53 protein-coding genes (1 of these 53 only partly in view) are annotated in these 57,120 nt (G+C 74.6%); 21 read left to right on the top strand and 32 right to left on the bottom strand.

Going from position 1 to position 57,120, the window contains the following annotated elements; genetic code table 11:
• Positions 1-744, top strand: partial view of an MFS transporter permease gene (locus tag BLS67_RS07055; RefSeq protein WP_242653878.1) — the 3' portion only. 174 nt of this gene lie to the left of the window's left edge; the window shows 744 of its 918 coding nt (coding positions 175-918); its start codon lies beyond the left edge, outside the window; it ends in the stop codon at positions 742-744.
• Positions 745-750: 6 nt separating this feature from the next.
• Here the strand turns inward: BLS67_RS07055 and BLS67_RS07050 are convergent, their stop codons facing one another.
• Positions 751-1,044: a WXG100 family type VII secretion target gene (locus BLS67_RS07050; RefSeq protein ID WP_091242190.1), complete on the bottom strand. Its 294-nt coding sequence runs from the start codon at positions 1,042-1,044 to the stop codon at positions 751-753.
• Positions 1,045-1,193: 149 nt separating this feature from the next.
• Between BLS67_RS07050 and BLS67_RS07045 the strand changes: the two genes are divergently transcribed.
• The gene (locus BLS67_RS07045) at positions 1,194-5,240 is read left to right on the top strand and encodes an FtsK/SpoIIIE domain-containing protein (protein ID WP_091242187.1); all 4,047 of its coding nucleotides are present in this window, start codon (positions 1,194-1,196) and stop codon (positions 5,238-5,240) included.
• A gap of 33 nt (positions 5,241-5,273) precedes the next feature.
• On the opposite strand, the gene BLS67_RS07040 is transcribed toward BLS67_RS07045, so the two are convergent.
• The 4 genes from BLS67_RS07040 to BLS67_RS07025 are packed head-to-tail and all read right to left on the bottom strand — an operon-like array spanning position 5,274 to position 9,311.
• Positions 5,274-5,780 carry a DUF6912 family protein gene (locus tag BLS67_RS07040; RefSeq protein ID WP_091243019.1) on the bottom strand — a complete coding sequence of 169 codons (507 nt, stop codon included), beginning with the start codon at positions 5,778-5,780 and terminating at the stop codon, positions 5,274-5,276.
• A 24-nt stretch (positions 5,781-5,804) separates the two neighbouring features.
• On the bottom strand, positions 5,805-7,211 hold the full coding sequence (locus BLS67_RS07035; RefSeq protein ID WP_091242184.1) for a WS/DGAT/MGAT family O-acyltransferase: 1,407 nt from the start codon (positions 7,209-7,211) through the stop codon (positions 5,805-5,807).
• Between the two features lie 40 nt (positions 7,212-7,251).
• Entirely contained in the window at positions 7,252-8,538 is a 1,287-nt protein-coding gene (locus tag BLS67_RS07030; protein ID WP_091242180.1) for a CpaE/TadZ family protein, read from the bottom strand.
• The gene (locus BLS67_RS07025) at positions 8,538-9,311 is read right to left on the bottom strand and encodes an SAF domain-containing protein (RefSeq protein ID WP_242653877.1); all 774 of its coding nucleotides are present in this window, start codon (positions 9,309-9,311) and stop codon (positions 8,538-8,540) included. The genes BLS67_RS07030 and BLS67_RS07025 overlap by 1 nt, the downstream gene beginning before the upstream one ends.
• 184 nt (positions 9,312-9,495) lie before the next feature.
• Between BLS67_RS07025 and BLS67_RS07020 the strand changes: the two genes are divergently transcribed.
• Entirely contained in the window at positions 9,496-9,744 is a 249-nt protein-coding gene (locus BLS67_RS07020; protein WP_242653876.1) for a helix-turn-helix domain-containing protein, read from the top strand.
• 6 nt (positions 9,745-9,750) lie between these two features.
• Here BLS67_RS07020 and BLS67_RS07015 read toward each other — a convergent pair whose 3' ends face one another.
• Positions 9,751-10,320, bottom strand: a complete 570-nt coding sequence (locus BLS67_RS07015) for a hypothetical protein (RefSeq protein ID WP_091242175.1) — start codon at positions 10,318-10,320, stop codon at positions 9,751-9,753.
• Positions 10,321-10,413: 93 nt separating this feature from the next.
• Between BLS67_RS07015 and BLS67_RS23705 the strand changes: the two genes are divergently transcribed.
• Positions 10,414-11,127 carry a LysM peptidoglycan-binding domain-containing protein gene (locus tag BLS67_RS23705; RefSeq protein ID WP_091242172.1) on the top strand — a complete coding sequence of 238 codons (714 nt, stop codon included), beginning with the start codon at positions 10,414-10,416 and terminating at the stop codon, positions 11,125-11,127.
• A gap of 31 nt (positions 11,128-11,158) precedes the next feature.
• Positions 11,159-11,695 carry an Rv3235 family protein gene (locus tag BLS67_RS07005; protein WP_242653875.1) on the top strand — a complete coding sequence of 179 codons (537 nt, stop codon included), beginning with the start codon at positions 11,159-11,161 and terminating at the stop codon, positions 11,693-11,695.
• A gap of 19 nt (positions 11,696-11,714) precedes the next feature.
• On the opposite strand, the gene secA is transcribed toward BLS67_RS07005, so the two are convergent.
• Together secA and BLS67_RS06995 are read right to left on the bottom strand one after the other, a co-directional pair.
• Positions 11,715-14,678 carry a preprotein translocase subunit SecA gene (gene secA, locus BLS67_RS07000; protein ID WP_091242169.1) on the bottom strand — a complete coding sequence of 988 codons (2,964 nt, stop codon included), beginning with the start codon at positions 14,676-14,678 and terminating at the stop codon, positions 11,715-11,717.
• Between the two features lie 60 nt (positions 14,679-14,738).
• Positions 14,739-15,440 carry an SDR family NAD(P)-dependent oxidoreductase gene (locus tag BLS67_RS06995; protein WP_091242164.1) on the bottom strand — a complete coding sequence of 234 codons (702 nt, stop codon included), beginning with the start codon at positions 15,438-15,440 and terminating at the stop codon, positions 14,739-14,741.
• A gap of 73 nt (positions 15,441-15,513) precedes the next feature.
• Between BLS67_RS06995 and BLS67_RS06990 the strand changes: the two genes are divergently transcribed.
• Positions 15,514-15,906: a PPOX class F420-dependent oxidoreductase gene (locus BLS67_RS06990; protein ID WP_091242160.1), complete on the top strand. Its 393-nt coding sequence runs from the start codon at positions 15,514-15,516 to the stop codon at positions 15,904-15,906.
• A gap of 75 nt (positions 15,907-15,981) precedes the next feature.
• On the opposite strand, the gene hpf is transcribed toward BLS67_RS06990, so the two are convergent.
• From hpf to BLS67_RS06930, 12 genes are all read right to left on the bottom strand, one after another.
• Positions 15,982-16,650, bottom strand: coding sequence for a ribosome hibernation-promoting factor, HPF/YfiA family (hpf, locus tag BLS67_RS06985; RefSeq protein WP_091242154.1), 669 nt, complete (start codon positions 16,648-16,650; stop codon positions 15,982-15,984).
• An 87-nt stretch (positions 16,651-16,737) separates the two neighbouring features.
• Positions 16,738-17,478, bottom strand: a complete 741-nt coding sequence (locus BLS67_RS06980) for a ComF family protein (RefSeq protein WP_091242151.1) — start codon at positions 17,476-17,478, stop codon at positions 16,738-16,740.
• Positions 17,479-17,654: 176 nt separating this feature from the next.
• Complete coding sequence (locus tag BLS67_RS06975; RefSeq protein ID WP_091242148.1) at positions 17,655-19,361, bottom strand: LpqB family beta-propeller domain-containing protein; 1,707 nt, start codon at positions 19,359-19,361, stop codon at positions 17,655-17,657.
• Positions 19,358-20,950: an MtrAB system histidine kinase MtrB gene (gene mtrB / locus BLS67_RS06970; RefSeq protein WP_242653874.1), complete on the bottom strand. Its 1,593-nt coding sequence runs from the start codon at positions 20,948-20,950 to the stop codon at positions 19,358-19,360. The genes BLS67_RS06975 and mtrB overlap by 4 nt, the downstream gene beginning before the upstream one ends.
• Positions 20,951-20,957: 7 nt before the next feature.
• Complete coding sequence (gene mtrA / locus BLS67_RS06965; RefSeq protein ID WP_278247117.1) at positions 20,958-21,665, bottom strand: MtrAB system response regulator MtrA; 708 nt, start codon at positions 21,663-21,665, stop codon at positions 20,958-20,960.
• A 130-nt stretch (positions 21,666-21,795) separates the two neighbouring features.
• Entirely contained in the window at positions 21,796-23,283 is a 1,488-nt protein-coding gene (gene ahcY / locus BLS67_RS06960; RefSeq protein WP_091242144.1) for an adenosylhomocysteinase, read from the bottom strand.
• A 180-nt stretch (positions 23,284-23,463) separates the two neighbouring features.
• Positions 23,464-24,645: a mannose-6-phosphate isomerase, class I gene (gene manA, locus BLS67_RS06955; RefSeq protein WP_091243004.1), complete on the bottom strand. Its 1,182-nt coding sequence runs from the start codon at positions 24,643-24,645 to the stop codon at positions 23,464-23,466.
• Between the two features lie 26 nt (positions 24,646-24,671).
• Complete coding sequence (locus BLS67_RS06950) at positions 24,672-25,688, bottom strand: cation diffusion facilitator family transporter (protein WP_091242141.1); 1,017 nt, start codon at positions 25,686-25,688, stop codon at positions 24,672-24,674.
• Positions 25,689-25,708: 20 nt separating this feature from the next.
• On the bottom strand, positions 25,709-26,842 hold the full coding sequence (locus BLS67_RS06945; protein WP_091242138.1) for an SIS domain-containing protein: 1,134 nt from the start codon (positions 26,840-26,842) through the stop codon (positions 25,709-25,711).
• The gene (locus BLS67_RS06940) at positions 26,839-27,063 is read right to left on the bottom strand and encodes a Trm112 family protein (RefSeq protein WP_091242134.1); all 225 of its coding nucleotides are present in this window, start codon (positions 27,061-27,063) and stop codon (positions 26,839-26,841) included. The genes BLS67_RS06945 and BLS67_RS06940 overlap by 4 nt, the downstream gene beginning before the upstream one ends.
• Positions 27,060-28,439 (bottom strand): phosphomannomutase/phosphoglucomutase, encoded by a 1,380-nt coding sequence (locus BLS67_RS06935; protein WP_091242131.1) that lies wholly within the window; start codon positions 28,437-28,439, stop codon positions 27,060-27,062. Before BLS67_RS06935 ends, BLS67_RS06940 begins: the two co-directional genes overlap by 4 nt.
• A gap of 26 nt (positions 28,440-28,465) precedes the next feature.
• Positions 28,466-28,816: a DUF3499 domain-containing protein gene (locus tag BLS67_RS06930; protein WP_091242127.1), complete on the bottom strand. Its 351-nt coding sequence runs from the start codon at positions 28,814-28,816 to the stop codon at positions 28,466-28,468.
• 125 nt (positions 28,817-28,941) lie between these two features.
• On the opposite strand from BLS67_RS06930, the gene BLS67_RS06925 reads away from it, so the two are divergent.
• Together BLS67_RS06925 and BLS67_RS06920 are read left to right on the top strand one after the other, a co-directional pair.
• Positions 28,942-29,397, top strand: a complete 456-nt coding sequence (locus tag BLS67_RS06925) for a metallopeptidase family protein (RefSeq protein WP_091242123.1) — start codon at positions 28,942-28,944, stop codon at positions 29,395-29,397.
• Between the two features lie 12 nt (positions 29,398-29,409).
• Positions 29,410-30,318: a hypothetical protein gene (locus BLS67_RS06920; protein ID WP_131801690.1), complete on the top strand. Its 909-nt coding sequence runs from the start codon at positions 29,410-29,412 to the stop codon at positions 30,316-30,318.
• Here the strand turns inward: BLS67_RS06920 and BLS67_RS06915 are convergent.
• Together BLS67_RS06915 and BLS67_RS06910 are read right to left on the bottom strand one after the other, a co-directional pair.
• Positions 30,303-31,136: a GNAT family N-acetyltransferase gene (locus BLS67_RS06915; protein ID WP_091242115.1), complete on the bottom strand. Its 834-nt coding sequence runs from the start codon at positions 31,134-31,136 to the stop codon at positions 30,303-30,305. The genes BLS67_RS06920 and BLS67_RS06915 overlap by 16 nt on opposite strands.
• Before the next feature lie 84 nt (positions 31,137-31,220).
• Entirely contained in the window at positions 31,221-31,559 is a 339-nt protein-coding gene (locus tag BLS67_RS06910) for a WhiB family transcriptional regulator (RefSeq protein ID WP_091242111.1), read from the bottom strand.
• A gap of 303 nt (positions 31,560-31,862) precedes the next feature.
• Here BLS67_RS06910 and cofD point away from each other — a divergent pair, with 303 nt between their 5' ends.
• Together cofD and BLS67_RS06900 are read left to right on the top strand one after the other, a co-directional pair.
• Positions 31,863-32,813 carry a 2-phospho-L-lactate transferase gene (gene cofD, locus BLS67_RS06905; RefSeq protein ID WP_091242108.1) on the top strand — a complete coding sequence of 317 codons (951 nt, stop codon included), beginning with the start codon at positions 31,863-31,865 and terminating at the stop codon, positions 32,811-32,813.
• The gene (locus BLS67_RS06900) at positions 32,806-33,885 is read left to right on the top strand and encodes a coenzyme F420-0:L-glutamate ligase (protein WP_242653873.1); all 1,080 of its coding nucleotides are present in this window, start codon (positions 32,806-32,808) and stop codon (positions 33,883-33,885) included. The genes cofD and BLS67_RS06900 overlap by 8 nt, the downstream gene beginning before the upstream one ends.
• On the opposite strand, the gene rfbD is transcribed toward BLS67_RS06900, so the two are convergent.
• Positions 33,851-34,732, bottom strand: a complete 882-nt coding sequence (gene rfbD, locus BLS67_RS06895) for a dTDP-4-dehydrorhamnose reductase (protein WP_091242101.1) — start codon at positions 34,730-34,732, stop codon at positions 33,851-33,853. The genes BLS67_RS06900 and rfbD overlap by 35 nt on opposite strands.
• Positions 34,729-35,724 (bottom strand): dTDP-glucose 4,6-dehydratase, encoded by a 996-nt coding sequence (rfbB, locus tag BLS67_RS06890; RefSeq protein WP_091242097.1) that lies wholly within the window; start codon positions 35,722-35,724, stop codon positions 34,729-34,731. Before rfbB ends, rfbD begins: the two co-directional genes overlap by 4 nt.
• Positions 35,725-35,760: 36 nt before the next feature.
• Here rfbB and rfbA point away from each other — a divergent pair, with 36 nt between their 5' ends.
• Complete coding sequence (gene rfbA / locus BLS67_RS06885) at positions 35,761-36,624, top strand: glucose-1-phosphate thymidylyltransferase RfbA (RefSeq protein WP_091242093.1); 864 nt, start codon at positions 35,761-35,763, stop codon at positions 36,622-36,624.
• Positions 36,621-37,232, top strand: coding sequence for a dTDP-4-dehydrorhamnose 3,5-epimerase family protein (locus BLS67_RS06880; RefSeq protein ID WP_091242090.1), 612 nt, complete (start codon positions 36,621-36,623; stop codon positions 37,230-37,232). The genes rfbA and BLS67_RS06880 overlap by 4 nt, the downstream gene beginning before the upstream one ends.
• A gap of 7 nt (positions 37,233-37,239) precedes the next feature.
• Here the strand turns inward: BLS67_RS06880 and BLS67_RS06875 are convergent, their stop codons facing one another.
• The 4 genes from BLS67_RS06875 to BLS67_RS06860 form a co-directional block, all read right to left on the bottom strand.
• Positions 37,240-39,330: an acyltransferase family protein gene (locus BLS67_RS06875; RefSeq protein WP_131801689.1), complete on the bottom strand. Its 2,091-nt coding sequence runs from the start codon at positions 39,328-39,330 to the stop codon at positions 37,240-37,242.
• A 127-nt stretch (positions 39,331-39,457) separates the two neighbouring features.
• Entirely contained in the window at positions 39,458-40,384 is a 927-nt protein-coding gene (locus BLS67_RS06870) for a DNA-3-methyladenine glycosylase family protein (RefSeq protein WP_091242085.1), read from the bottom strand.
• A gap of 18 nt (positions 40,385-40,402) precedes the next feature.
• Positions 40,403-41,494: a mannose-1-phosphate guanylyltransferase gene (locus BLS67_RS06865; RefSeq protein ID WP_091242080.1), complete on the bottom strand. Its 1,092-nt coding sequence runs from the start codon at positions 41,492-41,494 to the stop codon at positions 40,403-40,405.
• Complete coding sequence (locus tag BLS67_RS06860; protein WP_091242077.1) at positions 41,491-42,405, bottom strand: glycosyltransferase family 2 protein; 915 nt, start codon at positions 42,403-42,405, stop codon at positions 41,491-41,493. Before BLS67_RS06860 ends, BLS67_RS06865 begins: the two co-directional genes overlap by 4 nt.
• 63 nt (positions 42,406-42,468) lie before the next feature.
• On the opposite strand from BLS67_RS06860, the gene glf reads away from it, so the two are divergent.
• Together glf and BLS67_RS06850 are read left to right on the top strand one after the other, a co-directional pair.
• A complete protein-coding gene (gene glf, locus BLS67_RS06855; RefSeq protein ID WP_091242074.1) occupies positions 42,469-43,656 on the top strand; it encodes a UDP-galactopyranose mutase in 1,188 nt (395 codons plus the stop codon).
• A 5-nt stretch (positions 43,657-43,661) separates the two neighbouring features.
• Positions 43,662-45,608, top strand: a complete 1,947-nt coding sequence (locus BLS67_RS06850) for a glycosyltransferase (RefSeq protein WP_091242071.1) — start codon at positions 43,662-43,664, stop codon at positions 45,606-45,608.
• Between the two features lie 23 nt (positions 45,609-45,631).
• Here the strand turns inward: BLS67_RS06850 and BLS67_RS06845 are convergent, their stop codons facing one another.
• The 3 genes from BLS67_RS06845 to BLS67_RS23185 are packed head-to-tail and all read right to left on the bottom strand — an operon-like array spanning position 45,632 to position 48,839.
• Positions 45,632-46,075: a DUF2304 domain-containing protein gene (locus BLS67_RS06845; RefSeq protein ID WP_091242069.1), complete on the bottom strand. Its 444-nt coding sequence runs from the start codon at positions 46,073-46,075 to the stop codon at positions 45,632-45,634.
• Positions 46,072-46,920, bottom strand: coding sequence for a glycosyltransferase family 2 protein (locus BLS67_RS23190; protein ID WP_207500388.1), 849 nt, complete (start codon positions 46,918-46,920; stop codon positions 46,072-46,074). Before BLS67_RS23190 ends, BLS67_RS06845 begins: the two co-directional genes overlap by 4 nt.
• Positions 46,917-48,839, bottom strand: coding sequence for a DUF6541 family protein (locus BLS67_RS23185; protein WP_109504726.1), 1,923 nt, complete (start codon positions 48,837-48,839; stop codon positions 46,917-46,919). Before BLS67_RS23185 ends, BLS67_RS23190 begins: the two co-directional genes overlap by 4 nt.
• Positions 48,840-49,123: 284 nt before the next feature.
• Here BLS67_RS23185 and BLS67_RS06835 point away from each other — a divergent pair, with 284 nt between their 5' ends.
• Genes BLS67_RS06835 through BLS67_RS06825 form a run of 3 tightly spaced genes read left to right on the top strand, consistent with a single transcriptional unit; the run spans position 49,124 to position 51,800 of the window.
• Positions 49,124-49,717, top strand: coding sequence for an acyltransferase (locus BLS67_RS06835; protein ID WP_091242064.1), 594 nt, complete (start codon positions 49,124-49,126; stop codon positions 49,715-49,717).
• A complete protein-coding gene (locus BLS67_RS06830; RefSeq protein ID WP_242653872.1) occupies positions 49,714-50,805 on the top strand; it encodes a DegT/DnrJ/EryC1/StrS family aminotransferase in 1,092 nt (363 codons plus the stop codon). Before BLS67_RS06835 ends, BLS67_RS06830 begins: the two co-directional genes overlap by 4 nt.
• Positions 50,805-51,800, top strand: a complete 996-nt coding sequence (locus BLS67_RS06825) for a Gfo/Idh/MocA family protein (protein WP_091242999.1) — start codon at positions 50,805-50,807, stop codon at positions 51,798-51,800. Before BLS67_RS06830 ends, BLS67_RS06825 begins: the two co-directional genes overlap by 1 nt.
• A gap of 45 nt (positions 51,801-51,845) precedes the next feature.
• Here the strand turns inward: BLS67_RS06825 and BLS67_RS06820 are convergent, their stop codons facing one another.
• Entirely contained in the window at positions 51,846-52,937 is a 1,092-nt protein-coding gene (locus BLS67_RS06820) for a UDP-N-acetylglucosamine 2-epimerase (RefSeq protein WP_091242058.1), read from the bottom strand.
• Positions 52,938-53,060: 123 nt separating this feature from the next.
• On the opposite strand from BLS67_RS06820, the gene BLS67_RS06815 reads away from it, so the two are divergent.
• The 4 genes from BLS67_RS06815 to BLS67_RS06800 all read left to right on the top strand — a co-directional run.
• Positions 53,061-54,125: a glycosyltransferase family 2 protein gene (locus BLS67_RS06815; protein ID WP_091242055.1), complete on the top strand. Its 1,065-nt coding sequence runs from the start codon at positions 53,061-53,063 to the stop codon at positions 54,123-54,125.
• On the top strand, positions 54,122-55,423 hold the full coding sequence (locus BLS67_RS06810; RefSeq protein WP_131801688.1) for a hypothetical protein: 1,302 nt from the start codon (positions 54,122-54,124) through the stop codon (positions 55,421-55,423). The genes BLS67_RS06815 and BLS67_RS06810 overlap by 4 nt, the downstream gene beginning before the upstream one ends.
• A 341-nt stretch (positions 55,424-55,764) precedes the next feature.
• A complete protein-coding gene (locus BLS67_RS06805; protein ID WP_091242048.1) occupies positions 55,765-56,289 on the top strand; it encodes a hypothetical protein in 525 nt (174 codons plus the stop codon).
• Positions 56,286-57,120 (top strand): hypothetical protein (locus tag BLS67_RS06800; RefSeq protein WP_207500386.1); only part of this gene is annotated, 835 nt, incomplete at its 3' end. The genes BLS67_RS06805 and BLS67_RS06800, both read left to right, overlap by 4 nt.

Here is a 57,120-nt window from a genome sequence, read left to right as displayed (position 1 = left end):
GCCGACGTCCCGACCGAGTACTACCAACCGCTGCTGATCGGGCGGATCCTGCACCTGCCCACCCCGACGCACACCGTCGTGCTGGTCGTGCAGTGGGCCCTCGTCCTCGCCGCGGTCGTCGCGGCGAGCGGACGGGCACCCCGGCTGCTGGGCACCGCCGTCTTCCTCCTGTACGCGGAGTGGATGGTCATCGCGATGAGCTACGGCAAGGTCGACCACGACCGGATCGCCTACCTCGTCGCCCTGGCGGTGCTGCCCACCATCGGGGTGGCCCGCTGGCGCGACCGCCGGTCGTCCCAGGCCGCCGGGTTCGGGGCCGCGGCGATCCTGGTCACGGTCATGCTCACCTACTTCCTGGCCGCCTGGGCCAAGATGCGGTTCGGCGGCTGGGACTGGGCCACCGGCTCCACCCTGACCCGCGCGATCGTGCGCCGCGGCACCGACCTGGCCACCTGGACCCTGGACGTGGCCTGGCTGCTGCCGGCGGCCCAGTGGGCGATGCTGGCCTTCGAGTTCCTCTCACCGCTGATGCTGCTGGTGCGCAGCGACCGGGCCCGGATCGGGCTGGTCCTGTTCCTGCTCGGCTTCCACGTCATGGTCTACGCCGGCGTCGGCATCATCTTCCTGCCGCACTGCATCGCGATCCTGTCGATCCTGCCGTGGGAGCGCCTGCGGCGGGCCCGTGCGGTGGCCGGCCCGCCGCCGGTCGCCGTCCCCGCGGGGGACGGCGACCGGCCGGGCTGACCCCGATCAGACCATCGCACCGATCCGGGCGGCCATCTCGGCCTCGTGCTGCTGGTAGGCGTTGCCCACGTCGGTGAGCAGCCGGCCCATGCCCGAAAGGGCCTCGCTCACGCCCGCGCTGCCGGCCCGCCACTGGTCGTACAGGGCACGGAACTGGACGGCGGCCGCGCTGTCGGTCCACCCGTCGGTGACCCCGGTGTCGATGCCCGAGGACAGCGTGCCCAGCCGGGCCGACTGCTCGGCGGCCTCCCCCTGGCACTGCGCGGCCATGGCCTGCAGGGTGGCGATGTCGACCTTCATGGTTCCTCCTCGTCCGGGCACCTCCCGGTCGAGCGGGGACGGTAGGTCGGCGGCGCCGTCCGCACCGGTCGCCGTCCACAGTCCGGGCACCTGTCCACAGATCCGCCCGGGCACCCCCGCCGGCCGGTCGGTCGGGGCACCCTCCCCCTGTGCCCGACAGTCCCCCGCCCGAGGTGGTCGCCCGCCGGTGGACGCTGCGCACGGAGTCGGGCGACGTCGACGTCGAGGTCACCGGCCCCGACGGGGCTCCGCTGCACGACGTCCGCGCCGCCCTGGCCACCGCCGGGGTCCCCGTGGCGGAGCTCTGGGCCGGGTCCCGCCCCCTCCCCGACCGGACAACCCTGGGCGACCCGGCACTGCGGCACGGTGCCCGGCTGGGTGCCGACCGCCCCGGCCCGCGCGGCGGCGGTCCCGGCGGAGCCCTCGAGCTGCACGTCTGCGCCGGTCCCGGTGCCGGCCGCACCCTCGCGGTGGCGCAGGGGGTGCTGGTGGTCGGGCGGGGACGCGGACCCGCCGCCTCGCCGTCCCCCCGGCTGGCACTGCCCGACACCGAGGTCTCCCGCGAGCACGTGGAGGTGGCCGTGACCGCGACCGGGGTGACCGTGCGCGACCTCGGGTCGGCCAACGGCACCCGCCTCGCCCGCACCGCCGCGACCGGGGGCGGTGAGCACGCGGTCGGTCCCGATCCGCTGCCCTGGCCGCTGGGGGCGGTGCTGCGGATCGGCTCGAGCTCCGTGCGGCTGGCCGCGCCGGGCGGTCCGCCGGCGGTCACCGAGGCGGCCCCCGGTGGCCGGTTGTCGGCCAGAGCCCCCGTCCGTCCGGTGCACCCGGCCGTCGCGGAGGTGGTCGTCGAGGAGCCCGACGCACCGGCCGAGCCACCCCGGCGACAGCTGGCCTGGCTGGCCATCGCCCTCCCGGCCGCGGCCGGGGTCACGATGGCCTGGGTGCTGGCGGCGCCCCAGTTCCTCCTGCTCGCGCTGCTGAGCCCGATGGCCGCTCTGGGCAGCTGGGCCGGCGACCGCTGGTCAGGACGGCGGGGGCACCGGCGCCGCACCGCGGACCACGGGGTCGCCCTCGCCGAGGTGACCACCCGGATCACGGCGGCCGTGGCCGACGAGCTCGCCGTGCGCGACCGACGGGCGCCGGACCTGGCCCAGCTGGCCGCCGCCGCCCGGCGCCGATCGGGCCCGCTGTGGGAGCGCGGCCCGGGCGACCCCGACCTGCTGGTCCTGCGCGTGGGCACGGGTCCCGGGCCCACCGCCGTCCTCCGCCGGCCGCCCGGCTCCCCGGGGACACCGGAACCGGCCGACCGCCTGCCCGTCACCGTCGACCTGCGCGGCCGGTGGCTCGACCTGCACGGGCCCCGCGGCACCGTCCTGGGGGTCCTCCGCGCGCTGGTCTGCCAGACGGCGGTGCTGCACCCGCCGGATGCCGTGCCGATCACGGTGCTCGCCGCCGCCGGCGAACTCCCCGACTGGCGCTGGACCCGCTGGCTGCCGCACGTCGGCGTCCTGCCCGGGGCCCACCCCACCGCCGTCGGCTCCGGCCCGCACCTGGTCGTCGTCGACACCGGGCACGCCGGCGAGCTCGACGCCGCGGCCCGCACCTGGGTGGCACGGATGGTCGACGCCGGCGCCGCGGTGGTGTCCACCGGCGGCCCGTCCCGCGACGGCCAGGACCGGGCGGTGCTCGACGTGGTCGGCGGCACCGGCGGCCGCGCGCGCCTGCACCGACCCGGCCGGCCCGACCAGGACCTCGACCTGGACCTCGCCGACGAGGAGGTCGGCGGTCAGGTGGCGGCCGACCTGGCGCCGCTGACGGTGCCCCGGGGACCGGCGGGGATCCCCGGCCAGGTCCGCTGGCGGGACCTCGTGGCCACCACCCCCACCCGGTGGTCCAGGAGCCGGTCCCACCTCACCGCCCTCCTCGGCACCGGGCCGGCGGGGCCGGTCGTGCTGGACCTGTGCGCGGACGGCCCGCACGCCCTCGTCGCCGGCACCACCGGGGCGGGCAAGTCCGAGCTGCTGCGCACGACGGTGCTGAGCATCGCTGCGGCCCACCCGCCGGACCTGTGCAGCTTCCTGCTGGTCGACTACAAGGGCGGGGCCGCCTTCGCCGAGGCCGCGCAGCTGCCGCACACGGTCGGTGTCCTCACCGACCTCGACGGCGCCTCGACCGCCCGGGCGCTCCGCTCGCTGGGGGCCGAGCTGACCCGGCGGGAGCGGCTGCTGGCCGACCACGGCGCGCGCGACCTCACCGACCTCGACCCGGGGGTGCTGCTGCCCCGGTTGGTGATCGTGGTCGACGAGTTCGCCACCCTCGGCGACGAGCTGCCCGGCTTCGTGCCGGGTCTGGTGGCCATCGCCCAGCGCGGCCGGTCGCTGGGGGTGCACCTGGTGCTGGCCACCCAACGGCCCTCGGGCGTCGTGAGCCCCGAGATCCGGGCCAACTGCACCGTGCGGCTGTGCCTGCGGACCACCGACGAGGCCGGCTCCCGCGACGTCCTGGGCGTGCCCGACGCGGCCTGGATCCCGGTCGACCGACCGGGCCGGGGCCTGCTCCGCGTCGGTGCCGGCGCGCCGGTGCCCCTGCAGGTGGCGCGGGTGGGCACCGCTGCACCGCCCACCGGTCGCGCACCGGTGACCGCCCGGCGCTGGCGGTGGCCGGTCGACCCGGTCGACGACCTGGCCGCCGAGCCCACGGAGCGCACGGACCTGGCCGCCGAGGTGGCCGACCTGCGGGCCCGGGCGGACGCCGAGGGGCTCCCCGTCCCACCGCGGCCCTGGCTGCCCGTGCTGCCCGACCGGGTCGAGCAGCCGCTGCCCGGGGCCGACCCGGCGCGGGCGCCGGGCCTGCTCGCCTGGGGGCTGGTGGACCGGCCGGCGGTGCAGCGGCAGGACCCGCTGCTGGTGGACCTCGCCGCCGGGGGTGGCTGGCTGGTGGTCGGCGGTCCGGGCAGCGGCCGCAGCACCGCCCTGCGGACGCTGCTGGCCGAGGCGGTGCACCGGCTGACCCCCGCGGACGTGCACGTGCACGCCGTCGACCACGCCGGCGGGGCCCTCACTGCGGCCGTCCGCGGCGGTCCGCTGACCGGCACCCACCTGCAGCGCGGGGACGGCCACCGCCTGCAGCGGCTGCTCGGCCGGTTGCAGGAGGAGGTGGACCGACGGCGAGCTGGCGACACCCCGGCGCCCCACCTGCTCCTGCTCGTCGACGGGGTCGACTCCGTCTGGTCCTCCCTGGAGGAGCTGGCCCCCGGCACCGGCGGGGCCGCCCTGCTCCGCCTGCTGCGCGAGGGCGCGGCCGTCGGCCTGACCGCGGTGCTCACCGCCGACCGCGTGCTGCCGGGCGGCCGGTGGGCCGGGGCCGCCGCGCACCGGTTGGTGCTCCCCCTCGCGGACCGCGCCGACTACGCCGCCGCCGGGGTGCCCGCCCGGGTCGTCCCCGGCCACCGGCCACCGGGCCGGGCACTGCTGGACGACGACGCCCTCGAGGTCCAGCTGGCCCTCCCGCGCGCGCTGCCGGTCGTGGCGGCCCACCCCGTGCCCGGGCGGATCGCGGTCGTGCAGCTGCCGCCGGACCCACCCGCACCTGATGTCCCGACCCTCCGGCCCGGGGTCGTCGCCCTCGGTCCCGGCGGCGACGACGGCAGCCCGGTGCTCCTGGACCTGGTGCGCACGGGCGGGCTGCTGGTCGCCGGGCCACCGGGGAGCGGTCGCAGCAGCACGCTGGCCGCGCTGGCCGGCCGGCTGGCGGCCGGTGGGACCCCGGCGGCGTTCGTGGTCGGACCCCGCGAGCGCCTCGGTGTCCCGCTGCCCCACGGCGTGCTCGCCGTCGTGCCCGACCGGGTGGTCGAGCTGCCGGCGTGGGCGGCGGCAGCCGGGTCGCCCGCCGTCGTCCTGGTCGACGACCTGGGCCATCTGCCCGACCCGGTGCTCGACGCGCTGGCCGGCCTGACCGCCCCGGGGGCGTCGACGGTGCTGGTCGCCGCGGCGACCCCGGCCGACGTGGCGGGCACGTTCCGCGGGCCCGGACCTGCGCTGCGCCGCACCCGCACGGCACTGCTGCTGCAGCCGGCGCGGGGCGACGCCGAGCTGCTGTCGCTGCGGATCCCGCGCGCCGACCTCCCGGCCCGTCCGGGCTCGGGCTGGCTGGTCACCGCCGGTGCCGTCACCCGGGTGCAGGTCGCCAGGTGACCCGCCGGGACGGCCCCGTCCCGGGGCCCCGCGTCACAGCAGGTCGAGGGCCGGGCCGATCTCCTGCGTGGCGTACCAGGCCAGCTCGTGGCCCTCGGCCTGGTCGACCACGAACTGGGCGTCCTCGCTGCCCAGGTCGGCCTCCAGCACGACGCCGACCGCCTTCGCGACGTCCGCCTCGGCCTCGGTGACGTCGATGTGCGCGCTGGCGACGTCGGCCATCGCCACGTCGGTGGTCGCCCGGGCGGCACCCCGGTCGGTGTCGGGGTCGCCCAGGGGCACCACCGCGTCGTCGGGCAGGTCCGCCGCGACGACCACCCGCCGCCGGGCCGCGGTGGGGTCGACGTCCACCAGGCGCAGGCTGGCCCGGGCCGCCGCCAGCAGGGCCGCGTACTCGAGCTCCTCCTCGTCGGCGTCGCCGGAGTCGTAGAACCCCCGCAGCTCGGGGGTCACCGCGAACACCGTCAGCGGTCCGGTGAGCCGGCCGTCGTCGAGGAGGCGGCGCAGGACGGTGGTCGTCGCCGGCAGGTACACGCGCATCGCACCAGTGTCGCCCACCGGGGGTCAGGTCTCCCGGGTGGTGTCCACCAGGTCGGCGACCTCCTGCTCGATGAGGTCGGCCAGGACGTCGACGTCGCTCACGGAGTCGCGGTCGGCGTTGAGCCCGAAGTAGACGGTGCCGTCGTAGCTGGTCAACCCGATGGCCAGGCCCTGCCCCCGGGCCAGCGGCACCACGGGGAACACCTCGAGCATCCGCGCGCCCGCGGCGTACAGCGGCACCTGCGGACCCGGCACGTTGGTGACCACCAGGTTGAACAACCGGCGGGAGAGCCCGCTGGCGGCCCGGGCGCCGAGCGCGTGCAGGGTCGGCGGGGCGAACCCCGACAGCGCGACGAGGGTGTCGGCCCCCACCGACTGGCCGCCCTGGGCCGCACCGCGCATGGCGTACCCGATGCGGGCCACGCGGACCCGGGGGTTCGGCTCGCCCACCGGCAGGTCCAGCAGCAACGAGGACACGACGGTCCCCTCGTCGTCCTCGGCGTCCTCGGGCCGCACGGACACCGGCACGAGCGCGCGGATCGAGGTCGACCCGACCACCGGTTCGCCGCGGGACAGCAGCCACTCCCGCAACGCCCCGGTGACCGTGGCCAGGAGGACGTCGTTGACGGTGCCGCCCAGGGCGCGGCGCACCGCCTTGAGCTCGTCGAGGTCGGCCCGGGCGACCGCGACCCGGCGCTGCCGGCCGATGGACCCGTTGAGCGGGCTGGTCGGCGCGGGCCGGACCGTGGTGCGGGCCAGCGCGCTCAGCACCGAGGTGGCCGTGCCGGCCAACCGGCCGACGGTCGCCCGGAGGTCCCCCGTCGCGGTGCGCACGGTGTCCAGCACCGCGGTGGGCCGCTGGACCGCCTCCTCGACGGCCTCCCACACCAGGCCGACCGGCCCCGGGGGACGCCGCGGCCGCCAGTCGTCGGGCGGGGCCGGCCGGTCGGCGGGCACCGGGGCGTCGTCCAGGATCACCTGGCCGATGTCGATCGCGGTCAGCCCGTCGACGAGGGCCGGGTGGGTCTTGGTGACGACGGCGATCCGGTCGCCGGCCAGCCCCTCGACCAGGTACATCTCCCACAGCGGACGGGAGTGGTCCAGCGGCCGGGCGGTCAGCCGGGCGACGAGGTCCAGCAGCTGCTCCTCGGTGCCCGGCCGGGGCAGCGCCGAGCGGCGCACGTGGTAGGTGACGTCGAAGTCGGGGTCGTCGATCCAGGCCGGGTTGGCCAGGTGCCCGGGCACCTCGACCACCTTCTGCCGGAACCGGGGCACGAGCACCAGGCGCGAGCTGACCAGCTCGACCAGGTCGTCGTGGTCCAGGCCGCCCCGTGGGGACTCGAGGACCAGGAACCCCGCCACGTGCATCGGGGTGTCGGCGTCCTCGAGGTACAGGAACGACGCATCCAGCGAGGTCAGCCGGTCGACCACGGTGCTCCCTCCGTCGGGGGCCCCAACCTACGCACCCCGGTCAGCGTCGGCGACGGCTGCGTCCGGGGACCGGGACCCCGGTGAGCTCCGCGGTGAGGGAACGCAGGGCGGTGCGCAGCACCGACCGCTCGGCGACCTCGGCCAGCGTGCGGCCGGCGGCCAGCGCCGCATCCGTGGCCCGCCGGTCCGCGGGGAGGAACCCCACGACGCGGGCTCCGGTGAACCGGGCGAGCGCGGAGCCGATCTCCTGGCGCGGATCGCCCGGCACCGGCCCGCGGCGGACCTGGTTGACGACGACGCCCGGCTCGACCGCGGGCAGCACGTCGCGGAGCTGGCCCAGCGCCCGGACCGTCCGCTGCAGCGCCACCGGGTCCGCGCCGCTCACGCACAGCACGGTGTCGGCCTGCTCCAGCACCGTGGTGGTGACCCCGTTGCGCCGGGGCGCGGCGGTGTCGAAGGACAGCTCCTCGTCCTCCTCGACGCAGAAGGCGCAGTCGACCACGGTCAGCGCGGACAGCCGGCGGGCCTGCTCCAGGACCGCCCCGACGGCCTGCGGCCGCAGCTCGGGCCACCGGTCGGCCCGGGCCAGCCCGGTGAGGACCCGCAACCGCGGCGTCACCGCCCACGCCAACCGGGCCAGCCGGGCGACGTCCAGCCCGCCGGCGGTCGCCTGCCGGGCCGCGGCGGACAGCCCGGGCGACTCGTCGAGCAGGCCGAGCGCCTGGGCGACGACGCCGCCGTAGACGTCGGCGTCCACGAGCAGCGTGGAGATGCCCAGCCGGGCTGCCTCGTCGGCGAGGCCGACGGCCACGGTGGTGCGACCGGGGGCGCCCGTGGGACCCCACACGGCGATGACCCGTCCGCGGCCGGCCGGTCGAGCGGCGGGGTCGTCGGGCACGCCCAGGGCGGGCAGGGCGGCCCGGGGGTCGCCGACGTCGTGACCGACCGACCCGCGCCCGGCGGGGACGCCGGTCACGGCCTCGCGGAGGGCGGTGGCGATCCGGGCGGCGTCGGTGTCGGCGGGGAGGACCCGTCCCACGCCCAGCTGGCGCAGGCGGTCGGCGGCGGCGGTGTCCCCCGGCTCGACGAGCCCCACGACGGCGACGCCGGCGGCGAGGAGCCGGGCGACCGCGTCGCCGTCGAGGCGGCGCAGCTCCGCCGACAGCAGCACGGCCTGCCCGGTGCCGGTGCCGGCCGCGGCCAGCAGGTCGGCGACGTCGACGCACCGGCGGACCACGGTCACCCCGTGGTCGGCCCGGTCGAGGGCACCGACCAGCTCGGACTCCCAGGCCGCGCCGGTGACGGCGGTGAAGACCTGCAGCGCCATCAGCCGGTCGGCCCCGCCGTGGTGGGCGTGGGCACGGCGGTGGGCCCAGCGGTGGGCACGGCGGTGGGCACGGTGACCGGGGCCCCGGCGCCGTCCGCGCTGTCCCGCACGACCACGACCAGCGCCCGCCCGCCGACGGCCGCCAGCACGTCGGGGACCTCGTCGGCGGCCACCCCGACCACCACCTGGATGGTGGTGGAGCTGGTCGACAGCACCCCCTCGCCCCGGTCGGACACGGCCTGCACGGTGGCGCCGCCCACCACGAGCGACACGTCGCCGGACACGTCGGTGGCCCCCGCGGCGGGGTCGGCCACCGCGTACACGTCGACCACCTGGCCCCGCACCAGCCCCGGCGGGGCGTAGCCGGCCTGCACGGGGAGGGCGAGCTGCACCTGCCCGGACGCCGGGTCCAGCGCCGACCGCGGGACGAGCTCCCCGGCCAGGACGGTCCGGCCCAGCACCTGGCCGGCCGGGTCCGTCGACGTCGACAGGTAGCCCCCGGCGGCGTCGTCCAGCCGGACCGACACCGCGACGAGGTCGTCGGCCCGCAGCACGGTGCCGGCGGCCAGGTCGCCGGCCGCGGCCCAGACGGGGACCGTCGCGTCGGCCGCGGTGACCACCCGGGCACCGACGAGCACCGACCCGAGCACCAGCAGGACGCCGAGCACCAGACGCAGGTCCAACCACCGCGGCGGCCGGACCCTGCGGGGCACCGGCCCCTCGGGCGGCGCGGCGCGGTCCTCGGCGACCCCCTGCATCGTGCTGGCGCTCATCCTGCTCCCGTCCGTGCCTGGTGGTGGCCGTCGCGGCCATCCAGGCGCGAACAGCTGCAGATGATGACGTACCGAGCCGTCCACGTGCAGTGGTTGTGGATGATCTGCCTGTGGATGCACCCGACCGGGTGGCGTCGGAGGTGCCAGACTGGCGTCCATCTCTGGAGGGAGACGACCGATCCCGATGGCAACGCCCCGATTCCTGACCCTCGACGACGTCGCCGAGACGCTGAACGTCTCGTGGTCGCAGGCCTACGCCCTCGTGCGGCGCAAGGAGCTCATCGCCATCCAGATCGGCGGCCGCGGGCAGTGGCGGGTCGAGCGCGACGAGCTCGAGCGGTTCATCCAGCAGAAGTACGCCGAGGCCCGGGGCACCACCCCGCCCCCGGTCGAGGCGGTCACCGGCCCGGAGGGCACCACCGGCACGAGCTGACCCGGCTCAGCCCGAGCCGGGCACCACCGACACGACGGCGGCGACGGCGTCGAGCAGCACGACCTGCACCGAGCGCACCGCTCCGCGGCGCCGGGGCTGGTCGAGGTGGTGCTCGGCGAGCTCCAGGAAATCGGCGCCCACCCGGTCGATCGTCCCGGTCAGCACCGTGCCGTCGTCCAGCCGGCACTGCACCGGCGCCCGGTCGCGGGCCAACCCCCGGACCGCCCGCCGCAGGTCCCAGGACCGCGCCACCGCCCCCTCCTCGACGGCGGCCGCGGTGGTCGCGCCGAGCCCGCCGACCACGCGGACGGCGCCGGCGGCCACCAGCACCTCCCTCCCCCGGTCGTCGGCCAGCAGCAGCCAGTCCGGCCCGACGTCGAGCAGCCGACCCGTCACGGACCCGGCGCCGCGGCACCCCACCCGGACCGGGTGACCCAGCGCGCCCCGGAGCCGGTCGACCCACCGGACGGCACCGGTCTCGGCCCGCGCGCGGGAGCCGGCCGCAGCGCGCTCGTCGGCTGCCTCCTCCGCCTCGAACGCGGCGTCCAGGTCGGCGAACAGCTGCTCCCAGCGCATGTCCGGCAGCGTATCCCGTCCACAGATGCATGCGTTTGGTTGCGTTTGCTTGCACTCATCCTGTTCGATGACGTCCACCACGAAGGAGGATCGATGACGGTGCGACGCTGGGCGACGACGACCGCGGTGATGGCGGCCGTCGGGCTGGGCCTGTGGGAAGCGGCTCCCACGGCCGCCGTCCTGGGTGCGGCCGCCGCGGACCCGCAGCGGATGGTCGACACCCAGGGACCCGACGCCCTGCTCCTGCTGCTCGCCTGGGCGCTCGCGGCCGGCTGCTGGGTCTGGGGCACCGTCGGGTTGCTGCTCACCGTCGCCGCCGCCGGCGGCGGGGTCGGGGCAGGCATCGCCCGCACGCTGCTCACCGTGGTCCTGCCGGCCGGACTGCGCCGGGCGGCCGCGCTGGCCGTCGGGGTCTCCCTGGTGGCCGCACCCGCCCTCGTCGTCGTCCCGCCCGGCGCGGTCGGCGCCGTGGTCAGCACGGCGGCGCACGGCGCACCGGCCGTCGTCCCCCCGACCGCGGCGTGGTCCGACGTCGGCACCCCGGCCCCCTCGACCGCGTGGTCCGACGTCGGCACCCCGGCCCCGGTCCCCGACTGGCCCGTCGCGGCACCGGAGGAGCACGTGGTCCTCCGCGGCGAGTGCCTCTGGGACGTCGCGGCGGCCTGGCTCGCCCTGCGGGGCCCGGCCACCGACGCGCAGATCGCGGACGCGGTGCAGGCCTGGTGGCGCGCCAACGCCGCCGCGATCGGCCCCGATCCCGACCTGCTGCTGCCCGGGCAGGTCCTGCAGTTCCCGCCCGCCCCCTGACCCCGTACCCACACCGCCGAGGAGCCCCGCGATGAGCACGCCCGCACCGATGCCCGCCCCCGCCCACCCCGCAGGTCCCGCCCGGCCGGGGCCGGTGCGCCTGTGGCTGGTCCCCACGCCGGGGCCGGCGCTGGACCCCGAGCCGGTCGTCCGCCTGCTCCGACCGGGGGTGCCCTCCCCGCGACCACGGCAGCTACCCGGTCCGCGACCGGGTGCGCCCCGCCCCGCGCCGGCGGCTCCGTCGCGGTCGCTGCCCGACCCGGCTCCGGTCGCGCACCGGCTGGTCACGATGACCCTCGAGGCGTTCAGCGGCCGGCGGTCCTTCGCCCAGCTCCGGGGCGCCTACACGCTGCCGGTGTTCACGGCCGTCAGCCGCGGACGGCGCCCGGCCTGGTGCGTCGACGGCACCGGCCCCCTGGTGGTGGGCACGGTGCGCGTCGCCGAACCGGTGGCCGGGGTCGCCGAGGTGTGCGTGGTGGCCCGGCGCAACGGGCGCGCGCACGCCGTGGCCGTTCGCCTGGAGGCGGTCGACGGCGCCTGGCGGTGCACCGCTCTCCAGGTCGGGTGAGGGCAGCGGATCCGTCGGGTCAGCCGGCGGTCCCGTGGCACTGCTTGTACTTCTTGCCCGACCCGCACGGGCACGGGGCGTTCCGGGCCGGAGCCTTGCTCCCGGTCACCGTGGCCGACTTCGCAGCACCGACCCGTCCACCCCGCGTCGGCTCCTCCGCGCCGTCGAGGGTGGGGGCCGAGTAGCTGAGCTGTGCAGCCGGCTTCGGCTCGTCGAGGCCCTTCACCGCCAACTCGGGGCCGGTGCCGGTGCGCGTCGGCGTGTCCTCCGACGGGGCCGTCGGAGCCGACGGAGCCGAGGTGCGGCGGGCCGTGCCGGCCGGGGCGCCGGTGTCCACCGCGGCGGCCGGCGAGGGCCCCTTCCAGGCGGCCGCGGCGGCCGCGGAGGCCTGGCGGGCCAGCACCCGCTCGTTGCCGGCGACGGCGCGCGCCAGCGCCTCGGCCTCGGCGGTGTCCTGCTTCGCCTTGGCCTCGGCCTCCTGCTGCTCCTTGGTCTTGACCTCCAGGTTGAACAGGAAGCCGACCGACTCCTCCTTGATGCCGTCGAGCATCGCGTTGAACATGTCGTAGCCCTCGCGCTGGTACTCCACGACCGGGTCGCGGTTGGCCATCGCGCGCAGGTGGATGCCGGCCCGCAGGTAGTCCATCTCGTAGAGGTGCTCGCGCCACTTGCGGTCCAGCACGCTCAGCAGCACCCGGCGCTCGAGCTCCCGGGTGACGTCGCCGCCCAGGGTCTCCTCGCGCACCTCGTACTGCGCCTGGACGTCGGCCAGGAGCTCGCGCTTGAGCACGTCGGCGGTGAGCCCGGACTGGTCGCCCTCGGAGTGCTCGGCGAGGAACTCCTCGACGGTGACCCCGACCGGGTACAGCGCCTTGAGACCGGTCCAGAGCTGGTCGAGGTCCCAGTCCTCGGCGTAGCCGGCCTCGGTGGCGCCGTCGACGTAGGCACCGACGACGTCGTCGAGCATCGACTCGACCTGCTCGTGGAGGTCCTCGCCGTCGAGCACCTTGCGCCGCTCGTCGTAGATGACGGTGCGCTGCCGGTTGAGGACCTCGTCGTACTTGAGGACGTCCTTGCGGGTCTCGAAGTTCTGCTGCTCGACCTGGGTCTGCGCCGAGCGGATGGCCCGGCTGACCATCTTGGACTCGATCGGCTGGTCCTCGGGGACCCGCAGGGTGGTCATCATCGACTCGAGCATCGGGCCGTTGAACCGGCGCATGAGGTCGTCGCCCAGCGACAGGTAGAACCGGGACTCCCCCGGGTCGCCCTGCCGGCCGGAGCGGCCGCGCAGCTGGTTGTCGATGCGGCGGCTCTCGTGCCGCTCGGTGCCCAGCACGTAGAGACCGCCGGCCTCGACGACCTCCTCGTGCTCCTTGGCGACCTGAGCCTTGGCCTGCGCCAGGGCGTCGTCCCAGGCGGCCTCGTACTCCTCGGGGGTCTCCGTGGGCGTCAGGCCGCGGGCGCGCAGCTCGTCGTCGGCGATGACCTCGGGGTTGCCGCCGAGCTGGATGTCGGTGCCGCGGCCGGCCATGTTGGTGGCCACGGTGACCGCCGCGAGCCGCCCGGCCTGGGCCACGATCGCGGCCTCGCGGGCGTGGTTCTTGGCGTTGAGCACCTCGTGCGGGATGCCCCGCTTGAGCAGCACCTTGGACACCATCTCGGACTTCTCGACGCTGGCGGTGCCGACCAGGACCGGCTGCCCGGCGTCGACCCGCTCGGCGATGTCGTCGACGACGGCGTCGAACTTGGCCTTCTCGGTCTTGTAGATGACGTCGGAGCGGTCCTCGCGGACCATCGGCCGGTTCGTCGGGATCGGCACGACGCCGACCTTGTAGGTCTGGTTCAGCTCGGCCGCCTCGGTCTGGGCGGTGCCGGTCATCCCGGCCAGCTTCTCGTAGAGCCGGAAGTAGTTCTGCAGGGTGATCGTGGCGAGGGTCTGGTTCTCGTCCTTGATCGCCACCTTCTCCTTGGCCTCGATGGCCTGGTGCATGCCCTCGTTGTAGCGGCGCCCGGCCAGCACGCGACCGGTGAACTCGTCGACGATGAGCACCTCGCCGTTGGTGACGATGTACTCGTGGTCCTTGTGGAAGAGCTCCTTGGCCTTGAGCGCGTTGTTCAGGTAGCCGATGAGCGGGGTGTTGACCGCCTCGTAGAGGTTGTCGATGCCGAGCTGGTCCTCGACGAACTCGACGCCCTCCTCGGTGATGGCGACGGTGCGCTTGGACTCCTCGACCTCGTAGTGCCGGTCGCGCTTGAGCAGCGGGGCGATCCGGGCGAACTCGCCGTACCACTTGGCCGACTGCTCGGCCGGACCGCTGATGATCAGCGGGGTGCGGGCCTCGTCGATGAGGATCGAGTCGACCTCGTCGACGATCGCGTAGTGGTGGCCGCGCTGCACCAGGTCGCCCTGGGTCCAGGCCATGTTGTCGCGGAGGTAGTCGAACCCGAACTCGTTGTTCGTGCCGTGGGTGATGTCGTGGGCGTACTGCTCGCGTCGCTGGGCCGGCTTCTCGCCCGACAGGATCGTGCCGACCGAGAGGCCGAGGAAGCGGTGCACCCGGCCCATCCACTCGGCGTCGCGCTTGGCGAGGTAGTCGTTGGTGGTGACCACGTGCACGCCGTCACCGGTGAGCGCGTTGAGGTAGGCCGGCAGCACGCCGGTCAGGGTCTTGCCCTCACCGGTGCGCATCTCGGCGATGTTGCCCAGGTGCAGCGCCGCCCCGCCCATGAGCTGCACGCGGTAGTGCCGCTGGCCCAGCGTGCGCCCGGCACCCTCGCGGACCACCGCGAACGCCTCGGGGAGCATGGAGTCCAGCGACTCGCCGTCGGCGTACCGCGCCTTGAACTCGTCGGTCTTGGCCTGCAGCTCGGCGTCGGTCAGGTCGACGACGTCGGGCTCGAGGGACTCGACCGCGTCGGCGATCTTGGACAGCCGCCGGACGAGCTTGCCTTCGCCCGCGCGCAGGATCTTGGAGAACACCACGGCACCAGAGTAGTGCGGCCCCGCCACCTGCTCGGGTGGGTGACGCACCTGTGCGGCAGCTCAGCGCAGGACGAGCGTCCCGGCCCGCGGGTCCAGGACGACCTCCTTCGCCCCCGTGCGCATGCCCTCGAGCACGGTGTCGACGACGGCCGCCAGGTCGAAGCCGGCCGGGAGCCGCGGCGGGGTGCCGGCGAGCGCCCGGTCGACCAGGCCGGTGTCCACGTGCGGTGGCTTCACGTCCAGGACGGCGAGACCGCGGGGGCGCAGCTCGCGGCGCAGCACGGATGCCCACGCCGACAGCGCCGCCTTGGACGCCGAGTACTCGGCCATGTGCAGGGTGGGCGCATCGGCCACGACCGCGGACAGCAGGACGACGGCCCCGCCGTCGGCGAGGGACGGGAGGGCGGCCCGCACCAGGCTCATCGGGCCCAGCGTGTTCACCGCGAAGAGCTCCTCCACGACGGCGTCATCGGCGTCGGCCGCCGGACCGAAGGCCACCAGCCCGGTCGCCACCACGACGGCGTCCAGGCCACCCAGGCCCTCCGCGGCTGCCGCGGCTGCTGCGCGGCCGGACTCGACGTCGACGACGTCCACCCCCTGGGCGGGCACACCGCCCAGGTCGGCGGCCAGCACCGCCAGCCGTTCCGGGTCCCGTCCGGCGAGCGCCAGCCGGGCGCCGGCGGCGGCCAGCCCCCGAGCCAGCGCACCACCCAGCACCCCGGTCGCGCCGACCACCCACACCCGTGCACCCTGGAGCTCCACGGGCCGATCCTCCCCCGACACCGGCACTTGCGCTGGTCAGAACGGCGCCCTAGGTGAGCCGTACGCTGCGCGGGTGACCCGCGACGAGCTGTCCGACGATCTGCGCGCCTTCTTCACCGAGCGGCACCTGGCGACGCTGACCACCCTGCGGGCCGACGGCACGCCGCACGTGGTCCCCGTCGGGGTCACCTTCGACCTCGACACGCGCACGGCGCGGGTGATCACCTCCGGCACGTCGGTCAAGGCCGGGCACGTGCGGGACGGGGGCGGCACCGCGCGGGTGGCGGTCTGCCAGGTGGACGGTCGGCGCTGGACGACGCTGGAGGGGGCCGCGACGCTGCGCGAGGACCCGGCATCGGTGGCCGACGCCGTGCAGCGCTACGCGGCGCGCTACCGGCAGCCGCGGGTCAACCCGGCCCGGGTCGTCCTCGAGATCACCGTGGACCGGGTCCTCGGCAACGTCTGAACGCGCCGCCGGGCCGCCCCGGTGCGGGACGGCCCGGCGGTGTCGGCCCCGTGCGGGGACCGAGGGGGTCCTGGTTCAGACGCGGGCGGGTTCCCGGTCCGCGGCGCCCGGGGCGACGTCGACGACGGGCTCGCCGGACAACCGGATCAGGCCGTAGTCGTAGGCGTGCCGGCGGTAGACGACCGTCGGCTGGCCGGTCTTCGCGCAGGCGAAGAGGAAGAAGTCGTGCCCGACCAGCTCCATCTCGTGCAGGGCCTGGTCCACCGTCATGGGTGTCGCCGGGTGCTGCTTCTCCCGGACCACCTGTCCGGGCAGGTGCTCGGGCAGGTCGGTGCGGTGCTCGCCCTCGGCGAGTGCCGCGTCCCGCTCGACCGCGGAGGCGGCGTCGGCCAGGGCGGCCGAGCCGTCGAGCCGCACGCTGGCCGGGGTGCGTCGGCCGTGGTGGACCCGGCGGCGGTCGGCCGCGCGCCGCAGCCGGTTCTCCAGCTTGCCGACCGCGGCGTCCAGCGCGGACTGGAAGTGCTCCGCGCAGGCCTCGGCCCGCACGACGGGGCCCTTGCCCCGCAGGGTGATCTCCACGCGCTGGCAGTTCGCGGACTGGCGTGGGTTCTTCTCGTGGAGCAGCTCCACGTCGAAGCGTTCGATCTTGGCGTCGAACCGCTCCAGCTGGCCGACCTTGTCCTCGACGTGCTGCCGGAAGTGCTCGGGCACCTCGACGTTGCGACCTCGGACCACGATCTCCATGTGACCTCCCGAACTCGGGTGTGATCGACCCGACGCTAGCCCTGGACCGCCCGGTCCGACAGTGGGGACCACGGTTTCCCACCCTCCTCAGGGGTGACGCACCGTGAACACCCCAGGTCCCGGCTCGACCACGGGTCGTGACCGGCCGCGCGGGGTCGCGGCGACGACCGCGGCGACGACCGGCGTGTCGTGGCGACCCGCCGACGGCAGGAGGACGGCGGCGGCCTCGGTCATCGACGCGCCGCTGCTGACCACGTCGTCGACCAGCACCACCAGGCCGCGACCGGGCCGCACCGGCGCGCGCAGCACGAACGTGCCGGCCAGGTTCGCCCGGCGCTGCCGGGCGTCCAGCCCGGCGGAGTCCCGGACCCGGCCGCGTCGGCCCAGCAGGCGCTCGGTGGTCGCGGGCACCCCGGCCCGCCGCAGCTCGCGCAGCGCTGCGGAGGTCAGCTCGCCGACGTGGTCCCGGCCCCGCTCGCGGAGGGCGGCCCGGCTGCTGGGCAACGGCACCAGCACCACCGGACCGTGGTCGCCGGCAGCCGCGCGGACGACCACCACGGCCAGGGCGAGGGCCGCGCCCAGCGGCGCCGCGAGCTCGGCCCGGCCGCGTTCCTTGAAGGCGTTGACCACCGGCCGCACGGGGCCGGCGTACGCACCGGCCGCGACCGTCGGCGGGAACCCGTCGGGGTGCCGGCGGGGGGTGGCCAGCCGGGGCCGGGAGAGCAGCGCGGCGCAGCCCGGGCACAGCTGGCAGCCCGGCCGGCCGCAGCCGGCGCAGACCCGGGGCAGCACCAGGTCGACCAGCGGTTCGACCACCCGGCGCAGCACCGGTGCAGCCTCCCCCGGCCGCGGGCACCACGACCTGCCGCCGTCCGGCCTGTGCACGGACCCCCGCGCTGTGGACGACGGCGCCCGCGCAGGACGTCGACGTGCAACGCTGCGCCGTCGGCCTGGTTCAGGGGCCCGGGGCGAGCGCAGCGAGTCGTGGGGGGAACCAGGTCCTCCTAGAGCGGGTAGAAGGGTGCCCCGCCCGGCAGCGGTTCCTGCCCGCGCACCAGGGTCGACCAGGTCCCCGACACGAGCTGCCACAGCGTCCCGGCCGCCACCACCAGGGGCGTGCGGCTCGGCGCGGCGGCCACCGCCGTGGGCTGGCCCGGCAAGCCGGACCGGCTCAGCGCCGTCAGGTCCCAGCCATCGACCCCGACCGACCACGGCGCGGTGCCGTCCTCGTCCTGCGCACCGGCGAGCACCACCAGCTCCGACGCGGTGCGCCAGCCGACGTCCACGACCTGGGACAGGTCCGGCGCCACCGCGCGCAGGTCGCCGAGGGTCACCTGGTCGTCACTGCGCGCCACGGTGCCCACCAGCAGCTCCCCGCCGTCGGGCCCGTCGACCACCACGGCGGCACGCACGCCGTCCGGCGAGAGCTGGAACACCCGCACGGTGCCCAGCTCGGGCAGCGCCGGGGCGCTCACCGACTGGGGCGACCCGGTCGCCGGGACGCGGATCACCTCACCGCCGTCGCGGACCGTCCAGACCTCGGGGCGGGTGGCCGCCGTCGTGGGGTCGGTGAAGGTGCCCGCCGTCAGCACGGGGGCGAGCGCATCGCCGTAGGGCCCGACCAGCAGGGTGGCCGTGCCCCCGGCGGCGGCGACCGCGACGGTGGTCCCGAGCTGGTTGGTGCGCGCGTCGGCGGTGACCGCGGCGGCGGACAGCCCGTACTGGCCCGTGCCCGCCGGGCCCGGGGCCGCGTCCCCCGCCGTGACGGTGCGCAGCGCGCCGCCGGCGACGTAGTGGCCGACCGACACCGCGGGGACCGCGTCGGGGTCGAAGGAGGCCCAGTCGTCCACGGTCTGCACGTCGGGCACCCCCGGCACGTCGACCGGGGCCCCGTCGACCGAGACCCGGACGGCGCGGACGTCGTCGAGCTGGTCCAGCGACCAGACCAGCTGGGCGCAGAGCACGTTGAGCGCGTCCGAGGTGCCGGCGGGCAGCCCGGTGAGGTCGACGGTGGCCACCTGCTGGTCGATCCGGACGTTGCTGCGCAGCTCGACCCCGGCCAGCGGGTTGGTGACCCCGGCCGACAGGGTCGGGGACGGACCGGTCAGCAGCCGGTCGACCAGGGCGGTCGCCTGGGACTCCCCCGAGACCAGGAACCGGGGGTCGGGGACGACCCGGGTGGCGGTCGGGTCCAGGAAGTAGGCGTTGACCTCGTCGTAGGTGCGGGCGAAGTCGGGTTCCAGCTGCAGCAGGCCGTCGGTCGGGTCGGTGATGCGCCACTCGCCGTCCTCCTGCACGAGGCGGAACGTCTGGTCGAACGACTGCCCGTCACCGGTGGTGAACGAGCCCTGCTCGTCGACCCTGCCGACCAGTCCGGCGGTGACGGCCACCGTCCCGTCGTCCGAGGCCACCGGGGCGTAGTCGGCGCTGATCACGGTGATGCCGTCGGTGTCGCGCCAGCTGTCGGCGGCGTCGGAGGTGAGGAACTGCCGCGCGACCGGGTGGTTGCGGGTGGTGCTGGCCATCGCGTCGACGAAGCCGCGCACCACCTCCTCGGGGCTGGCGCCGGCGACCGGGGGCAGCGCCTCGATGCCGACGTCCTCGGGCGGGTCGGCGACCTGGGTGATCGGCACCGGGTCCGAGCTGGTGGGCACCGTGCCGCACCCGCCCAGCAGGACGGCGAGCCCGACGAGCCCCGCGCGGGCCCTCACCGCGGGCTCCGCGGGCGCCGGACGACCACCGGGCGCAGCGGCAGCGGGGAGCCGGTCAGCTCGGCCCCGGCGGTCAGCGGCAGGGTCAGCCGGAACTGGGCGCCCTGGTCGGGCTGGCCCCACACCTGCAGCCAGCCCCCGTGCAGCCGGGCGTCCTCCAGGCTGATCGACAGCCCCAGACCGGAGCCGCCGACGGTCCGCACCCGGGCAGGGTCGGCCCGCCAGAACCGGTCGAACACGTGCTGGGCCTCCTCGGAGTCCAGACCGATGCCGTGGTCCCGGACGGTGACCGCGGCCGCCGTGCGGTTGGCCGCGAGGGTGAGCTCGACGGGCCGGCCCGCGCCGTGCTCGACGGCGTTGCCGACCAGGTTGCGCAGCACCCGCAGCACGCGCCGGGCGTCGATCTCGGCGATGACCGGCCGGTCCGGGGTGCGCACCTCCAACCGGCAGCCCAACCGGTCGGCCAGGGAGGACATGTCCTCGACCACCCGACCCAGCAACGGGGCCAGGGCCGTGGGCTCGGCCTCCAGCTGCGCGGCGCCGGCGTCGTAGCGGCTGATCTCGAGCAGGTCCGACAGCATCAGCTCGAACCGGTTGACCTCGGCGTAGAGCAGCTCCGCCGACCGGGCCACGTGCGGGTCGAAGTCGGCCCGCGACTCGTGCAGCACCTCCGCGGCCATCTGCACGGTCGTCAGCGGGGTGCGCAGCTCGTGGGAGACGTCGGAGGTGAACCGCTGCTGCAGCTGCGACAGGCCCTCGAGCTGGGTGATCTGCTTCTGCAGGCTGTCGGCCATGGCGTTGAAGCTGGTGGCGAGCCGGGCGAGGTCGTCCTCGCCGTTGACCACCAGGCGCTCCTCGAGCTGGCCGGCGGCCAGCCGCTGGGCGCTGCTGGCCGCACGCCGGACCGGGTCGACCACCAACCGCGTGACCAGCACGCCGATGCCCACCACGAAGAGGGTCAGCGCGATGCCGCTGATGGCCACGGTGCTGCGGACCAGGGAGAGCGTCTGCTGCTCCTGGTCCAGCGGGAAGGCGTAGTAGAGGTCGACCTGCTCGCCGCTCTGGCCGTCGATCGGCACGGGGGCACCGATCAGCAGCGTCGGCACCGCCCGCAGGGACTCGTCGTCGACCAGCGCGTACTGCCAGACCTGGGTGCCGTCGTCGACGGCGGCGGTGAGCTCGGCGGGGAGGTCCGGGTAGAGGTACTGCCGGCTGGCCACCGGGCGGGCGATGTCACCGGTGCGGTAGACCAGGGCGGTGTCGAAGTTGCCGGCCTCGCCGTTGCGGCTCTGCAGCTCGCGCACGGTGCGGGCCAGGGTCGAGCGCACGCTGGCGGCGTCGCCGGTGACGATGCCCGAGACCTGCGACTGCGCGTAGGCGACCCCGGCCTGCGCCTGGTCGATCGCGGCGGCGCGCTTGACGGTGAGCAGCTGCGTGCTGATCTGCTGGAACAGCACGACGCTGACCACCACGACGACCACCCCGGCCACCAGCATCGTGATCGCCCCGATGCGCAGCTGGAGCGAGGACCGCCAGGCGTGCCAACCCGCCGACGCCCAGCCACGCAGGCGCGCCCGGACGGTCGTCACCGACGGGTCATGCGGGGCCGGCCTTGTAGCCCACCCCGCGCACGGTCAGCACGACCTCGGGGCGTTCGGGGTCGCGCTCGACCTTGGCCCGCAGCCGCTGCACGTGCACGTTGACCAGCCGGGTGTCCGCGGCGTGCCGGTAGCCCCACACCTGCTCGAGCAGCAGCTCGCGGGTGAAGACCTGGCGCGGCTTGCGGGCCAGCGCCACCAGCAGGTCGAACTCCAGCGGGGTCAGCGCGATCGGCGCGCCGGCGCGGCTGACCTGGTGGGCCGGGACGTCGATGGCCAGGTCGCCGATCGTCAGCGTCTCGGCCTGGCCGGTCTCGCCGCGACGCAGCTGCGAGCGCACCCGGGCCACCAGCTCGACGGGCTTGAACGGCTTGGTGACGTAGTCGTCGGCGCCGGCCTCGAGACCCTGGACGACGTCGATCGTGTCGCCCTTGGCGGTCAGCATGATGATCGGGACGCTGGACTGCGTGCGGATGTCGGCGCAGATCTGCAGGCCGTTGCGGCCGGGCAGCATGAGGTCCAGCAGCACCAGGTCGGGGCGGACCTGCTGGAAGGTGGCGACCGCCCGGGCGCCGTCGGAGACGAACGCGGGCTCGTAGCCCTCGCGCCGCAGCACGATGCCGAGCATCTCGGCCAGCGCGGCGTCGTCGTCGACGACCAGCACCCGGCCGCGGGTGGGACTGGGCAACGCAGCGGAGGACGGCACACCCCCATTGTGCGCGAGGTCGCGACGTTCCGGCCCCGCCACCCTCACCAAGGGTGTGCCGTCCTCACCACCATTGGTCAGGGCGGCACCCCGGTGATCAGGTCACCTGATCACCGGGGGCCGGGCTTCCTCAGTAGCGGTAGTGGTCGCTCTTGTACGGGCCCTCGACCGGGACGCCGAGGTAGTCGGCCTGCACCTTGGTCAGCTCGGTGAGCTTGACGCCGAGGGCGTCGAGGTGGAGGCGGGCGACCTTCTCGTCCAGGTGCTTGGGCAGCACGGTGACGCCGGGGGTCTGGCCCTCGTAGGCGGCGCGGTTGCCCCACAGCTCGATCTGGGCGAGCACCTGGTTGGTGAAGGAGTTGCTCATCACGAAGCTGGGGTGCCCGGTGGCGTTGCCCAGGTTCAGCAGCCGGCCCTCGGAGAGCACGATGATCGTGTGGCCGTCGGCGAAGCGCCACTCGTCGACCTGGGGCTTGATCGTCGTCTTCACGACGCCCGGGGTGCGGGTCAGGCCGGCCATGTCGATCTCGTTGTCGAAGTGCCCGATGTTGCCGATGATCGCCTGGTGCTTGGTGGCGGCCAGCTGCTCGGCCGAGATGATGTCCTTGTTGCCGGTCGTGGTGATGACGATGTCGGCGATGCCGATCACGTCGTCCAGGGTGGTGACCTGGAAGCCCTCCATGGCGGCCTGCAGCGCGCAGATGGGGTCGATCTCGGTGACGATGACCCGGGCGCCCTGGCCGCGGAGGGCCTCGGCGCAGCCCTTGCCGACGTCGCCGAAGCCGCAGACGACGGCGACCTTGCCGCCGATCATCACGTCGGTGGCCCGGTTGATGCCGTCGATGAGGGAGTGCCGGCAGCCGTAGAGGTTGTCGAACTTGCTCTTGGTGACCGAGTCGTTGACGTTGATCGCCGGGAACAGCAGGCGGCCGTCGCGGGCGAGCTCGTACAGGCGCAGGACACCGGTCGTGGTCTCCTCGGTGACGCCCTTGACGGCCTCGCCGATCCGGGTCCAGTACTGCTGGTCCTGGGCCAGGGTGTCGCGCAGCACCTGCAGCACGACCGAGAACTCCTCGCTGTCGGCGTCGGTGGTGTCGGGCACCGCGCCGTCGGCGGCGAACCGGGTGCCGAGGTGGACCAGCATGGTCGCGTCGCCGCCGTCGTCCAGGATCATGTTCGGGCCGACGACCGTGCCGGCCTCGTCGCGGAACTCGAACAGGCGCTGGGTGCACCACCAGTACTCCTCCAGCGACTCGCCCTTCCAGGCGAACACGGGGGTGCCGGACGGCGCGTCGACGGTGCCCTCGGGACCGACGGCGATGGCCGCGGCGGCGTGGTCCTGGGTGGAGAAGATGTTGCAGGAGACCCAGCGGACGTCGGCGCCCAGCGCGGTCAGGGTCTCGATGAGGACGGCGGTCTGCACGGTCATGTGCAGCGAGCCGGCGATCCGGGCGCCGGCCAGCGGCTGCTCCTCGCCGTACTCGGCGCGCAGCGCCATGAGGCCGGGCATCTCGTGCTCGGCGAGGGAGATCTCCTTGCGGCCGAAGCCGGCGAGGGAGAGGTCGGCGACCTTGAAGTCGCCGTCGGTCAGTACGCGTGCGCCAGTGCTGGCGGTCATGTCGCTCCAGAGTGTCCCGGCCGCGCCAGAGGGGCTGCGGCTGCGTCGGTCCTGTTCGTGAGCGAGCATGCCGAGGCTTCGGCGGGGCTCGTGCCGTCCCCCACGGTACCTGCTGGAACGGCGCGGCTGCAGGGGCCCGCAGCGCGCGGAGCGTGTCGTGGGGGGCAGCCGGGTCCTTCGTCAGACCGCGCGCAGACCCGTCGTGGCCCGGTAGAGGACGGCGGGGCCCTGGGCGTCGAGCGGTGCGCCCGCGGGGACGAACGCCGACTCACCGCGCCGCAGGACCAGGTCGCCGTCGTCGGTGGTCAGCACCGCGGTGCCCTCGGTGCACAGCAGCACCTGCGGACCCGAGGTGCGCAGGCTGCCGGGGTACTCGCCGAGCTCGCACCGGGTGAGGTCGAAGTCCTCCACCGGGACCGGGTAGCGCAGCCCGCCGGGCCCGAGCACGGGGTGGATGACCGGGACGCGCCCGTCGGTGAAGTCCAGCACCTCGACCAGCGCGGCGAGGTCCACGTGCTTGGCGGTGAGACCACCCCGGAGCACGTTGTCCGAGCTCGCCATGACCTCGATGCCGGCGCCGCAGAGGTAGGCGTGCAGGTTGCCCGCAGGCAGGAAGACCGCCTCGCCCGGGGCGAGCTTGAGGTGGTTGCACAGCAGCGAGATGACCACCCCGATGTCCCCGGGGTAGGTCTCGGCCAGGGAGGCGGCCCAGCGGTAGGTGTTGATGAACTCGGGGTCGTGCGCGGCCACGAACGTGGCCGCCTTCTCGGCCACGGCGGTCACCAGGGACTGCCGGCGCCGGGTCGACAGGGCCAGCAACTGGGGGATGGCGACCTGCAGGCCACCCCGCGCCAGCGACGCGATGGTGGGCTTGAGCTCGGGCAGCTGCAGCTTGGCCAGGCAGTGCAGCGACTCCTCGACCGGCCGGAACCCGCACAGCGCCTCGACCGGCGTCGTGGCCAGCAGGATCTCGGGCTTGTGGAACGGGTCCTTGAACGAGCGCGTGGGGTCGTCGTGCGGGACGCCGGCGGCCTCCTCGGCGGCGAACCCGACCTCGGCCTGGGTGGTGCTGGGGTGCGCCTGCAGGGACAGCGGGCGGTCGGCGGCCAGCACCTTCATCAGGAACGGCAACCGGTCACCGAACCGCAACCGCACGGCCTCGCCCAGCAGGCGTGCCGGCTCGGCGGTGATGGCCGCGTCGAGACCGCGGCCGTCGGCGAGCACGCTGGGGGCGTCGGGGTGCGCGCCCATCCAGAGCTCGGCGTGCGGCTGGGCAGCCGGGGTCGCCTCGCCGATCAGCTCCGGGATGACCGTGTGGCTGCCCCACGGGTAGTGCCGGATCGAGTTCGTCAGCTGCCACATCGTGCGCGAGGCTACCGGGGCGAGGGTCACCCTTCGGGCGTCGGCAACCCCGTACCGGAACTTGAGGACGACGCGGGGGTGGCCGCCGCTCCGGTGCGGCGGATGTCGGGCTCCAGGTAGATGACCGTGGCGATCGGCACGGCCGACCGGATCCGGGCCTCGGCCTCGTCGATCGCCCGGGCGACGGCCTCGGCGGTGTCGTCGTGCCGCACCGCGATCTTGGCCGCCACCAGCAGCTCCTCGGGCGCCAGGTGCTGGGTGCGCAGGTGGATCACCGACTCGACGTGCTCACCGCCCTCGAGGGCGGCCCGGATGTCGCCCTGCATGTCCGGGGTGGCGGCCTCGCCGAGCAGCAGGCTCTTGGTCTCGACGGCCAGCACGGACGCGACGGCGATCAGCAGGACGCCGATGGCCACCGTGCCCAACCCGTCGTAGACCCCGCTGCCGGTGGCGGCGGTCAGCCCGACGCCGGCGAGGGCCAGGACCAGGCCGGTGAGCGCGGCGGTGTCCTCGAGCAGCACCACCGGCAGCTCGGGGGCGCGGGCGTGCCGGATGAAGGCCCAGTAGCTCTCCCCCGGCTTGCGGACGGCGTCGGTCTCCTTCATGGCGGTGCGCAGCGAGAAGGACTCCAGCACGATCGCCACACCCAGGACGCCGAAGGCCCAGACCGGGCTGGTCAGCTCCTCGGGCGAGACGATCTTGTGCACGCCCTCGTAGACGGCGAAGACCCCGCCGACGCTGAACAGCACCATCGCGACGAGGAAGCCGTACACGTACCGGTCGCGGCCGAAGCCGAACTGGTGCTGGGCCGTGGGACGACGCCGCGAGGTGCGGCCGCCGATGAGCAGCAGCACCTGGTTGCCGGAGTCGGCCACCGAGTGGATCGCCTCGGCCAGCATCGACGAGGCGCCGGTGACGAGGAAGGCGACGAACTTGGCGACCGCGATGCCCAGGTTGGCCGCCAGCGCCGCGAGGATGGCCTTCGGGCTGCCGCCGTGGCCCTCGTCGGCCTGGGTCGGGGTGGCCTCGGCCGGTTGCGTCACGGGAGGAGTGTGCCCCCCGCTCAGCGAGCCCGCTCGGCGTCGAGGGCCAGCGCCAGGTACACCGCCGTGAAGTCGGCCGCGGCCAGCTGACGGGCCACCCGGGCCAACCGGGGGGCACCCTCGGTGTCGCCCTGCTCGGCCAACCCGCTGACCGGGACGTTGCGCTCGGTCGCGGTGCGCAGCACCTCGCGCAGCGCCTCCGACGCCGACCGCGGATCGCGTTCCCCGGGCCCGTCGCCCCCGGAACCGCCGTCGCGGACCGTGATCAGCCGCAGCCGCCGGCCCTCGTCGTCCGTGCGGTCGCGGAAGAAGTCGTCGGCCTCCCCGGGGGCCAGCGGGCCACCCAGCACGGCGGTGGCGGCGACCCGCTGGTCGGGGAGCCGGAAGGACGTCACGGGGAGCCCGGCGAGCGTGGCCAGCTGGTCGGCGACGCGACCGGCGGCGGCCGCGGCGAGGGGCCCCTCGGCGGCGATCACCGGCAGCGCCTCGAGCAGCTCGAGCGCGAGGACCTTGGCGGGGTTCGCGTACGTCGGGACGACGGGGCCGCAGTCGGCCGCGACGGTGTCCAGGGCATCGGCCACGGCACCGGTGTCGGCCACCTCGGCGGACAGCAGGCCCAGGTCGGTCGCCAGCCGGAGCATGGGGGTCAGCAGCGACCACAGCGTGGTGTGCTGCACCCGGGTCGGCGGGAGCGGCACGTAGGGCGACCGGCTGCTCGCGCAGGCCGCGTGCAGCGGAGCCCCCTCGGCGCCGATGCCGACCACGGCGACGCCCCGGCGGGCCGCCTCGTAGGCCGGGGCCACGGCGTAGTGCCCCGCGCCCGTGCGGGTGGCCACCACCGCGACGTCGGAGGCCCCCATCCAGACCGGCAGCTGCGGGCCGGGCACCAGGTCGACCGTCACCGGGCTGGCCGGGCCCAGCAGGGCGCGCAGCACGGCGGCGGCCACGGCGCCCTCGCGGCGGCCGACGACCACCAGGCCGCGGGGACGTCCGGCGTCGGTGACCCGGCCCAGACCGGCCTCGGCCGTCAGCGCGGCGGTCTCCCGGACCTGCGCCCCGGCGCCGGCGACGGCCGGGAGCAGGCCGCGGGGGTCGCGGGCCCGCAGCAGCTGCGGGTCGTCCAGGACCTCCTCGGCCAGCTCCGGCGACGTCATGCGGTTGCCCCGCCCTGCTCCCGGTCACCGCGGTGCCGGGCCTCGTCGAGCAGCAGCACCGGGATGCCGTCGCGGACCGGGAAGGCCCGGTCGCAGGTGGTGCACAGCAGCTCGGCCGCCGGGACGTCGAGGGTCAGCGGGCTGTGGTGGGTGTCCGGGCAGGCCAGGATCTCCAGCAGCGACGGGTCGATGCCGAGCGTGTCGGGGTGGGTCGTGGTCATGAGCGCACCAACTCCAGGACGTGGTCGCGGATCTCGGTCATGCGGGCCTCGTCGGCTGCCTCGACGTTGAGCCGCAGCAGCGGTTCGGTGTTGCTGGCCCGCAGGTTGAACCAGGCACCGTCGGGCAGCCCCACGGTGAGCCCGTCCAGCTCGTCGAAGGTCACGCGGTCGTCGGCGGCGTAGGCCTGGCGGACCGCGGCCACCCGCCCGGCGGCGTCCGCGACCGTCGAGTTGATCTCGCCGGACGCGGCGTAGCGGCTGTAGGCGGCGGTCAGCTCGGACAGCGGGCGGGGCTGCTCCCCCAGCGCCGCCAGCACGTGCATGGCGGCCAGCATGCCGGTGTCGGCCCGCCAGAAGTCGCGGAAGTAGTAGTGCGCCGAGTGCTCACCGCCGAAGACGGCGTCGGTGCGGGCCATCTCGGCCTTGATGAAGCTGTGCCCGACCCGGGTGCGCACCGGCTCGCCGCCGTGCTCCCGGACGATCTCGGGCACCGCGGACGAGGTGATCAGGTTGTGGATGATCGTCGTCCCCACCCCGCGCGCCAGCTCGCGGACCGCCACCAGCGCGGTGACCGCCGACGGCGTGACCGGCTCGCCGCGCTCGTCGACCACGAACACCCGGTCGGCGTCGCCGTCGAAGGCCAGCCCGATGTCGGCCCCGTGCGCGGGGACGGCGGCCTGCAGGTCGACCAGGTTGGCCGGGTCCAGCGGGTTGGCCTCGTGGTTGGGGAAGGAGCCGTCGAGCTCGAAGTACATCGGCACGACCTCCAGCGGCAGCCCCGAGAGGACGACCGGGACGGTGTGCCCGCCCATGCCGTTGCCGGCGTCGACCACGACCTTGAGGGGGCGGACACCGGCGAGGTCGACCAGTCCGCGCAGGTGGTCGGAGTACTCGGCGAGGACGTCGCGGCTGCTGGCCGTGCCGGGTGCGGTGACCTCGCGGTCGAAGACGGCGACGCCGTCGAGCTGCTGCTCGGCCCAGGTGCGGATCTGCACCAGCCCGGAGTCCTGGCCGATCGGCGCCGCGCCCGCGCGGCACATCTTGATGCCGTTGTACTGCGCTGGGTTGTGGCTGGCGGTGAACATCGCGCCGGGCAGGTCGAGGCTGCCGGCGGCGAAGTAGAGCATGTCGGTCGAGCCCAGACCGGCCTCGACGACGTCCAGCCCGCGGCTGAGCACGCCCTCGGCGAAGGCCCGGGACAGCGGCACCGACGTCTCGCGCATGTCGTGGGCGGTGACCACCGCGGTCGCCCCGCTCTCGGCGTGCACGAACTCCGCGAACGCGGCGCCGATGACGCGGGCGACGTCCTCGTCCCACTGGTCGGGCACCACGCCGCGGACGTCGTAGGCCTTGATCAGCGACGACAGGTCAGGCATGGCGAGGAGCCTAGCCAGCGGCTCCGTCAGGGCAGGTTCGGCAGGACCCGCAGGTGCCCGCGGCGCGTGCCCGAACCGTCGTCGGCGGGGTCGCGCTCGGGCTCGGGGCGGGCCGCCTCGCGCACCGCGTCGGCCAGCGCCAGCAGGTCGTCACCGGTGGGGCCGGCGTCGTCGGTGTCGACCTCGTGCCGCACGACCTCCCAGCCCCGCGGCACGGTCAGCCGCTCGGCGTGGAACTCGCACAGGTCGTAGCTGTGCGGCTCGGAGTAGGTCGCCAGCGGACCGACGACGGCCGTGGACTCTGCGTAGACGTAGGTCAGGGTGGCCGCAGCCGGCTGCGCGCACCCACTGCGCGAGCAGCGCCGCGACTGCCTCACCACCGGATCCTCACGGCTGGCACCATAACCACGCCGACGGCACTTCGTCAGCAGGCACTCCGGTGCGGCACCCGAACGCCTGCCGGGTCGGGCACCCGGCGGGGCCGTCGTAGGCTCGCCCCGCCATGGACCGCACCCCTGCCCGCCGCCGCGACCGGCACGGTCGTGGCCTGCGCGGTCGGCTGGTCCCCCCGGGCGTGCCGCTGTCCCGCAGCCGGGCCGAGCAGTTCGACGACCTGGTCCTCGACGCGGTCGAGGACATCGAGCGGCGGTGGGAGCGCGAGCTGGCCGGGGTGGAGTTCGCGGTCGAGGACGTGCCGTGGGTGGACCACAGCAGCCCCGACGACGTCGTCCTGGACGCCGACGTGCTCGACGACGGCAGCGTGCCGCTGGCCCGGGTGCTGCCCGGGCGCCGCGAGGGCGGGGTCGAGCACCCACCGCGCATCGTGGTCTACCGCCGCCCGCTGGAGATCCGGGCGCACGACTCCGTCGACCTCGCCGACCTGGTGCGCGACGTGGTGGTGGACCAGGTGGCGGTCCTGCTGGGCCGCGACCCGGAGGAGATCGACCCGACCGGCTGACATGCTGGCCGGGTGGAGGACGGGGGTCGGGGGATGCGGGGACGACGACGAGGTGCAACCGACCCGGGTACGGCGCCGCCGGCCGGCCCGGTCGAGGCGGTCGAGGCGGTCGACGACCTCCCCGGCTTCTACGACAGCCCACCCGGTTCCCCCGCCGCGCTGACCGCGGCCCCCCCGCCCGTCGAACAGCGCGAGGCCCCGGCGGGCGACCCCGACTCCGCCCCGACCGACCCGCGTCGCCGCCGCTGGGTCGCCGCCGCCGCTGCGGCCGTCGTCCTCGTGGGGGCCGCGACCACGGTGGCCGTCGTCGCCGGGCAGGGCACCGACCACGCCCAGGGCGGCGGGACGGACACCACCGCGGACCGCACGTCCGCGTCGGCCACGTCGTCCACGTCGTCCAGGCCGGCCGCGTCGACCAGCCCGGCCGCCCCGCTGACCGCGGCCGCCGCCGGCGACCTCGCAGGTGTCGAGCTGTCCCCCGGCGGCGACGGGTTCACCGCGGCGCTGACCTGGACCGGCGTCGTCCTGGAACCCCGGGCCGTGGGCGTGACGGTCGCCTACCCGCAGCTGACCGTGAGCTCCGACGGCACGCAGGCGGTCGCCCACCTCGAGCTGGCCGTCTGGAACTGCCTGGCCGACACCCCACCCGCCGACCCGGCCACCGCCGACTGCCGCCGCTCGCTCACCGAGTACGCGGACCTCGGCTCACCGGACCTGCAGGTGACCCGCACGGCGGACGGGGTCGAGCTCGTCGGCACCTTCGCCACCTACACCCGCCCCAACGGGTCGCCCGAGGCCTACACCGGGCGCAGCTACCCCGTCGAGATCGGGATCACGCGGACGGCGGACGGCGCGTCCGGCACCCTCGGGCTCGGCAGCGGCGAGGCCACCGTGGTGCCCCCCGGTCAGCTCGACGACTGACGGCCGCGCCCGGACGCCGCGAGCGCGACCCAGGGCTGCCCCGGGGCCGTGGCCGCTCCCCCGGGCTGGCCGAAGCCCCACCAGGGCCGACGGGAGGCACCGTCGAGCACGGTCAGCAGCCCGGCGCGCGGCCGGCCCCCGTCGAGGACGACGGCGTGCTCCAGCGACCCGGCCGCGGCGTGCACCCGGGCGAGCGCCCGGAGGTCGGCCCGCCGGGCACCGGCGGGCCGGTGGTCCAGGAAGGTCGGCAGCCACCGCTCCAGGTCGGCCGGGCGGGTCGACCTGAGCACCGGCCCGACGGTGTCCAGGGAGTCCACCAGGGACCGGCTGCGGGAGGTCTGGAAGACGGCGCCGGTGCCGAGCCGGGCGCCGAGGGCGGCCAGCACCGGGTCACCCAGCGGCAGACCGGTCAGGTGGAGCTGCCACCGCCCGCGCGTGGTGGCCAGCAGGTCGGCGACACCGTCCGCGAGGTGGACCGCCACGTCGGGGTCGGCCACCGGCAACCGGCGGGGGGCGACACCCGGGGGGCCGGCCGGCCCCGGGTCACCCAGCAGCCGGAACACCGTGACCGGTCGGCCGCGCCGGACCTCGACCCGGGACGACAGCAGGGCCAGACCTGCTGGTCTGCCCTGCCGGTGCGCCTCGACGACCACCGCCCGGTGGCGCACCCGGGGGACGGGGGCCGGCGCCGCGTGCAGTGCGGCGGCCAGCCACGGCCCGCGGACGGTGGTGGGTGCTGCGAGCTCCCTCAGGAGCGGAGCTGCGGCGCGGATCTCCCGCACCACGCGGCGGGGACCCTCGACGACCCGGGTGAGCACGACCCCATGGTGACGTGCTGGAACGGCCCCCTCGCAGGGGCCCGGTGCGAGCTCGCGAGCACTGGGGGGCGAGGGGGTCCTTCTTCAGACGGCGCGGCGACGCAGCCGACGACGCTCGCGCTCGGAGAGCCCGCCCCAGATCCCGAACCGCTCGTCGTTGCCGAGGGCGTACTCCAGGCACTCCATCTTGACGTCGCACCCGGTGCAGATCTTCTTCGCCTCGCGGGTCGAGCCACCCTTCTCGGGGAAGAACGCCTCGGGGTCGGTCTCGGCGCACAGGGCGCGCTCCTGCCAGCCCTGGTCGTCCTCGTCCAGCCCGGCCGACCAGTTGACCGCCTGGAACCCGGTCGGACCGGCCGCGTAGCCGGTCTCCGCCGCCTGCTGCTGCTGCTTGTACTCGCTCAACCACGACACCTCGGCCATGACGATGCGTCCCCTCTCGCCTTCGTCACAGTGCGTGATCATCGGGCCACTCCCGATGCGCCGCACTCGGTGACATCGAGGGAATTACACGCGTGTCATTGGGGTGGGGTCAAGTTGAGTTGCGGTAGCGCCCAGCCCCAGAAGTCACAGGTGTCACGCAGGGTCTCGACAGCGTCACGAAAGCCGGAGACACGCCGCCGCCCTGCACAACATCTGCCCATGGTCACCCGGTAGTTGGTCCAGATCATTCCGACACGGATCCGGCATCGAGAACGTCTCTTGCCATCAGGCACCATGGTGTGCATGAGGATCGTGGTCGTCGCCGGCGGAGTGGGCGGAGCCCGATTCCTGTCCGGGGTGCGCGCCGCGGCCCCCGACGCGACCATCACGGCCGTCGTGAACACCGGCGACGACGTGACCCTGCACGGCCTGCGGATCTGCCCGGACCTCGACTCCGTGATGTACACGCTCGGTGACGGGATCGACCCCGAGCGCGGCTGGGGACGGCGTGCCGAGAGCTGGGTGGTCAAGGACGAACTGGCTGCCTACGGCGCCGAACCGACCTGGTTCGGACTCGGCGACCGCGACCTCGCCACCCACCTCGTGCGCACCCGCATGCTCGACGCCGGTTACCCGCTGTCGGAGGTCACCCTGGCCCTCGCGCAGCGCTGGCAGCCCGGGGTCACCCTGCTGCCGATGAGCGACCAGCGGGTCGAGACCCACGTGCTGGTCACCGACCCCGACACCGGCCGGCAGCAGGCCATCCACTTCCAGGAGTGGTGGATCCGGCACCGGGCCGCCCTGGACCCGGCCGCCTTCGTCCAGGTGGGTGTCGAGGACGCCCGCCCGGCCCCGGGGGTCGTCGAGGCCTTCGCCGAGGCCGACGCGGTGCTGATCGCCCCCTCGAACCCGGTCGTGTCCATCGGCACCGTGCTCGGCGTCCCCGGCCTGCGCGCCGCCCTGCTGGCCTCCCCGGCCCGGGTCGTCGGGGTCTCCCCGATCGTCGGCGGCGCCCCCGTCCGCGGGATGGCCGACCGCTGCCTCCCCGCGATCGGGGTCGAGGTCAGCGCCGAGGGGGTCGGCCGGCACTACGGCGCACGGTCCGACGAGGGCCTGCTGGACAGCTGGCTCGTGCACGAGACCGACACCGCCGACGTCCCCGGCGTCGACGTCCGGGCGGTGCCCCTGCTCATGGTCGACCCCGCCACCACGCAGGCGATGGCGGAGGCGGCGTTGAATGCCGCCCGTGGCTGACGACACCCTCTCGATCCACGCGGTACCGGGGCTCCCCGAGTTCGCCCCCGGTGACGACCTGGCCACCTCGATCGCCGGTGCCGCGCCCTGGCTGGCCGACGGCGACGTCGTGGTCGTCACCTCCAAGGTGGTCAGCAAGGTCGAGGGGAACCTGGTCCGGGTCGCCCCGGGCGAGGACCGGGAGGCGGTGCGGCAACGGGCCGTCGACGCCGAGACGGTGCGGGTGGTGGCCCGGCGCGGGCCGCTGAAGATCGTCGAGACCCGGCACGGGTGGGTGGTGGCCGCCGCCGGCATCGACGCCTCGAACGTCGCCGCCGACACCCTGGTGCTGCTCCCCGTGGACGCCGACGACTCCGCACGGCGGCTGCGGTCGGACCTGCGCGACCTCCTGGGGGTCACCGTCGCCGTCGTCGTGAGCGACACCTTCGGCCGGACCTGGCGCGACGGGCTCACCGACGTCGCCGTCGGGTCGGCCGGGCTGCCGGCGCTGGTCGACCACCGGGGGTCCGTCGACGCCCACGGCAACCGGCTGGAGACCACCCAGGTGGCCCTGGTCGACGAGCTGGCCGCCGCCGCCGACCTGGTGAAGGGCAAGCTCGCCGGCGTCCCCGTGGCCGTCGTCCGCGGTCTGCGGTTCACCGCCCCGGCCGACGACGCCGGCACCCGGCCGCTGGTCCGGCTCGGTCCCGGTGACCTCTTCGCCCTCGGCACCCGCGACCTGGTCCCCGCCCGGGCGCCGGCCACCGGCATCGAGGTCCGCGCCGGCGCGCCGGAGGCGGTGGCGGCCGCGTTGCGGGTCGCCTCGGCGGCCCTGCCCGAGTTCCCGGTGGTGTTCGCCTACGGCAGCGACGACCCCGGCCTCGTCGACCTGCACCTGACCGACGCCTGGACGACCACCACCGCCCTCAACCTGGGGGCCTTGCTGGGCGCCGCGCTGGTGCAGCTGCACGCCGAGGGCTGGGCCACGCGCTGGGAGCCCGTCGGCACGCCCGGCGGCTCGTCGCTGGTCGGCCGGCTCCGGGTGGGGTCGCCCGCCGTCATCCCCGGGACCCCACCCGCATCGCCTCGCTGAGCGCCGCTCGCCAGTCGCGGCGCGCGGTCAGGCCGGCTGCGTCCCAGACGCTGCCGTCCAGGACCGAGTAGGCGGGGCGGGGCGCGGGGCGCACGAAGGCGGCCGAGGTGGTCGGCACGACCCGCGCGGGGTCGGCGCCGAGCTCCTCGAAGACCGCCCGGGCCAGCCCGCACCAGCTGACCTCGCCGGTGTCGGTGAAGTGCAGCAGCCGGGGCTGGTCGCCCTCGGCCGACCCGAGGGCGACCAGGCCGGCGGCCAGGTCGGCCGACCAGGTGGGTGAACCGATCTGGTCGTCGACGACCGAGACCGTCTCCCGCTGCGCCTCGAGCCCGGTCATCGTGGCGACGAAGTTGCCGCCGTGCCGGCTGTGCACCCAGGCGGTCCGGACCACCGCGTGGTCGTCGTCCACCGCCGCGACCGCCCGTTCCCCGGCGGCCTTGGTGCGTCCGTACGCCGACCGCGGGGCGGTCGGCGTGTCGACCGGGTAGGGCTGCGTGGCCGTGCCGTCGAAGACGTAGTCGGTCGACACGTGCACCAGCCGCCCCCGCCCGGCCAGCTCCTGCGCCAGCCAGCCCGGGGCGTGCCCGTTGACGACCAGCGCCGTGCCCTCGTCGTCCTCGGCGGCGTCCACGGCCGTGTAGGCGGCCGCGTTGAGCACCACCGCCCGGTCGGCCGACGAGGCCGCCAGCCACGACTGGACCGCACCGCGGACGGACCCCTCGTCGGTGAGGTCCACCTCGGCGCGGCCGACCGCGGTGACCTGGTCGCCGGACCGGCCGGCCAGGACGGCCAGCAGGTCACGGCCGAGCTGCCCGCGGGCTCCGGTGACCAGCCAGGCGGTGCTCACGACCGGGCCGTCGCCGCCGCAGCCTTGAGGGGCTCCCACCAGGCCCGGTTGTCCCGGTACCACTGCACGGTCAGCGCCAGGCCGTCCTCGAACGTCGTCCGCGGCGCGTAGCCGAGCTCGCCGGTCTTGGAGTAGTCGACCGAGTAGCGCTTGTCGTGGCCGCCGCCGCGGGGGTCGACGATCTCCTCGACGTAGCTCCAGTCGCGACCGGTCGCCGCGAGCAGCTGCTCGGTCAGCTCCCGGTTGGACAGCTCGCGACCGCCGCCGATGTTGTAGTACTCCCCCGGCGCGCCATTCTCGACCACGAGCTGGATGCCCCGGCAGTGGTCGTCGACGAACAGCCAGTCGCGCACGTTGGCGCCGACCCCGTAGAGCGGCACCGGGTGCCCGTCGAGCAGGTTGGTGACGAACAGCGGGATGACCTTCTCGGGGAAGTGGTAAGGCCCGTAGTTGTTGCTGCACCGGGTGATGGAGATGTCCAGCCCGTACGTCTTCGCGTAGGCCCGGGCGATGAGGTCGCTGCCGGCCTTGGCCGCCGAGTACGGCGAGTTGGGCTCGAGGAGGTGGTCCTCGACCCAGGAGCCCTCGTCGATGGATCCGTAGACCTCGTCGGTGGACACGTGCACGACCCGGCCCACGCCGTGCCGCAGGCAGGCCTCGAAGACCTGCTGGGCCCCCAGCACGTTGGTCAGCACGAACTCCGCGGCGCCGGTGATGGAGCGGTCGACGTGCGACTCCGCGGCGAAGTTCACGACCACGTCGTGCCCGGGCAGGGCGGCGTCGAGGTCGTCGGGTGAGCAGATGTCGCCCCGGACGAAGCGGTAGCGCGGGTCGTCGGACACCGGGGCGAGGTTGGCCAGGTTCCCGGCGTAGGTCAGCTTGTCGAGGACGGTGACCTCGGCGTCCTCGAACCCCGGGTAGCCACCGGTGAGCATCGTGCGGACGTAGTGGGAACCGATGAACCCGGCACCGCCGGTGACGAGGACGCGCATGGGGGGACGGTAGCGACCGCCTCTAGGGTTCCGGTCATGCGCGGGATCATCCTGGCCGGGGGCACGGGGAGCCGGCTCTTCCCCATCACCCAGGCGGTCAGCAAGCAGCTGATGCCGGTCTACGACAAGCCGATGGTCTACTACCCGCTCTCCACGCTCATGATGGCCGGCGTCCGCGAGGTGCTCGTCATCACGACCCCCGCCGACAGCGGGGCGTTCCAGCACCTGCTGGGCGACGGCTCCCGCCTGGGCATGCGCATCGACTACGCCACGCAGCCGGCACCCGAGGGGCTGGCGCAGGCCTTCGTGATCGGCGCCGACTTCATCGGTGACCAGTCGGTGGCCCTCGTGCTGGGCGACAACATCTTCTACGGCGCGGGCCTGGGCACGGCCCTGTCCCGGCTGCCCGAGCCCGACGGCGGGCACGTGTTCGCCTACCACGTCGCCGATCCCGGGGCCTACGGCGTCGTGGAGTTCGACGACGCCGGGCGGGTGCTCTCCATCGAGGAGAAGCCCGCGGCGCCGAAGAGCTCCTTCGCCGTCCCCGGTCTGTACTTCTACGCCGCCGACGTGGTCGACGTGGCCCGCTCCATCCGCCCCAGCGCGCGCGGCGAGCTGGAGATCACCGCCGTGAACGAGCACTACCTGCGGCAGGGCCGCCTGACGGTGACCGCCCTGGACCGCGGTACGGCCTGGCTGGACACCGGCACGTTCGCCTCGCTGCGCCAGGCCACCGAGTTCGTCTCGGTGGTCGAGGAACGCCAGGGCCTGAAGATCGGGTGCATCGAGGAGGTGGCCTGGCGCAACGGCTGGCTGGACGACGACGGCCTGCGCCGGGCCGCGGCGCCGATGGCCAGGAGCGGCTACGGCGACTACCTCCTCGGGCTGCTGGGCTCGTGAACATCCGCGAGCTCGGCGTGCCCGACGCCTACGTCCTGGACCTCGTGCCGCACGGGGACAGCCGGGGCCGGTTCACCGAGTGGTACCGCGCGGACGTGCTCACCGAGGCACTCGGGTACGGGCTGCCCCTGGCCCAGGCCAACCACTCGGTGTCCGCGCGCGGTGCCCTGCGCGGCGTGCACTTCGCACTCGTGCCCCCCGGCCAGGCCAAGTACGTCTACTGCCCCAGCGGGAAGATCCTGGACGTCGTCGTCGACGTCCGGGCCGGCTCCCCCACGTTCGGGGTCGTCGACGCCGTCGAGCTCGACAGCGAGCGCCCCCGCGCGGTGTACCTGTCCGAGGGCCTGGGCCACGCCTTCGTGTCGCTGGCCGACGACACCTCGGTCACCTACCTGGTCTCGACCGGGTACTCACCGGGCCGGGAGTTCGGGATCGACCCGATGGACCCCGACCTGGGGCTGCCGTGGCCGTCGGACGTGGAGTTCGCGCTCTCGGCGAAGGACCTCGCCGCGCCCACCCTGGCCGAGGCCCTCGAGCAGGGTCTGCTGCCGACCATGGCCCAGTGCACCGCCCGGTACGAGCAGCTGCGGGCTCAGCACGCCCGGTGAGGGCCGGTCAGGCCAGGCCGGTCGCCTCCCCCACGGCGTCGGCCAGGCTGCGGCTGTACAGGGCCGTCATGTGGTTGACGTCCCAGTAGACCTGGGCGCCCCCGATGACGGCGTAGCAGCGGTCCGCGTCGCAGAACCGGTCGGTGAGGTCGACCGACTGCACCCGGTCCCCGGCGAGGCCGACCGCCTCCCGGGCCGGGTCCGCCGGGAAGGCCGTGGCCCGGGGCGTCGCGCAGGCGGCGGGGTCGTCGGCGTGGGCGGCGACGCACTCGGGCATCTGCACGCCACCGGTCCGCGGGATGTCCTGCAGCACGTGGACCGCGGCGCCCAGGTCGGCCCAGGTGTCCCAGATGTCGGCGTACCCCTGCACGCCGGCCTCCGGGCCGTCCTCGAACCCGTAGGCGCTCGCGAAGGAGGAGGTGAAGACGTCGTCGGGCTCCGTGGCGGCGATGTACCGGGTGGCCTCCTGCCCCCAGTTCAGGCACGCGCCCGTGTCGATCGGTGATCCGTCGAAGGTGGCGACCCGGGCGTCCGCGGCCGGGCAGCCGCCGAGCAGGATCTCGTCCAGCTCCCAGTTCTCCCGCTCGGCGAGCGCGTGGATGGCACCCCGCCACATCTCCGCGTGGGAGTCGCCCACCAGCACCACCCGCCGGGTCGGCTCCGTCGTCCCCCACCGGCACCGTGCGATCTCGATCGGCCCGGTCCGGTCCACGTCGCAGGCGTCGTCGGAGAACCACGGACGCTCCTCCTCCGGGAGCGTGGTGGAGATCGGCGGGCCGAAGGGAGCGGTGCAGGTCCGAGCCGGGTCCAGTGCACCCGCACCGAAGCACGGATCGCCCTCGGCGGAGGCCACCTGCGCCGCCGCGACCGCCGTCCGCTGGTCCAACCACTGCAGCTGCACGACCGCCAGCCCGGCGACCACGGCCATGGCCGCGGCGGTGACCGCGAACGTCCGCCGGGGTCGCACCGCGACGAACGACCAGCGCTGCCCGCGGTCCTCCACCCACACCTTGGTCGCCCACGCCAGGCCCAGCGCCACCACGAACAGCACGATCTTGTCCGTCCACGCCATCGGTCGGCCCAGCGCGACCGGCACCACCACGATCAGCGGCCAGTGCCAGAGGTACATCGAGTACGAGGTGGAGCCGACGAACTGCACGGGACCCCACCCGGCCACCCGGAGCAGCGGATCCCGCCGACCACCGTCGCCGGCCGCGATCACCGCAGCCGTGCCCAGCACCGGGATCGCCGCCAGCCAGCCCGGGAACGGGCTCGCGGAGCTCAGTGCGACGGCCGCCGCCAGGACGGCCGTGATCCCCGCCCAGCGGAGGACCACCGGCCACCGGGCGTCCCCCGCGGCCGGCGCCGCATGGCGACGTCCCCGGCGCTCGGCGAGACGGGCGGTCACCAGGGCCAGCAGCGCGCCGACACCGAGCTCCCACACCCGGGTGGGGGTGACGAAGTACGCCGCGGCCGGGTCGTCGGCCGTCATCCACACCGAGACGGCGAAGGACACCGCGGTGACGACGGCGATCCCCGGCACCAGCAGCGACCGCGCCGCCCGACCGCGTCGGACGGCCACCGCCACGAGCAGCAGCACGAGCCCCGGCCAGACCAGGTAGAACTGCTCCTCGACCGACAACGACCAGAAGTGCTGCACCGGGGACGCCGCGTCGGTGAGGGCCGAGTAGTCGACCGCCCGGTCGGCGAGCGCCCAGTTCTGCACGTAGAACGCGCTGGCCAGCACCTCGTGGGCCGTCGTCGCCCACCGGCCGTCGGGCAGGAAGACCACCGAGGCCACCACCGTGGACACCAGCACCAGCATCGACGCCGGCAGGAGTCGCCGGGCGCGGCGGGCGTAGAACTGCGGCAGGGAGACCCGACCGGTGCGCTGGACCTCCCGGTCCAGGTGCGAGGTGATGAGGAACCCCGAGATGACGAAGAAGACGTCGACCCCCACGAACCCTCCGTGCAGCCGCAGGGGCCACAGGTGGTAGACCACCACCAGCAGCACCGCCACGGCCCGCAACGCCTGCACCTCGGGCAGGAAACGGCGGGCCGGCGCGAGGGTGGCGACCGGCAGGGTGGACGTGTGCATGGCTCCCCGGGCGAACGTGCGACGGCTCGGACCGACCCGGACCGAGCGGGCTCGACCGATCACACTAGACGTCCGCCCCGCCGGATCCGGGACCTCCGAGACGTACCGGTCCTCCGCGTCGCCCGGCTCAGATGCGCCGGTGGTCCGAGGGAGCCATCCGCGGGCCACGCTTGGGCGGGCGGGTGCCGCCGACCTCGAGCAGCCGGATCACCCGCTGCCGGTGACCCCGCCAGGGCTCCAGCAGCTCCAGCATGCCGGCGTCGTCGGTCTTCCGAGCGGCCAGCGACCAGCCGACCAGGTTCTTCAGGTGGTAGTCGCCGACGCTGACCTGGTCGGGGCAGCCGATGGCCCGCTGGGCCACCTCGGCCGCCGTCCAGACCCCGATGCCGGGGACGGACCGGAGCCGACGGCGGAGGTCCTCGCAGTCGGTGTGGTCGTCGCACTCCAACCGCGACGCCACGCCCGCCACCGCGAGCAGCGCGCGGCGGCGGGCGCCGTCCAGACCGCACCGGTGCCACTCCCAGTCGGTGACCGCCCGGACCCGTTCGGCCGAGGGCACCACCCGCATGCCGGCCGGTGCGGGACCGGGTGCGGGGTCGCCGGCCAGCTGCAGCAGCTGCCGCCAGGTGCGGTGCGCCTCGATGCCGGTGACCTTCTGCTCCAGCACCCCGGGCACGAGGGCGTCCCAGACCCGGCCGGTGCTCCCGATGCGCAGCCAGGGCGACGTGCGGTGCAGCCGCTCGACCAGCGGGTGGTGGTGCGCGGGGAAGCCCTCGGGGCGGTCGTCGGCGCCGAGCCAGCGCGGCACGACGTCCAGCGCCCAGTCGGCGCCGGGACCCCAGGCCTGCGCGTGGACGTCACCGTCGCGGACCGTCAGCCGCACCGTCGCCGCGCCCTCCGGCGTGCTGGTCGTCCGCCACACGGCACCGTCCGCCGCGTGCTGCAGCGTGGGGTCGCCGGTGCCGCGGCGGTGCGGCGACAGGGCCCGGCGCACGTCCAGCGGCCAGTCCGGCCGCCAGGTCCGCTCGCGCGGGAGGACGGTCGCTGCGCTCACGGCTCGAGGGTAGGACGGTCAGGCGTACCGGCCGGGGAACCGCTCCTCGACGACGGCCAGCAGCTGCTTGACCCGCTCGGCCTCGCCGACCGGGCAGACCATCGTCGCGTCGGCGGTGTGCACCACCACGCTGTCCCGCACGCCGACCAGCGCGACCAGGTGGTCGGGGTCGTCGGAGACCACGACGTTGCCGCTGCTGTCGAGGGCGACGACGAGCCCGCGGGTGGCGTTGCCGGCGTCGTCGGTGTCCAGGGTGTGCGCGAGCGCGGGCCAGGACCCGATGTCCAGCCAGTCGACGTCGAGGTCCACCACCAGCACGCGGCCGGGCTCGGCGGCGGCGGGCTCCAGGACGGCGTAGTCGACGCTGATCTTCTGCAGGGTCGGGAAGATCTCCTGCAGGGCCGCCTCGCGGTCCGGCGCGGCGACGATGCGGGCGAGGCCCTCCGCGGACCCGGGGAGGTGGTCGGCGAGCGCGTCGAGCACGGTCTGCGCCCGCCAGACGAACATGCCGGAGTTCCAGAGGTACTCCCCCGAGGCCAGATACTCCTGCGCCGTGGCGAGGTCGGGCTTCTCGCGGAAGGACGCCGCCTCGGCAGCCCCGGCCACCTCGGTGGGGCCGCCCTTCTGCACGTAGCCGAAACCGGTGGCCGGTGACGTCGGCGTGATGCCCAGGGTCACCAGTGCCCGGGGCCGGACGGCGAGGCAGTCGTAGGCGGTGCGCAGGGCGTCCGCGAACCGCTCGACCGGTCGGATGACGTGGTCCGCGGAGACCACGGCGAGCTCGGCGTCGGGGTCGGCGTCGGCCACCAGGGCGGCGGCCAGGCCCACCGCGTTCGCGGTGTCCCGCGCCACGGGCTCCAGGATCAACCGGTCGGCACCGAGCTCGGGCAGGGCGGCGCGGACCAGGTCGCCGTAGCGGGCCGCGGTGCAGACCCAGATCTGCTCGGTGGGCAGCACGGCCCGCAGCCGGGTGAACGCCTCGGCCAGCAGGCTGTGCACGTCGCCGGCCTCGTCGGTGACGACGTCGAGCAGCTGCTTGGGCCGGGCGGACCGGGACAGCGGCCAGAGCCTGGTCCCGGAACCGCCGGCCATGATCACGGCGTGCCTCACGAGTGGTCATCCTGCTGCAGCTCGGCCGCTCCGCGCTGGAAGCGCGCCCCGGCGGCCACCTGACCGCTCACGTAGGAGAGCAGCATGCGGCCGCCCAGGCCGGCCCGGAGCGCCAGCCGCAACGGCGCGTACCGCACCCCGGGGTAGCGCCGGGAGAGGTAGCGCAGCGCGCTGGTGTGGTGCACCCGGGCCATGCGGTGCGGCTGCCGACGGGTGGCGTGCCCGCCCTCGTGCACGACGACGGCCGACGGCGCGTAGACGTTGAGGTACCCGGCGCGGCCCAGCCGCTCGCCGAGGTCGACGTCCTCGAAGTACATGAAGTAGCCCGGGTCGAACCCTCCGACGGCACGGTAGGCCTCGAGGTCGAGCAGGAAGCACGACCCCGACAACCACCCGGCGGTCCGCTCGCGGGGCGCCTCGCGCTCGCGCCGGTAGCGCGCCGTCCACGGGTTGGCCGGCCAGATCCACCCCAGCGCGGCGTGACCGGCGCCGGTCGACAGCGACGGCAGGTCCCGCGCCGAGGGGTACAGCTCGCCGTCGGGCGTGCGGATGGCCGGCCCCACCGCCCCTGCCCGGGGCCAGCGGCGGGCAGCCGCGAGCAGGTCGTCCACCGAGCCGGGGCCGAGCTCGACGTCGGGGTTGGCGACCAGGGCGTAGCGACCGGTGGCGCCCGCGAGGCCTGCGTCCACGGCGGCCCCGTAGCCGACGTTGCCCCCGGTGTGCAGCACGCGGACGTGCGGGTGGGCAGCAGCCGCCCGCTCGGGTGCCCCGTCGGTCGAGCCGTTGTCGGCCAGGACCACGTCGACCGGTCGACCGGTCGCCGTCACCACCGAGGCGAGGAAGCTCTCCAGGCTGGCGCCCGGGGAGTAGGTCACCGCCACGACGCGGAGCGGGTCGGTCTCGGCATCCACCCCCTGACCCTAGAGCCGGGTGGACCGGGCTGTGACAGGGCTGCAACGGTATCGTCGCGAGGCGTGACCTCAGGAAGCCCAGACCTCGTCATCGTCGGCTCCGGCTTCTTCGGCCTCACCGTGGCCGAACGGGTGGCCACGCAGCTGGACAAGCGCGTCCTGGTCATCGACCGGCGCGACCACATCGGCGGGAACGCCTACTCCGAGGCGGAGCCCGAGACCGGCATCGAGGTCCACCGCTACGGCGCCCACCTCTTCCACACCTCGAACGAGCGGGTCTGGGAGTACGTCAACCAGTTCACCGACTTCACCGACTACGTGCACCGGGTCTACTCGATCCACGACGGCAAGACGTACTCCCTGCCCATGAACCTGGCCACGCTGGGCGAGTTCTTCGGCCGCAGCTTCAGCCCCACCGAGGCGCGGGCGCTGGTCGCCGAGCAGGCCGGCGAGATCGACACCGCCGAGGCGGCCAACCTCGAGGAGAAGGCGGTCTCGCTCATCGGTCGCCCGCTCTACGAGGCCTTCATCAAGGGCTACACGAAGAAGCAGTGGCAGACCGACCCGACCGAGCTGCCCGCGGCCGTCATCGCCCGGCTCCCGGTCCGCTACACCTTCGACAACCGGTACTTCAACGACACCCACGAAGGGCTCCCGGTCGACGGCTACACGGCCTGGCTGACGAAGATGGCCGACCACCCGAACATCGAGGTGCGGCTGGAGACGGACTACTTCGACGTCCGCGACTCCCTGCCCGCCGACGTCCCCACCGTGTTCACCGGCCCGATCGACAAGTACTTCGACTACGCGGCCGGCGAGCTGGGCTGGCGCACGCTGGACTTCGAGACCGAGGTCGTGCCGATCGGCGACTTCCAGGGCACGTCGGTGATGAACTACGCCGACGAGGACGTCCCGTACACCCGGATCCACGAGTTCCGGCACTTCCACCCCGAACGCGACTACCCGGCGGACAAGACCGTGGTGGTGCGCGAGTACTCCCGCAACGCCGTCGCCGGCGACGAGCCCTACTACCCGGTGAACACCCCCGAGGACCGCGCCAAGCTGGAGACCTACCGCGAACTGGCGAAGAAGGAGGCCGCCGACAAGCGCGTGCTGTTCGGCGGTCGGCTCGGCACCTACAAGTACCTCGACATGCACATGGCCATCGGATCCGCGCTGAGCATGTTCGACAACCGGATCCGCCCCTACTTCGACCAGGGCACGTCTCTCGACGGCCGCCTGGAGGACTGACCCAGATGACCGACACAGCACCGTCGCCCGTCTCGCCCGAGACCGTGTCCGATCCCGACCCGGCCGACCTCGCCCCCACCCGGGCCCAGCACCAGCTGCAGCGCGTCATCCTCCCCCGGCCCGGCGACCCGCTCAAGGTCCGCTCGCTCTACGTCGACGAGGGCAAGGCCAAGCGGGTGCGGTCCTCCGGCCGCGAGCAGGCGACCGTCGCCGCCGGCAACGAGGTGTCCTTCGCGACCTACTTCAACGCCTTCCCGGCCAGCTACTGGCGCCGGTGGACCGTGCTGGACGCCGTCGTCCTGCAGCTGGAGGTCTCGGGCCCGGGACGGGTCGACGTCTACCGCTCCAAGGCCGACGGCAGCATCATCCACGTCGTCGGGACCACCACCCGGGGCGACCGGCAGACGCTGGAGTTCGAGCTCGACCTGACCCCGTTCGAGGACGGCGGCTGGTACTGGTTCGACGTCACCGCCGACGACCAGCCGGTCTCGGTCCACCGGGCCGGCTGGTGGTCGATGCAGGCACCCGCCCAGGAGGCCAAGCTCAGCATCGGCATCTGCACGTTCAACCGACCCACCGACTGCGTCGCCGCGCTGCAGGCGCTGGCCGGCGACCAGGCCGTGCTCGACCTGATCGACACCGTCGTCGTGGCCGACCAGGGCAACAAGCTGGTCCGCGACGCCCGGCACTTCGCCGAGGTGTCCGAGACCCTCGGCACCCGGCTGCGCCTGGTCGAGCAACCGAACCTGGGTGGCAGCGGCGGCTTCTCCCGGACCATGTACGAGATGCTGCAGACCGCCGCGACGCACCACATCCTCCTCGACGACGACGTCGAGCTCGAGCCCGACAGCATCGCCCGCGCCTTCGCCTTCGCCCGCTTCGCGAAGCGGCCGATGCTGGTCGGCGGCCAGATGCTGACGCTGCAGGACCGCTCGGTCCTGCACACCATGGGTGAGATCGTGGCCCGTGACCGCTTCTTCTGGCGGGCCGCGCCCAACACCGAGTACGCGCACGACTTCGCCAAGAAGTCCCTGCGCAAGTCCCCGGCGCTGCACCGGCGGATCGACGTGGACTACACCGGGTGGTGGATGTGCCTGATCCCCCGCGAGGTCGTCGAGCGGACCGGTCTGGCCCTGCCCCTGTTCATCAAGTGGGACGACGCCGAGTACGGCCTGCGCGCCGGGTCCCACGGCTACCCCACCGCCACGCTCCCCGGCGTCGCGATCTGGCACCTGTCCTGGAGCGACAAGGACGACACCGCGGGCTGGCAGGCCTACTTCCACACCCGCAACCGGCTCGTGGCCGCGGCCCTGCACACCCCGCACAAGCGTGGCGGTCGGTTGCTGCAGGACACCTTCAAGTTCGACCTGAAGTTCTTGATCATGCTCCAGTACGCGACGGCGGCGCTGCACCACCGGGCCTACGACGACTTCCTCGCCGGCCCCGAGCGGCTGTTCCCGATCCTGCCCACGGCGTTGCCCACGGCGCTGGAGCACCAGGGTGACTACCCCGACGGCCAGGTGATCGCCTCCTCCAGCGACCTGCCGCTGCCGTCGATGGGCGCCATCAAGGCCGAGCGCTTCCTCACCCCGCCCACCACCCCGCTGACCATCGGGCGGACCCTGCTGGCGGCACTGGTGCACAACCTCCGCCCGGCGAAGCCGCAGGCCAAGGACGTGCCCGAGATGAACATCGGCGCGCAGGACGCCCGGTGGTTCCTGCTGTCCCGGCTGGACAGCGCGACCGTGGGCACCGCCGACGGTCGCGGCGTCACCTTCCGTCGACGCGAACCGGGCACGTTCCGGGAGATGCTGCGGACCTCGGTCTCGACGCACATCCGGTTGTACCGGGAGTTCCCGGAGCTCAGCGCCCGGTACCGCGAGCACCTGGGTGAACTCACCTCACCCGAGAGCTGGGCACGCGCCTTCGGGATCCCGGCCGACCGGGACTGAGCTCCGCGCGCCGTCCGGCCGGTTCACCGGTCGGACGGCGCGCCTGCTGCCGGTGCCGGGTCCGGCTGGACCTCGCGGCTGCCGTCGGCCCGGTAGGCCATGGGGTGCCCGCGGTCGGACTCGGCCGGGCGCAGACCGATCCTCGCCTCGGCCTCGGCGAGGGCCACCTGGCGCGCCAGGCCCACGATGCGGGTCTCCTGCTCCCGGAAACGGACACCGGTGCTGCCCACCTGGTAGATGAGCACCAGGGCGACGACGTAGAACAGCAGGTCCGACCCGCGGGTGACCCCGACCAGGTCGGCGAGCCACTGGGTGGAGCTCGGGAACATCACGGCCAGCACACCGGCCACCACGGTCAATACCGCGAGGATCTTGCGGCGCGCCTGACCACGCAGCGACGCCCGGGAGCGCAGCGACAGGTAGACCAGCGCGATCAGCGTCGGGATCAGCAGCCACTTGATGATCACGACCGACGCCGCCCTTCGCTGATCCGGTGCGCCAACGTGTCTGCCAGGATGTTGACGCTGTTGAGCAGCGGCTGACCCTTCGCGCGGGAGTAGTCGGTGTAGAGGATGTGGACCGGGTGCTCGACGACCCGCCGGCCGGGGCGGGTGAGGTCCTCCTCCAGCTCGGAGGCGTAGGCCATGCCGGTGTGGCTGAGCCGGATCGAGGCCGCGACGTCGCGGGTGATGAGCCGGAGGCCGTTGTGCGCATCGGTCAGCTTGGTGCCCGCCCGCCGGTTCATCACCTTCGTGGCGCTGCGCAGGATGAGCCGGCGGAAGGGGCTCATCTGCGTCTGGTCGTCGAGGAACCTCGAACCCATGACGACGTCGTAGCCGGTGCGGATCTTCTCGACCATGCCGAGAAGATCGCTCAGCTGGTGCTGGCCGTCGGCGTCGAAGCAGGCGATGTAGCGGGCGTCGGTGAAGCGCAGCGCTGCCTCGTACCCGGTCTGCAGCGCACCCCCGGCCCCCAGGTTGATCGGGTGGGTGACCCGGAAGGCACCGGCGGCGTCGATCTCCTCCGCGGAGTTGTCCGTGCTCGCGTCGTCCACGGCGATGACCTTGAGCCCGGCCGCGATCAGCTCGGCGATGACCCCCCGCACGACGAGGCCCTCGTTGTACACGCGCACGACGACGACCGTGTCGTCCCAGGGCCCCGCCGCCTCCGCCACGCCCCGATCCTCCCGCACCCGGGTGTCCGCATCGGGGTCACCCCCCGGCGAGCGGACCGGCAGGGACGTGGGCGCGGCCTGGGCCGCGGAGCGCGCGCGGATCCGGACGGGCCGGGGCGGGGCGGTGGTGGGGCTCACGGCTGGGTCACCTCGTAGATCGTGGCGTCGGCGTTGCGGAAGACCTCGGTGAGCCCCTGGACCCGTTGCAGGCCGATGAGCCCCGGGGCGCGGCGCACGTTGTCCCGCACGAAGCCCAGCCCCACGACCACGTAGCGGACGTCGGCCTCGCGAACCGCCTCCTGCACGCGCTGGCTGGTGTCCAGGTCGTGCAGGTCGGCGGTGAGGATCGCGGCCGGGGTCCCGGCGGGGGCGCCGTAGAAGGTCCACTCCATGGGCTCGACCCCGGCGAGGGCGTACATCCACACCGAGCCGTCCCACTGGTCGTTCATCACGCGCTGACCGGGCTCGACGTGCTCGCCGAGCCACTCGTAGGCCGCGACCTCGTCGGCGGAGACGGTCGGCCCGTCCCCGTAGTTGATCGACAACCGGTCGACGTTGCGCTGCACGTAGGCGCCGTCGCCGAGCACTGCCACCGCCAGCAGCACGACGAGGCTGCCGGCGGAGGCCATCACCCAGGGGCGCCCGACCCGCAACCGGGCACCCAGCCAGCTGCCCGCGGTGACCACGGTCTCGCCGACGGCGAAGGTGCCCACCAGCGGCAGGAGCGCGGCGAACCGCCACGCATCGTTGTAGAACGGGCCCGACAGCGAGTTCACCAGCGGGCTGTCGATCGACGCCGTCGCGGCGTAGGCGGCGCCGAAGACGGCGAAGGCACCCACCAGCCACACCAGCCGGCGCCGCAGGACCAGCAGGAACAGGCCGACCAGCGCCGTCAGCCCGAGCCACCACTGCGCGTCCAGGGTGACCGGGGAGAAGAGGAGGACCTGGCCGAAGCCCTCGGTGGTCGTGGCGAACTCGGGCCACCGGGCCGCCTGGACACCCCCGCTCTGCACCCGGGCAGGCAGGACGACGGGCAGCAGGAGCACCGCGGCGAGCACGGCCCCCACCAGCATGGGCACCAGGGAGGCCCGCCAGACCACGGGTTCCAGCCTCAGGACGAAGGCGACCAGCAGCGCCACCGCGTACACGAGCACGACGAAGGCGATGCTCGGGTGCATGGCCACCACACCGGTGACGCCCAGCGCGAGCGCCACGACGGCCGGGACCACGGGAGACCGGTCCACCAGCATCCGCGCGACGGCCAGCACCCCCGGCAGCAGTGCCAGACCGGCCACGTACGGCCAGAGCGGTCCGCGGAACAGGGAGTCGTAGGGGAAGGCCGTGAACCAGGTGCTCACCGTGGCCGCCACCGCCACCACGGGCGCCGGCACCCGCCAGCTCATCCCCAGCGCGGCGATGCCCAGCGGCCAGGCCAGCGTGACCAGCAGGGCCCCGGCGTTCAGCGCGTAGGAGGGATCCGAACCCACCTGCACCAGCAGGGCCAGCACCGAGTGGTAGGTGATCGGGTAGAAGTACGGCGTCCCCTCGGCCAGGTTGGCGATGGGGGCGATCGACGCGGGGACCGCCTCGCCGTGCTCGGCGATCCAGCGCACGGCGTTGGCGTGGAACGGGGCGTCGAAGTCCTGCGCGATGGCCGACAGGCCGCGGCTGGCGCGGAGGAACACAGCTGCCCCCACGGCCATGCCCAGGGCCACGCCGCCGCCCACGAGCAGGTGCTCCCAGCGGGCCCGCTGCCGGGGCAGCTCGTCGCCGGCGGTCCCGACGCCCTGGCCCGCCGTCGTCCCGTCCACGGCCGGCCGCCGGCGGCGCACCAGCCAGGCGACAGCGGCGACGACCGCGACGAGCAGGAGGGTCCAGCCGGCGTAGCTCCACAGGTCCCACCGGATGCCCACCGCCCCCAGCGCGGGGCCGCCCACCGCAGCCGCGCCGAACGTGGCCGCCGGCGCCACCCCCGCGAGCCGCCATCCCCGCACCCCTGCGGCCGCGCAGATCAGCGCACCGGGGACGACGACGAGCAGGAGGAGGACGACGATCATGGGATCCCTTGCTAGGCGGTGGTGTGCCGATTCCGGGCGGCACCTCGCCGACGATAGGTCGGTGACGGAACGCAGCCCCGCAGGTGGGCGCATCCGCGAGACGGGTGCGCGCGGTGTGACCGACGAGGCGCAATGGGCCGGCGACCGACCGTGATCGGCACGCCGAGCGACCGCTGGGCGGCCCGTTCGGGCCACGACCTTGCCACGTCCCCGGAGCCACCGCGGGCACTGGGTTACCCTCGCCCGGTCGGCAGCAGGACCCCAGCGGGAGGTACGCGACATCCATGGCGCCACGCATCGAACCCTCCGCCGACGTCGCGACCGACGTGGAGGTCGGTGAGGGCTCGTCGGTGTGGCACCTCGCCCAGGTCCGCGAAGGTGCCCGGCTGGGCCGCGACTGCGTGGTCGGCCGGGGTGCCTACATCGGCACCGGGGTCCGTCTCGGGGACAGCTGCAAGGTGCAGAACTACGCGCTCGTCTACGACCCCGCGGTGCTGGGCGACGGGGTGTTCGTCGGCCCCGCGGCAGTGCTGACCAACGACCAGTACCCCAGGGCGATGAACCCCGACGGCAGCGCCAAGAGCGCGGCCGAGTGGACGGCCGTCGGGGTCACGGTCGACACCGGCGCCTCGATCGGCGCCCGCGCGGTCTGCGTCGCCCCCGTCCGCATCGGCGCCTGGTCGATGGTCGCCGCCGGCGCCGTGGTCACCCGTGACGTGCCGGCGCACGCGTTGGTCGTCGGCGTCCCGGCCCGCCGGATCGGCTGGGTCGGCTACGCCGGTGCCCGGCTGCGGGAGGAGGGTGACCTCCTGGTGTGCCCGGTGACCGGGCAGACCTTCCAGACAGCAGACGACACCATCAGAGAGGTCACCCCGTGACGACACCGCCCATGATCCCCGTGGCCAAGCCGCTGATCGGGGACGACGAGCGCGCTGCGGTGGACCGCGTGCTGCGCTCGGGGATGATGGCCCAGGGCCCCGAGGTGGCCGCCTTCGAGCAGGAGTTCGCCGACGCGCTCGTCCAGGGCCGCGAGTCCGTGGCCGTGAACTCCGGCACCTCGGGCCTGCACCTGGGCCTGCTCGCCGCCGGCATCGGCCCCGGCGACGAGGTCGTCGTCCCCTCCTTCACCTTCGCGGCGACCGCGAACTCGGTGGCCCTCACCGGGGCCACCCCCGTCTTCGCCGACATCGACCCGGTGTCCTTCTGCCTGGACCCCGCCTCGGTCGAGTCCGTGGTGACCGACCGCACCGCGGCGATCATGCCGGTCCACCTGTACGGCCACCCCGCCGACGTGGCCGGCCTGGCGGCGGTGGCCGAGCGCCACGGACTGGCGCTGTTCGAGGACGCCGCCCAGGCGCACGGCGCCGCCCAGGACGGCCGAGCCGTGGGCACCTTCGGCACGTTCGCGATGTTCAGCCTCTACCCGACCAAGAACATGACCTCGGGCGAGGGCGGCATGGTCAGCTGCGACGGCGAGGTGGCCCGCAAGATCCGCCTGCTGCGCAACCAGGGCATGGCCGCGCAGTACCAGAACGAGGTCGTGGGCCTGAACAACCGCATGACCGACATCCACGCCGCGATCGGCCGTGTGCAGCTGGGCCGGCTGCCTGCCTGGACCGCCACCCGGCAGAGCAACGCCGCCTACCTCGACGCCCACCTCGAGGGCGTGGTCACCCCCACGGTCCGCCCCGGCGCGACGCACGTCTACCACCAGTACACGGTGCGGGTGTCCGGCGACCGTGACCGCATGGTCCAGGCGCTGCGCGAGGAGCACGGCGTAGGCAGCGGCGTCTACTACCCGGTGCCCAACCACCGGCTGGCCAGCTTCGCCCTGGACCTGGACCTGCCGGAGACCGAGAAGGCCGCGCGCGAGGTCATCTCCCTGCCCGTGCACCCCTCCCTGTCGGCCGACGACCTCGACCGCGTCGTGCAGGCCGTGAACACCGTCGCCCGGGCCGGTGCGTGATGGCCGACCTCCGCGCGGGCCTCATCGGCCTGGGCTCGATGGGCCGGCACCACGCCCGTCTGCTGCGCCAGCTGGACGGTGTCCAGCTGGTCGCCGTCGTCGACGCCGTCGGCGACTCCTTCGGCGTGGCCGGTGACCTCGCCGTCGGGCGCCAGGTGCAGCACCTGCTGGACGCCGCCATCGACATGGCGGTCGTGGCCGTGCCGACCGCCGAGCACGAACGGGTCGGCCTGGAGCTGGCCGCCGCCGGCGTGCACACGATGATCGAGAAGCCGATCGCCGAGAACGGCACGGCAGGGCTGCGCCTGGCGGAGGCCTTCGAGGCCGCCGGGCTGGTCGGTGCCGTGGGGCACATCGAGCGGTTCAACCCGGCCCTGCAGGAGATGCGCAAGCGCATCGAGGACGGCCAGCTGGGCGAGATCTACCAGATCGCCACCCAGCGGCAGGGCCCCTTCCCGGGCCGCATCGCCGACGTCGGGGTGATCAAGGACCTCGCCTCCCACGACATCGACCTCACGGTGTGGGTCGCGCAGAGCGACTACCGCTCCATCAGCGCCCGCACCGCGCACCGCAGCGGCCGCCAGCACGAGGACATGGTGGCGGCCACCGGTGTGCTGACCAACGGGATCATCACCAACCACCTGGTCAACTGGCTGTCCCCGCTCAAGGTCCGCACCACGACGGTCACCGGCGAGAAGGGCGCTCTGGTCGCGGACACCGCGAGCGCGGACCTGACCTTCTACGCCAACGGGACCTTCCTGACCGAGTGGGAGTCGATCACGTCCTTCCGCGGGGTCACCGAGGGCGACAGCATCCGCTACGCCCTGGCCAAGCGGGAGCCGCTGCTGCTGGAGCACGAGGCCTTCCGGGACGCCATCCTCGGTCTCGACCAGCGGATCGTGACCATGCGCGAGGGCCTGCACACCCTCCAGGTGGCCGAGGCCGCGCTGGAGTCGGCCCGCACCGGCACCACCGTCGACCTCCGCCGGGACTGACGCGCCCCGGACGGCACCCGCGCGGCGGGCGCCGTCCGGGTGGTCTCAGAAGAGCGTGTCGACCGCGTCGGCGATGACCCGGCTGGGCCAGTAGCGGTCCATGGTCCCCGGCGAGCGGTAGCGCTCCGGGTCCGCCAGGAAGGCGCGCAGCCGGTCGGGCTGCAACCGGGTGAGCACCATCGTCTCGCCCTCGCCGGCGAGGATCTCGGTGTGCGCGCGGTGGATCGCCGCCGGGATGCCCAGGTGGCTGGTCTCCTGCTGCAGGCCACCGCTGTCGGTGACCACGAACCGGGCGCCGGCCAGCACCGGCATGAAGTGCACGTAGCTGAGCTTGTCCTCGATCCGGAACCGGTCGCCGAACAGGCCCAGCAGGTCGTACTGGGCCAGCCGCTCCCGCTCCGAGGCGCCGGCGAAGTACACGATCGGGATCCGCGCCGAGTGCTCGGCCAGGATCTCCAACGCCTGCCGGTACAGCGCCTCGTCGCGCACCAGCTCGAAGCGGTGCAGGGTGGCGACCGCGTATTCCGCGGGGAGCTGCACGGCCGGCGGGGCCGGCCGGTCCAACGCGTACCGGACGGCGTCCACCACGGTGTTGGCCCCCGTGGTGACCACCGCTCCGCGACGGCCCCTCAGGTTCTCGGCCTCCACGTCGGTCGGCGCGAAGTGCACGTCCACGACACGCGCGGCCAGCCGGCGGTTGACCTCCTCGGGGAAGGGGTGCCGCAGGTTGTGGCTGCGCATCCCGGCCTCCACGTGGCCGACCCGGGCCCCGAGCAACCGCCCGATCACCGCACCCAGCGGCGCCGTGAAGGTGTCCCCGTGCACGAGGACCACCGGGCGCCGGCCGTCTGCCCGCAGCCGAGCGCGCAGGCGGGCCCGGTTCCGCCAGACGGTGGCGGCCAGGCGGGCACCCCAGCGCGGGACGTCCACGGGCCGGGCCAGGTTGCCCGCGCCGGCCTCGGGCACCAGCCACTCGGTGGGTGCCGGCAGCGACAGGTCGACCAGCGCCTCGCCCAGCTCCTCGACGTGCTGGGCGGTGTACCAGATCTCGCAGGACCTGCCGCGCGAGGTGAGCTCGTGGAAGACCGGGGCCACCTTGATGAGCTCTGCCGTGGTGCCGACGACGAACGCGATCATCGGGTGCCTCTCGCCTGTGACGTCATCCGGGCACAATAGGTGACCGCTGTGGAGCACCCCGGTCACGGTGCGGAGCGGTCCGGTGGCCGAGGACGCACCCGCCGCTCCGCTAACCTCGGTGCCATGGCGACCTCGACGACGTCCGCCCCGGTCACCCCGCCGCCCCCGCTCGAGGCGCTCAGCGTCGTCGTCCCGGTGTTCAACGAGCAGACCTGGATCCGCACGTGCATCGAGGCCCTGGTCGTCTCGGCCGAGCACGCCGCCCTGCCCCTCGACCTGGTGGTCGTCGACGACGGCAGCACCGACGACACCCCGCAGGTGCTGGCCGAGCTGGCTGCGGAGCACGGCTTCACCGTCGTGCACCAACCCAACGCCGGCCGGCTGACCGCCCGGGCGACCGGCGTCGCCCGCACCCGGGAACCCTGGGTCCTGCTGCTCGACAGCCGGGTCATCACGGCCCCCGAGGCGCTCTCGTGGGTGCGCGCCGCCGTCGCCGAGGACTCCCGCCGGGTGGTGTGGTGCGGCCACGTCGACGTCGCCACCGACGGCAACCTGTTCGCGGCCTACTGGTCCGGCCTGGTGAAGATCGGCTGGCGCCGGTACACCTCGGCCCCCCGGCTGGTCTCCTTCGGCGCCGAGGAGTTCGACGCCTACCCCAAGGGCACCGGCTGCCTGCTGCTCCCCCGCGAGGTGCTGGCCGAGGCCGGTGACAGCTTCAGCTCGCTCTACGACGACCCCGACCTCGCCAGCGACGACACCCGGCTGCTGCGCCACATCGCCGGCCGCACGCCGATCTGGCTGACGCCGGACTTCCGCTTCGACTACCACGGCAAGCAGGGCGCCCGCGGCTTCGTGAAGCAGTGCTGGTTCCGCGGCACGACGTTCGTCGACGGCTACCTGGGTCAGCCCGGGCCCGTGCGGCGGGCCCTGCTCGCGGCGCTCGGTGCCGGCGGTGCCCTCGCCGTCCTGGGGGTGCGCCGGCCGGCCCTGGGTGCGGCCGGGCTGGGCGCGGTGACGGTGGCCGTGCCCGCGGTCGTCGCCCGGGTCGGGGGCAGCCGGGACGAGATCACCGCCGGCGCCGTGCTGACGCCGGTCTTCGTGCTGAGCTTCGGCGCCGGTGTGCTGCGCGGCCTGCTGCTGGCGGCCCGCAGCCGCCTGCGCCCGGGGCGTACCCGGTCGGCCGGATGAGCCGCCCGGCCGGGCGGGTGGCCGGGGGACGGTCCGACGTCGCGCGCACCGGGCTGGCCATCGCGGTGGCCAGCGCAGCCGGGTACGGCCTGCTCGCCCTCGTCGGGCGCGGGCTGAGCCCGGCCGACTTCGGGGTCTTCGTCGCCGTGTGGGGCGTCGTGTTCGGGCTGGGCTCCTCGCTGTCGACCATCGAGCAGGAAGCCGCGCGGGACGCCGCCCAGGCCGGGCCGCGCACCGGACCGGCGGCCGCCGCGGTGACCACCGCGGCGGCGCTGGTGGCCGGGGTGGTGGCCGCGCTCACGCTCGTCCCCGCCGTCGGCGAACGGCTCTTCGGGCGCGAGGAGGTCGTCTTCGGCGTGGTCGTGCTCGCGGCCGCCCTGGGGTTCGCCGCGCAGTTCGCCGTCCGCGGGCTGCTGGTCGGGTCCGGGGACGTGCGCGGCTACGGACGCCTCGTGGTCGCCGAGGCCCTGAGCCGGCTGGTCGTCCTGCTCGCCCTCCTGGCGCTGGCCCGGCTGGACCTGCAGACGGCGGTCGTCGCCGTCGGGGTGGGGTCCTTCGCGTGGCTGGCCTGGGCCCGCCGCGCCGGGTCGGTGCTGCCGCGCGGCCGCGTGCCGCGGTCGGACTGGCGGCCGGCGCTGGTCAGGGCGGTCTCGCTGATGGCCGGTGCCGGCCTCATCGCGAGCGTCATCACCGGGTTCCCCACCCTCGTGACCGCCCTCGGCAGCGGGGCACCCGGCGCCGCCGGCGGCGCCGTCTTCGCCGCGCTCACCGTGTCGCGGGTCCCGCTGCTGCTCATCTCGCCGGTGCAGGCCCTCGCCGTCCCCTTCGTGGTGCGCACCCGCGAGCAACCGGGCCGCGAGGGGACGACGGCACTGCGCCGCATGCTGGTGCTCGGCACGCTCGCGACGCTGGCGCTGGGTGCGGTCGGTGCGCTGCTCGGCGGTCTGCTCGGCCCGTGGGCGGTGCGGCTGGTCTACGGCCCGGACTACGACGTCCCGTCCGGTGCCATGGCCCTGCTCGTGCTGTCGGCCTGCCTGCTGGCCTGGACCCAGCTGCTGTCGGCCACCCTGATCGCGCTGTCGGCCCATCGCCGCATGATCGCGGTGTGGGCCGTGGCCGTCGGCGCCACCGTCGGCTGGTTGCTGCTGAGCCCGCTGGACGTCGTGGCCACCACCGCCGTGGGTGCGATGGTGGGACCGGTGGCGGCACTTGCCTGCGCCCTCCCGGCGGTGCACCGACTGGCTGCCACGTCGCCCGTCGGGTCCGCGGACGGGTCGGCGCCGCCCGCCGGCACCTGACCGCGGGCCCGCTGGGGCGGGTGGGGCGGAGGAGGCCTCGCGGCCCGCGTGTCATCCGGGACCGGGCGCACAAAGTGCCGTGCTGCGCAGGTGGTCTTGTCGTCGCTGCACCTGTGACGGGACGTTCACGATCCCTAGAGTTGTGCGCGACCGGTCGACCCCGATCGCCGCGTCCCACCTGCGGGTGATCGGCGTGGATCGGGACCGCGACCGGGGAGTCGCCCGGCACCACCGGATGCCTGGTCTCGGTGGTCGAGCCAGGCGCGGCGCCCCGCCATCCCTGCGTACCGAGAAGCGAGCCCCCTGTGCCCCGATCCCCTCGCCGGCCCTCCGTCCGTCCGGTGGTGCTGCTCCTGCTCGGAGCGGTGGCCGTGGCAGCCGCGGCCTTCCTGGTCGTCACCCACCTCACGGGGGGCGGCACCTCCTCGGTCGACGCAGCCGCCACCACCCCCACGCCCTACGCCTCCTACAGCATCGGGCCGGAGCCCACGACCGTGGCGACGGACCCGCCTGCCGCCGGCCTCCCCGTCGACCCGGCGTCGAGCGAGGACGCCGGGACGGGGCAACCGGAGGTGCAGGTCGTCCTGACCTACGCGCAGTTCCAGTCCGACACCGGGACGGTCCAGGCCAACGGTTTCGTCTCGGGGGTCATCCAGGACGGCGGCACCTGCACCCTGACGCTGCGGCGGGAGGGCCAGGACGACGTCGTCGTGACCACGGTGGCCTCGGCGGACGCCACGACGACCTCGTGCGGGCTCCTGGAGACGGGCACCGGTCTGGCCTCGGGGACCTGGGACGTCGAGCTGGCCTACAGCTCCGACACCGCCAGCGGGTCCTCCGCCGTCGACGAGGTCGTGGTCCCGTGACGCGCATCCAGGAGGCGGGGCGGCACGTCGTCCACGCCCTGACCCTGCTCTGCGTCGTCGCCGGCCTGCTGGGCGCCGTGCCCACCTCGGACCAGACCGCGCCGGAGCTCGAGCTGGCGGCCGACGTCTCCCAGTTCGACCCGGGCAACATCATCAGCGACGGCATGTTCTTCGACGCCAACGCCCTCACCGCCCAGCAGGTCCAGGACTTCATCGCCGCCAAGGGACGCAGCTGCGTCGCCTCCAGCGCCGGCATCCCCTGCCTCAAGGACTACCGCGAGAACACCACCACCCGCGCCCCCGACGGCATCTGCACCGGCAGCTACACCGGCGCCACCGGCGAGACCCCCGGCATGATCATCTGGAAGGTCGGCCAGGCCTGCGGCATCAGCCCCAAGGTCCTGCTCGTGCTCCTCCAGAAGGAACAAGCACTCGTCACCGCCAGCGGCTCGAGCCTCACCGCCCGCCGCTACCAGATCGCCGCCGGCATGGGCTGCCCCGACACCGCCGCCTGCGACACCCAGTACTACGGGTTCTACAACCAGGTCTACTCCGCAGCCCGCCAGTACCAGCGCTACGCCACCTACCCCCGCAACTACTCCTACCGCGCCGGCCAGACCAACACCATCCAGTGGTCCCCCACCGCCAGCTGCGGCACCAGCCAGGTCTACATCGCCAACCAGGCCACCGCCGGCCTCTACAACTACACCCCCTACCGACCCAACGCCGCCGCCCTCGGCGCCGGCTACGGCAACGGCGACACCTGCTCCGCCTACGGCAACCGCAACTTCTGGCTCTACTTCACCGACTGGTTCGGCAGCACCCAGTCCC

The sequence above is a fragment of the Klenkia soli genome (assembly GCF_900103975.1).
Taxonomy (GTDB): Bacteria; Actinomycetota; Actinomycetes; order Mycobacteriales; family Geodermatophilaceae; genus Klenkia; species Klenkia soli.
Note: the sequence above shows the minus strand (reverse complement) of the source record. Positions and strands in the feature narration are given on the sequence as shown.

Coding starts and splice junctions, on each gene's coding strand:
- cofD (WP_091242108.1), top strand. CDS start 31,863: ATGAGGATCGTGGTCGTCGCCGGCGGAGTGGGCGGAGCCCGATTCCTG.
- BLS67_RS06875 (WP_131801689.1), bottom strand. CDS start 39,330: ATGCACACGTCCACCCTGCCGGTCGCCACCCTCGCGCCGGCCCGCCGT.
- rfbA (WP_091242093.1), top strand. CDS start 35,761: ATGCGCGGGATCATCCTGGCCGGGGGCACGGGGAGCCGGCTCTTCCCC.
- BLS67_RS07005 (WP_242653875.1), top strand. CDS start 11,159: ATGAGCACGCCCGCACCGATGCCCGCCCCCGCCCACCCCGCAGGTCCC.
- BLS67_RS06910 (WP_091242111.1), bottom strand. CDS start 31,559: ATGGCCGAGGTGTCGTGGTTGAGCGAGTACAAGCAGCAGCAGCAGGCG.
- BLS67_RS06835 (WP_091242064.1), top strand. CDS start 49,124: ATGGCGCCACGCATCGAACCCTCCGCCGACGTCGCGACCGACGTGGAG.
- ahcY (WP_091242144.1), bottom strand. CDS start 23,283: ATGACCGCCAGCACTGGCGCACGCGTACTGACCGACGGCGACTTCAAG.
- BLS67_RS06850 (WP_091242071.1), top strand. CDS start 43,662: ATGACCGACACAGCACCGTCGCCCGTCTCGCCCGAGACCGTGTCCGAT.
- BLS67_RS07030 (WP_091242180.1), bottom strand. CDS start 8,538: ATGGCGCTGCAGGTCTTCACCGCCGTCACCGGCGCGGCCTGGGAGTCC.
- BLS67_RS06925 (WP_091242123.1), top strand. CDS start 28,942: ATGGACCGCACCCCTGCCCGCCGCCGCGACCGGCACGGTCGTGGCCTG.
- BLS67_RS07025 (WP_242653877.1), bottom strand. CDS start 9,311: ATGAGCGCCAGCACGATGCAGGGGGTCGCCGAGGACCGCGCCGCGCCG.
- BLS67_RS07015 (WP_091242175.1), bottom strand. CDS start 10,320: ATGCGCTGGGAGCAGCTGTTCGCCGACCTGGACGCCGCGTTCGAGGCG.
- BLS67_RS06825 (WP_091242999.1), top strand. CDS start 50,805: ATGGCCGACCTCCGCGCGGGCCTCATCGGCCTGGGCTCGATGGGCCGG.
- BLS67_RS23705 (WP_091242172.1), top strand. CDS start 10,414: ATGACGGTGCGACGCTGGGCGACGACGACCGCGGTGATGGCGGCCGTC.
- BLS67_RS06820 (WP_091242058.1), bottom strand. CDS start 52,937: ATGATCGCGTTCGTCGTCGGCACCACGGCAGAGCTCATCAAGGTGGCC.
- hpf (WP_091242154.1), bottom strand. CDS start 16,650: ATGGAGATCGTGGTCCGAGGTCGCAACGTCGAGGTGCCCGAGCACTTC.
- BLS67_RS06935 (WP_091242131.1), bottom strand. CDS start 28,439: ATGCCTGACCTGTCGTCGCTGATCAAGGCCTACGACGTCCGCGGCGTG.
- BLS67_RS06815 (WP_091242055.1), top strand. CDS start 53,061: ATGGCGACCTCGACGACGTCCGCCCCGGTCACCCCGCCGCCCCCGCTC.
- BLS67_RS06940 (WP_091242134.1), bottom strand. CDS start 27,063: ATGACCACGACCCACCCCGACACGCTCGGCATCGACCCGTCGCTGCTG.
- rfbB (WP_091242097.1), bottom strand. CDS start 35,724: ATGCGCGTCCTCGTCACCGGCGGTGCCGGGTTCATCGGTTCCCACTAC.
- manA (WP_091243004.1), bottom strand. CDS start 24,645: ATGTGGCAGCTGACGAACTCGATCCGGCACTACCCGTGGGGCAGCCAC.
- BLS67_RS07040 (WP_091243019.1), bottom strand. CDS start 5,780: ATGCGCGTGTACCTGCCGGCGACGACCACCGTCCTGCGCCGCCTCCTC.
- BLS67_RS07050 (WP_091242190.1), bottom strand. CDS start 1,044: ATGAAGGTCGACATCGCCACCCTGCAGGCCATGGCCGCGCAGTGCCAG.
- BLS67_RS07020 (WP_242653876.1), top strand. CDS start 9,496: ATGGCAACGCCCCGATTCCTGACCCTCGACGACGTCGCCGAGACGCTG.
- BLS67_RS06945 (WP_091242138.1), bottom strand. CDS start 26,842: ATGACGTCGCCGGAGCTGGCCGAGGAGGTCCTGGACGACCCGCAGCTG.
- BLS67_RS06810 (WP_131801688.1), top strand. CDS start 54,122: ATGAGCCGCCCGGCCGGGCGGGTGGCCGGGGGACGGTCCGACGTCGCG.
- BLS67_RS23185 (WP_109504726.1), bottom strand. CDS start 48,839: ATGATCGTCGTCCTCCTCCTGCTCGTCGTCGTCCCCGGTGCGCTGATC.